A 57,671-nucleotide genomic window follows, 5' to 3' on the forward strand; every position below is an offset into this window, starting at 1 on the left:
CCTGACGCTCCGGCTCGGGAGACGGCGCGGGCGCGGACCGCCCGGGTCCGTCCCCGGTCAGGTGGAGGGGGATGCCAGCGATGAGATCTCCGTCCGAGTGGGCGGGAGCGGGCGAATCAGAGGATGGCTGCGACACCTGCAGCTCATCGGGCATCAGGACCGGCGCGGTCCAGGACGATGCGGCGGCGGCCAGGTCGGGAGCCAGGTCCGGGCTCGGCTCCGGAAGAGATGCTCCCGGATCGGGTTCCGTCGTCGGCGCTGACTCCTTCGCGACCTCGGTCGCTCCGTCGACGCCCTCGTCCACGATGCGCACCGCCGCGTCCTCGACGTGGCGCATGACCGTCGCGCCGAACAGGTCGTCGTAGTCGTCGGCCCCGGAGTGGTCCTCGGGCACGGTCGGCGCGGGGTGCGCGACCGGCGTCGGCTCCACCGAGTGGGCCACGGCGTGACGGTCCTCCGCGGCGGCGTTCACCGTGGTGTCCTCGGGAACGAGCGTCATCGAGTCATCGACCACATCCTCAACCGGCACATCGGAGGCCGGCTCGACCGCGACGGCCGGGACCTGAGCCGGCTCCGCGTCGATGCGAGCCTGGGGCACAGGCTCCGGTGTCGTCGTCTCGCCGATATGGACGATGTCGCACAGCACCACGGCGTCATACGCAGGCAACAGGCCCACGGAGTCGTTGCGCGCCTCTGCGGCGCGAATCTCGAGCCCACCTTCGAGCGGCAGCAGCCGCTCGGCCCATGTGGAGATCCCCTCGCCAGAGATGACCTCTCCCCCGCACCGCACGTCGAGCCCGCCGCGGATCGCCACACGGATGCGTTCGCCCTCCCGGACCGCGATCGCGAAGTCCGGGAGCTGAGCGAAGGATGCCCCCGAGGCTCCCGCGAGAGCCTCGAGCATCGCGGGGAACCCACCTCCCTCGCCGGCCGCGTCGCGCACCGCGAGCGCAGCCTGGGTGCCGAGCGATCCGGGCACCATCGCCACCGCGCCCGGGGTGAGGACGCCGAACCACGTGCCCGGGCTATAGCGATACATCGGTGGCCTCCTCGGTCACGCGCGGGACGGTGTCGTCGTCCGCCTCGTCGATCTCCTGCTCGCCTCGCGCGACCGCGATCGCGTCGAGCACGATCACCGAGACGTTGTCGCGCCCGCCGCGCGCGAGGGCAGCGGCCACCAAGGCGTCCGCAGCGTCCTGCGGATCGGAGGCGCTCGCGAGCGCGGCGGCAATCCCCGCGTCGTCGACCTCTCCGCTCAACCCATCGGAGCACACGACGAGCCTGTCCCCGACCGCCGCCGGCATGAGCCAGAAGTCGGCCTCGGCGCTCGAGCCCGCGCCGATCGCGCGCGTGACGATGTTGCGGTCGTGATGAGTGCGTGCCTGCGCCGGCGTGAGCTGGCCCTCGTCGACCATCTCCTGCACCACCGAGTGGTCGACGCTGATCTGACGGATCGCTCCGTCCACGAGCCTGTAGGTGCGGGAGTCGCCGATGTTGACAACGATCCAGTAGCCCGCGCCGGCGTGCTCGGCGACGAATGCTCCCGTGACCGTCGTGCCGGCGCCGTTCTCGCTGTCGACGGGCAGCGACCCGACAGCAAGTCGCGCGCGGCTCAACGCGCCGCGGATCTCCTCGACGGTGACGCTGTCGCGTCCGCTCATGCCCTCGAACTCGTGGATCGCAGCCGCGGATGCGAGCTCGCCAGCCTCGTAGCCACCCATGCCGTCGGCCACGAGGAAGACGGGGTGCTGCGCGAGCACGCTGTCCTCGTTGAGCTTCCGGCGCAGCCCGGTGTGCGTCGCGGACCCGGCTGCCACCGTGATCGGTGCGGTCATCGCTCACTACCTCCGACCATGCGTGCGGAGCGGCGACGGTGAGCGAGCGACCGGAGCGACAGCCGGGAGCGGAGCGCACGGAGCCGACCTCCCCGCCGTCGGGTCTGGACGATGTACGCATCCACCTCGTCCCAGAAGGCCTGAGTCTGAGCGTCATCCCAATCGACCGGACCGAAGACGCCCGCGTCCGCGCGACGCGCGAGCGCTACCGCGGTCGACGACGACAGCTCATAGTCGAGCGCGTGCCCCTGCTCGGCTCTCGTGGCGCCCGGGATCAGCGCGATCCCCGTGTCCGTCGCTGCGTCGGCTAGCTCATCCCAGGCACCGGCGACGGCGTCGGCTGGCCTCGTGGCATGCCGACGAGCACGGCGTCGCCGAGCCTTGGCCACGAGGATCGCGACGAAGGGAAGCGCGAGGGCCGCGGACACGCCGCCCGCGACGGCGCCGTAGCGCACGATCTCCACGATCGTCTCGAGAAGCGGGTCGTCACCTTCTATCGCCTCATCCTCGATCGCCTCGGTCGGCGGGGTCTCCTCAGGCTCCTCCGGAGGGGGCGGGGGCTGAAGGACCTGCGGATGCGCCTGGTGGCGCGGCGGCTGCTCGGAGTCTGGGATCGTCTTGTCCTCATCGGGAGCCGCGTCGTACGCGACCCAGCCTGCCGACTCGTACGGCACCTCTACCCAGGCATGGAGGTCCGCGGCAGTGACGTCGTACGAGCCGGCGACGGCATCGTCCGGGTAGAAGCCCATGACCACGCGCGAGGGGATGCCGAGCGAGCGCGCCATGAGCGCGAGCGCCACGGCATACTGCTCGTCGTCGCCGACCATCTGCTCGGAGGTGAGCAGGGAGTCGATGCGCACGGTGCCGTGGCCGGACAGCGAGTCGGGCTCGCTGTCAGAGACGCCATGTGAGAAGTAGCCGGTGTCGCGAAGCCACGCAGCAAGCGCTTCCATGCGCTCTGCATCGGTGGCTGCCTCTGCCACCGCCTCCTGCGCGGCGTCGGCCACGGACGAGGGAATGTTGGTGGCGTCGGGCACGGCGAGCGAGGCGAACGTGTCGTCGCCCAGCTCCTCGGCGGTAGGGATGGCCGACCAGGTGGTCTCGACCGTGTACTCGGTCCCCTCGGACAGCATGCTCGGGACGACCGCGGTGCCTGTGGCGCGGTTGTAGTAGACCGACCGATGCTCGTCGTCGGAGAAGCTCACGGACTGCACATCGCCCACGTCGGGCAGCCAGACGCCTCCCAAGGTGCCTGCCGTGAAGGTGATCTCCACCGCGTCACCGTCGGCTGTGACGCCGGTGTCACCCGACAGCGCGAGGAACGTCCCCGAGCCCGCCTGACCGGTGGCGCCGACGCCGAAGACGGTGCCGTCATACGTGTCCAGGGTGGCCAGACGCACGCGCGCGCCTGCCGGCAACCCGCCGACCGTGAAGAGAGTGGGCTCGGCCTGGTCGGACTCCAGACCGCGGAACGACTGGAGCGGCGACGCGTAGTCATGGATGTCGAAGGGCGGCAGCACATGGTTCCGCAGCACGTCGCGGGACTCTCCCGCGACGGCCACCGTCCCCACGCCCCAGGCGGCGCCACCGGCGACGACGATCATCGCCGTCCCTGCGGCGACCGCGGGCCAGGCTGGGGCCCCTGCCTGCGCCTGCGAGTCCCCGAGGACTCGCGTCTCGCGGCGTACCCACGCGAGCCAGAGCGCGCCGCCGAGCGAAGCGGCGACCGCGGCGACGACGGGCAACGACACCAGGTACGTGCCGAAGACGACCGCGATGAGCGTCAGTGCGCCGACCGGGGCGAGAGCCCAGGCGGGCCGCCTCCCACGCAGCACGATCGTGGTCGCCGCGAGCGACGCGAGGAGGGTCGCGAGGAACGGGACGAGGAGGGTCGTGCTGTAGCCCACGACGGGCGCTTCGGCGGTGAGCAGGTCCTTCCACGACGTGCCCAGGCCGCGGGCCGCCTCGGCGATCGTCGCGAGGCTCGGCACGAAGCCCGCGATCGCATCGTCCCGCAGCGCCAGCGGGGCCGCGAGCACGATGTAGGCGACGAGGGCGGTGGCCCACACGAGGTACCAGGGCCAACGCCGCAGCGCCCCGACGAAGCCAAGTCCCACGCCGATCGCCAGTCCGCCCGCTCCCGCGATCAGGTAGCTGCCGCCGACATACACGGGCGCGAATGCCCACACCCCGACGCCGAGCAGCACGACGAGCGGCCACAGCAGGGGAAGCCGTGAGGAGAGCGCCTTGTCTGGAGTCATCCGGCAGCCTCCACGGTGGCGATCCGGTCGCCGACGGTGATGCGGTCTCCGACCGCGAGATGCACGGCGGTGAGCGGAACGAGCGATTCGGTCCGCCCCGCGCGCACCACGTCGGTGCCGTTGGTGGAGTGGAGATCGGTGACCCGGATCCTCGGCCCGTCCGGCTCGATCAGCAGGTGGCTCTTCGACAGGGATCGGGTCTCGTCGACGATCCTGACCGCGCGGGCACCGTCGGTCGAGTCCGGGTTGCGGCCGATGCGCACCGGACCGTCGATCCCCACGTGGGTGCCGTCGTCCCAGACCAGGCGCAGCGCCGCGGGTTGCGGCGAGCGGCGAGGAGGAGCCGCGCGGGTCGCATCCAGATCCTCGACGCCGCCCGTGGGAGCGAGCGCAGGCGAGGACGCGAATGAGGGCGCCGCCGAGGTGACCATCGGCCCCGCGTCGGCTCGCTCGGCGAGGCGGTCGGAGTCAGGTCCTGGCGAGGCCATGCCTGGCACCGCGCTGATCAGGCCCTGCCCAGAGGAGGTGGGCGACGCGAAGCTCGGCACCACGGTGCCGGGTGTCGGTGAGGCTGCAGGGGCGCTCATCGGTGCGACGGAGGTGATGGGTTCGACCGGTTCCGCGGGGAGACTGCTCGGCTCGGGCCGTGCAGTCTCTGCGCCCTCGGTCGGGAGCTCGGCCCCGGGAAGCGTCGTGGCGTCGCGGTCGACGAGCAGCGACCCGACGATGCGGTCATGCCAGCCGCGGTTCTGCTCATTGTCGAAGAACGGCGAGAAAACAGCGAACGGGATGATGCCGAACAGCATCCAGCGTCCTACGGACCTGCCGCGCCCGATCGGCAGCCCCGTGACCGCATCGACCAGGGTCAGTCGCGTGGCTCGGTAGCCGACGCTTCCCTGCGCGGTCCCCTTGAGTGCCATGTAGAAGAACGGCAGCGCGAGCACCGCGAGGCCGAGCACGATCGCCAGCACCCCGCCGGTGGGGTCGTTGAGCGCCACGATCACCTGGACGGCGTAGCCGACCGCGACGAGGAGAGTCACGAACAGGCCGTCCAGCAGGTAGGCGCCCAGGCGTCGTCCGAGCGGGGCGGGCACGAGGTTCACGAGAGCCTCCTCATGGCTGGTGGCAGGTCCGACAGGTCGCCGACGGTGAGCACGGAGATGTCTCCGATGCGGTGACGGGTGAGTGCTGCCCCCGCCTCGCAGATGAGAGCCACGACCTGGACACCGACGGGAATCCGCGCGGCGGCCCTTCGCAGGTGAGCAGGCGTGGCGCGGGGCCCGGTGACGAGCATCGCGACGGAGGCGCCGGGCACCGCGAGCCCGACTCGCCCGGCGAGCTCGGTGAGCGTTCCCCTGCGCAGGGGCGTCGGCTCCACTGCAGAGAGACCGTCGAGGAGGCGCCTCCCAGTGCGGGAGGGAACCGTGCCCGACTGGAGCATCAGCGTCACCTGCTTCTCCTCGCGCAGCGCCTGGAGTGCGAGGGAACCCGCGCACGAGACGGCGAGCTCGAAGTCCTCCTCTGCCCGGTACTCCTCCTCGTTGGCGCTGAGCGCGACTGCGAGGTGGGAACGGCGCGTCTCCTCGAACTGGCGCACCATCAGCTGCCCCGTGCGCGCGGAGGAGCGCCAATGCACGTGGCGGCGGTCGTCGCCTGGCGCGTACTCGCGCAGCGCGTGGAACGAGACGTCGGAGTTGGACAGGTCGCGCGTCGGCAGCCCTTCGAGGTCCTGCAGGAAGCCCTTGGAGGAGCCGTCCAGCGACACGGTGCGCGGGTGCACGAAGAGCTCCACGGGCTCGGCCCACACCACGTCCCGCGCGACAAGACCGAGGGGGTCACCACGCAATGCCCGCAGCGGCCCCACCTGGAGCACCGTGCGCTTCTGGGTCGGGATGGTGAAGAGGTCCTCGTGCCGCTCGCCCGCCGCGAGTCTCGGGATGGAGAACTCTGCGACACCGTAACCCACCTGGAGCTCGACCCTCAGCGCCGAGGCCGCGCGGCCCGCAGGATTGATCACCTCGAGGGCACCCATGGCCCGCTCCCCCACGACGACGCGGCTGCGGTTCAGGTCGAGCGTGGCCCTGTGCCCCATGCTTCCGAAGAGAAAAGGCGTGGCAGCGCCGACCAGCACGAGCCCCGCGACACCCATGGCGACGACCTCGCCCCAACGCCAGATCGATCCGGCAAGGACCAGACCGAGTCCGACGAGGATGAGGGCCCATGCGACCCAGCTGGGCGCGCGCGTGGCCTTGCGCAGCACGCCGATCGGCTGCGCGAGGTAGTGCGCGGCGACGTCATCCCACCAGCGCATGAGAGGTGCGAGCGCGCGCAGGACGGAGTAGCGGGCGCCACGGGCCCGTTGGGCCACTGCCTCGCCCGCGACGTGCGCGCGCTCGTCGACGGTCATGCCACGGTCGCCTTGGCCTGCGGCGCCGCGACCTCAGCGAGCACGTTGCCGAGGATCGACTCTGCGGTGACCCCTCCGAACTCGGCCTCCGCGTCGAGGACGATGCGGTGCTGCCACACGGGAAGCGCGAGCTGCTTGATGTCGTCCGGGGACACGAAGTTGCGTCCTTGGGCGGCGGCCCACACCTTCGCAGCGCGGATCATCGCGAGGGCGCCGCGCACGGACACCCCGAGCAGGGTCTGGTGCGCGTTGCGGGTCTCCTCGGCGAGCTGCGCGGCGTAGCGCAGGACAGCGGGATCCGTGTACACCGTCGAGGCGAGGTCCGCCATGTCGGCGATCGCCTTGGTGGTCGCGATCGGAGCCACCCTCGACGCCGAGTTCCGCACGGACGATCCCGCGAGGATCTCCGTGGCCGAGGCGAGGTCCGGGTAGCCGATCGACGTCTTCACCAGGAAGCGGTCGAGCTGCGCCTCCGGGAGCTTGTACGTACCGGCCTGCTCGATCGGGTTCTGCGTCGCGATGACCAGGAACGGACGGCCGGCCTCGTGAGTCGTGCCGTCGACGGTGACCTTCGACTCTTCCATGACCTCGAGAAGCGCGGACTGCGTCTTGGGCGAAGCGCGGTTGATCTCGTCGGCGAGCACGATCGACGCGAAGATCGGACCACGGTGGAACTCGAACTTGCGAGCGTGCTCGTCCCAGATGGTGACGCCGGTGACGTCCGAGGGCAGCAGGTCAGGCGTGAACTGGATGCGGCTCGACGTGCCGTCGACGGTCGCGGCGAGCGCACGGGCGAGGCTCGTCTTGCCGGTTCCGGGCGCGTCCTCGAGAAGCACGTGGCCCTCGGCGAACATCGCGGTCAGCACCAGGCGGATCACGTCCTGTTTGCCCAGGACCGCCTTGCCGATGTTGGCGGTCAGCTTGCCGAAGGTGTCGGCGAACCAGGCCGCCTGCTCGGGTGTCATTGTCATGTCGGGATGCCTTTCCTAGGAGCTACCAGGCTGTTGGCCCTGCGGTGATGTCTTGGCCGTTGACGCCGTAGATGATGACCTTGTAGTTCCTCTCGAAGCCGGCCCAGCAGTCGGTCCTGAAGGAGCCGTTGGCGGGGAACGACCCCTGGAGGACCCAAGCGGCTCCGCTGCTGGTAGTGAAGACCGAGCCATTCTCAAAGCACTTGTAGGTGTACGACCCCGCGGGGAAGTTCTTGGTGGTCACCTCGAGGTAGGGGCAGTTTCCGCCGCCGTAGTAACTGCAACCAGAGCGCGTCTGGGACGAGTGCGCCAACGTCGCCGACGGCTGCAGCGCAGTACCGGTCTTCGACATCGTGCTCGTGTTGCTCGCCTCGCCGTTGGTCGTGACGCGCACCGTGATCGTCGCTTGCTGACCGTTGCTGAGCCCGCTCTTCGTGAAGCTCTTGCTCCCCGAGGTGAAGCCGGCGTTGGACCAGTTCGAGCACGTGCCGGTGCCCGTCTTGATGCAGTACTGAATGCTCGTGATCGTGCGGCCGTTGCCGCTCGGAGCGGTGACCTTGAACGTCACCTTGCCGACTGCGGAGGTCGTGGACACGGTCGCCTGCCCGATCGGCTTGAACGGCACCGCCGTGTTGGACTGCGCCGAGGACGCGCCCGTGTACGTCACGCCTTCGACGGTCGAGACTCCGCGCACCGCCACCTTGTAGCTCGCGCCTACGTTGAGCGAGGTGATCGTGTTGTTCGCGGGCATCGCGATCCACGAGCCGGAGCCGTTGAGCTGATACTGATAGCTCACCTCGGAGGCCAGGGCGCCGTTGCGCGCTCCAGGCGTGTAGGCGACGACGATGCTCTGGTTCGCGCTCGGAGTGGAGGCCGTCACCAAGGTCGGGGCGCTCGGCGCGATGACGGCGCGGCGCTCGTCGGACCGCTCGGACTCGGCCCCCACCTTGGGCGACTTGTTGTGCCCGATCACGGAGAAGGTGTAGTTCGTCTCGGAGGTGTCCACCTCGATCGCGGCGGAGAGGGAGTCTCCCGACACCGTCAGGGTGTTGACGACCTCGGAACCTCGGTGCACCAGGACGTCGTACGACGAGACGTCGTCGCCGTTGCCGTCGGCCGCCGTCCACGACACCAGCATCTGCGCGCGGCTCCCGACGGGCTCGAGCATCGCCGTGGTCGGCTTGCCCGCAGCGAAGGGGGCGCCCGCAGGGACCTCGGAGAGCGAGTACTCGCTCTGCTCGGACCCCTGGTCGCTCGCACTGTTGAAGGCGATCACGGCGACCTGGTAGGCGACGCCGTTCTCCAGGCCCTCGATGGTGTGCGAGGTCTTCGCGCCCAGGTCGATGGTGTTCTTGCCGTTGGGCATCGCGGGCGACACGACCAGTCGATACCCCGTGATGGCGGACCCCTCGTTCTTGGGCTCGGTCCACGTCACGTCGATGCTCTGGTCGCCGAACACCAACTCCGGCGCGTTGGGCCGATCGGGAACCGCGTTGGGGTGCGCGGCCGCGGACAGGGGCGACGGATCCGAGTCGCCCTCCACGTTCGTCGCCGTGACGTAGAAGGAGTACTCCTCGCCGTTGACGATCCCGCTGCTGGCCTTCACGATTAGGGTGGTCGCGGTGGTCTGTGCAAGCTGTCGACCGTCCGACGAGTACACCGTGTAGTGCTCGATGTTGGCGCCGTTCGAGTTGGGAGCGTCCCATGCGAGCCCGACCTCGGCGTTGCCCTCGAAGGTGATCCGAGGACGTCCGGGTGCGTCGGGGCGTTCGGCGACCGCCGCGGGATCATCGGCGTCGGAACCGTCCGTCTCCTGGCCGCCGTCTCCGTCCTCCGAGATCACGGTGACGACGATGCGCCCCTCGGCCTCACGATCGGGGTCTCCTGTCACATCGACGATGCGATACGTGACGACGACAGTGCCAGAGGAACCCTCCGCGGGCGTGATCGTGACCTCGTCGCCGCTGATCGAGACGCTCGCCTGACCCGATGCCGTGTCCGCCGCGAGCAGCGTCAGCGGGCCCTGGTCGGAGAACGGGTTGAAGTCGTTGTCCAGGGGGGCGATGACGACGGCGTCCCCCGCACTCACGCCCGACACGTAGTCGTCCTCCGCGGTCGGAAGAGGACGGCCGGACGCGACCACCGTCACCTGGATGACCGCCGCCTGCGGCTCGGTGACCCCGTCGGTCACGGTGATCGGCAGGGCGAGCTCGGTTCCCTTCGCGAGGTCAGCCGTCAGAGATACCGTCAGCACCCCGTCGACGATCTCGGCGTCGATCCCCTCGGGGACGTCGTCACCCACCGCGAACGTCAGGACATCGTCGGGGTTCGGGTCGGACGCGAGCAACGAGAGCGCGAGAGTCGAGGCGTCCTCGCCGTCGGCCACGACCATGGTGGCGCCGATGATCGTCGGCGCCACGTTCTCCGCGGGCAGCACGGTGACGGGGATCGTGATGCTCGCGACCTTGCCATCCGGGTCGTCGACCGACGCGCCGTCGGTCACCTGGAACGTGAGCGCATCGGGTCCGTAGTAGCCGTCCGCCGACGTGTAGACAAGCGTGCCCTCGTCGACGACGAGCTTGTCGCCGTTGGAGTGGACGGCCCTGACGCTCTCGGCGGTCGTGAGCATCGCGGAGCCACCATCCGCGGTCACGACGAAATCGTCGATCGTGATGGTCTTCGTCTCCCCCGACGGGATCTCGATCACCTTGCCGTCGCGCAGCTGAGGTCGGTCATCTCCTTCGCCTGGGACGATGATGAAAGCGGATGCCCACAGCCCATCGGGGTCGGTGATGGTGTACCGGATCAGCTGAGCGTCGGCACCTGGCGTCACCGCGATAGTGCCGTCCTCGTTCACCGTGGCCGACTCCGAGTCGACCGTCACCTCGAGCGCACTCACGACGCCATCGGGGTCGTCGTCGTTCGCGAGCACCTCGACGTCGACGCCGCCCGATCCCGCGGACCTGAGCTGCGCACCGGACACCCTGTCGTCGCGGGCGACCGGGGCCATCGCCTCGGCATCCTTCGTGACTGCGATCCGCACCACACCGTACGACGAGGAGCCGAGCGCGTCTCTCACCACGTACTGCACGGTCGCGCTGCCCTCGGCGTCGCCGGCGGTCACGACAACCCTCGTACCGACGACCTTGGCCTCCACGCCTTCCGAGACGATGAGGGAGCCTTCGACCAGAGCGAGCTCCTGGCCCTCGGGGTCCGAATCGTTGGCAAGCACAGCGACGGCCATCTGCGTACCGGGACGCAGCTCGACGTCGTCCGCGACCGCTACCGGCGGTAGGTTCGTGGCCAGCGGCTCCGCGATCCCCACTCGCACGGTCGCGGTACCGGTGGCTCCGAAGCTGTCCCTCACCGTGTAGGTGAAGGTGTCGAGCCCCAGGGAGTCCGGGTACGCCTCGTAGGTGAGCCAGTCGTCGCCGACCTCGATCACGCGTCCAAGCTCGGGAGCCTCATCGATGCCATCGAGCGTCACGGAGTCCCCGTCGGGGTCGACGCCGTCGAGCGGGATGGAGACGCGCAGTGTGGTTCCCGCGATGGCGCGCGCGGTCACCTCCTGCGGCCGCGGGGCGGAGTTCTCCGCGTCCTCGGCGACGATCTTGATCGTGAGCGTCGCGCTCGCGGTCTGCCCCTGGGAGTCGACGATGAGATACGTGAGGCGCTGTGTCCCGGAGGCCCCCGCGGCGGCGACGAATCTGACCTTGCCGTCCGAGGGGAAGGCCTCGCCCATCGCTGTGTCCTGCTCGCTGTCCAGGTTGGGCAGCGCGTCCGCGACGCTGGCGGGGAGGGAGATCTCGAGGTCGTCCGGGTGCGAGTCGTTCGCAAGCACGTCCACGGCCACGACGTCGCCCGCGCGGACCACCGCAGTGTCATCGACCGCTTTCGGCGATCGGGTGAGGCTCGAGGGCTCAGTCGGGATCACCGTGACCTGCGCCGTCGCCGTCATGCCGTTGGACACCGAGTAGCCGAGCGTCACCGGCTCCTCGATGCCGGAGACGTTCGTGACGCGCAGCAGGCGGTGCTCGAGTACGGCGACCGTGAGACCCGAACCCGTCGGGACGTCGACCGAGGTCACCACCAGCACCCCGCCCGCAGGGTCGCTGTCGTTCGCGAGCACGTCGACAAGCACGGACTCGCCGGGGGCCACGAGCGCGACGTCCTCGACCGCGATCGGCGGTTGGGCCGCGTCAGCGGACGCGCTCACGTCGACGCGGATGATGCCAAGGGTGGTTCGCGAATCGAGCGTGGCCGCGTACAGGACGTAGTAGGTACCGGGCGCGTCGGCGGTGACGGTGACGGTGCCCGCGTCGAGATCCCGCTCGACCGTCGCGCCGGGAGTCTCCTGCTCGACATTCGCAAGCCTCAACTCGGCGCCCGAGGGCGAATAGTCATTCTTGAGCGGCGTCACCACCACCGGCAGACCCGCCTCGGTCGACGCATAGTCCGCGTTGGTGACAACCTCGCCCTCGCCGGGGTCGACGACCATGACGTTCACGACACCCTGGGCTGTCTCCACCCCGTCGGAGACCACGATGCTCACCTGATGGACGCCGGTCACGCCCGAGGTCGCGCGATAGGTGAGCTCTCCATCGCCGCTGAACTCCACCTGGTCGCTGCCGACGACCTCGGCCGCGACCAGGTAGATCGTGTCGCCTTCGGGATCGATCCAATGCGGGAGGACGTTGTAGGTCATCACTCCGTCGGCCTCGACCTCGAACGAGGGGGACGCCGCGTTCCTCTGCACGGGCGCCGTGTTCGTGTCCGCGTCCGCGATCGCGACGGTGACGACCGCGTCGTCCGTGCCCCCGCGCCCGTCCGCGACCTGATAGCCGAAGGTGAACTTGCCAGTCATGCCCTCGGGAACCGTCACCTGCACCGCGCCACCGTCGCGGATCGGTGTGATCGTCACCCCGCGAGCTCCTGAGATGTCTGTGACGGAGGCGGAGAGCACATCCCCGTCCGGGTCCAGGTCGTTGTCGACGACAGGAAGGATGGTGGTCCGACCCGCGCGCGCCCCGAAGTTGTCGTCCGACGCCTCGGGATCGTGATTCTCGGGCTCGCGGTCCTTGATGAGCGTCGGCTCCGTCGTGTCCTCATCCTGCTGGTCCCCGTCGTCCACCGACTCGTCGAAGTCGTCCCAGTTGTCCACCAAGGTGAGCGACTCGTCAGCGGTCCAGCTGAGCCCGTTCGCAGAGTCGTTGAGACGCAGGAGGCCCCGGTTGACGCGGAAGACGTAGGAGGCGTTCGGGTTGTCGTTCGAGATCGTGAGCGCACCGGTGTCCTGAGAGTCATCGATGCAATCGGCCATGAACACGTTCACGCCGCCCCACGCGCCATAGGCACACTGCCCGAGCACCACCGGCTGCGCGGGGTCACCGTCCCCGTCAGCGACGTCGAGGCGGGACGGCGTGCCTCCGTCGAGCGACTGCGACACCAGTCCGGAGGCGTCGGCGTATACGACGAGGCCGGACTCCGGACCGGCAGCCTGGAGGACCGCCGCCTTCGGATCGTCGACCTGGGTGGTCTCGCCACCAGGAAGCAGCAGCAGACCGTTGTCCGCGTCAAGGACGACGGGCGCGTCACCTACCGCGGTGATCTGGAGGTCGTCTCCGAGGTCACCTTCCCAGAGCGACTCGAGCACTGTGGTGCCGGTCTCGGGGTCCTCAACGAGCTGGACGATGCCGGCGTCGGCCGAGGCGGCAAACACTTCTCCACCGTCGGTGACCACCGCAACGGCTCCCGCGCCCAAGGTGGCGTTCGGGCTCGTCGCCTCGCTGTCGTAGCCCGCCACCTGCGAGACAGGAAGCGCCCAGACGTCGCCGGTCTCTCGCGAGGTGACGACGACCTCGTCCCCTCCAAGCCCCACCGATGCGGACGTCGGCAGCACGATCTGGGCAGTCGACTGAAGGGTGGCGGGGTCGACCACCTGGAGCTCGCCCGTGTTGACCGCGAGCACGGTGGACCCCTCCTGCAGCACGTCGAGGTCGCCTCCGCCTTGCCCGACGACGCCGTCGATGACGTCCGACATGTCATTCACGCGGCCGATGACGGACTCGGCCTGATTCGTCACCCAGACGCCTGCATCGTGCAGCTCGACGTCCTCCGTGGGGATCCCGTCGTAGACGAAAGCGACAGCTCCCGCGCCGCCGAGCGCGAGCGCAGCGACCGTTGAGGCAGCTGCCACACGACCCCGTGCTCGCAGAGTTTCGAGCGCCCTCATCGCTTTCCCCCAGAATCTTTGCTCCCCCGATGACGTGACCCACCGTAGGAACTCGCATTTCTGCGCGTCGATGGGGAGAATTCCCCATCTCGCTGAAACGCTTCTGCGGCGAGTATCGGATGGGGAATTCAACCCATCAAGCCCCCATTTCTGACAACCCCTGAATTGACTACAAGAACGCACTCGTCGCAATTCGCGACAATTTCGCTCGCAGGCCTAGGCAGCACAGAGCAGCGTCGCTAACGTTCATTCCATGGGGGAAAAGGGGAAACGGGGTCGCGTCCGCGTCGCACTCGTTGAGGACCATTCACTCATCGCGACGGGTTTTCGCAGATTCGCGTCCGATTCCGGCGACATCGAGCTCGTCGCATGGGTCGACACTGTCGACGAGGTTGAGATCAGCAGGCTCGATGTCGACGTGGTGGTCCTTGACCTGAGACTCGGGGACGGCGTACCCCCTTCCGTCAATGTCTCGCGCCTGAGCCGATATGGCCTCCCGGTGCTGATCTACAGCCAGGCTGACGACGATGCCGCTGTGCGGGCGGCGGTCCGCGCCGGGGCCGCAGGCCTCGTCAGGAAGGACGAGGACCCCGAGAACCTGGCGGAAGCGATCCGTGCGGTGGCTCGAGGCGACGTCGTGATGGGCTTCGACCTCGCCGCCGCTCTCGATTCAGACGAGCACCTCGCGGATGCACGCCTCACCGAACGCGAGCAGCAGGTGCTCGGCCTCTACGCCACCGGCGCAACGGCGCAGGAGGTAGCCACGGCGCTGGGCATCTCGCCCCACTCGGTGGCGGCATATCTGCGACGCATACGCACCAAGTACACGCACGTCGAGCGCCCGGCGGATACGCGCGTCGACCTCTTCGTGAGAGCGAGAGAGGACGGCCTGGTCGCAGAGGTCGAGGTCTGATGGGCCTCGTGCTCGGCTCTTCGGTGGGATCGAACTACGGCGCAGGGCCAGCCGCAGCACGCACGGCACGCGCCGTCATCGCAGTGTCCGCCGTGACGCAGATCATGTATCTCGGGATCAACCTCGAGGCGGTGACCGCCCAGTGGGAGACGCTGCGGCCCGCCTACGGGGTGGCGCTCGCGGGAGCGGGAGCTCTTGCCATCCTGACGCCTCCCCTCCTCGCGCGCTTCGTCGACCACCGCCAACTCGCGACCTACGTACGCACGACCGCAGTGCTTCACCTGGCGATCGTCGCGCTGTGGCCCGCCATGATCCTCCCCGGCGCGGAGCCGGCGGAATCCTCCCCGTGGCCGCACCTGTTCATCCCGTTCACGATGATGACTGCCGCGACGTCATTCGCTCCAGCGGCGATCGTCGTGTTCGGCGCCGCGAGCGCTACCGTCTCGCTGCCGCTGCTGATCTCCTCGCATGGCACGGTGGACGAACCCACCCTCGTCGACTGGATCGGAGCCTACGGCCCCCCGATCATCTTCGGCGGCCTCGTCGTCGGGGTAATGATGTACGCGATGCGCCTTGATGCGGCACTCGCGAGCGCCAGGAGCGCAGTGGTGAGCCTCGCCGAACGAGAGGCGAGATCGCGCGTCCGCGCCGCGGTCAACTCGGCGATTCACGATGATGTGCTCGCCGTCCTCAGCATGATCAAGATCGACCCCACGTCCGTGTCGGACTCCGATCTGGACCGAGCGACACAACGCATCGCAACCCTGACCGAGGAGGACCACTCGACCGATCTCGCTCCTGCGACATTTGCCTCGGCCGTCGCGGAAGCCACGTACCGATGGATGGAGGACGCGATCATCGACGTCTCAGGTGCGCGCACTCACGCGATCCCTCACCTCGCGGCTGCCGCACTGCTCGACGCTTCGGGCGAGGCGATGCGCAACTCGACCCGGCACGCGGGCAGCCCGAGCACCGGCATTCACAGGGAGGTGCATGTGCGGCTGTCGGACTCCGAGGTCGCTGTCACGATCGCTGACGACGGTGCCGGATTCGACCCTGCGGCAGTCGCGCCCGATCGACTCGGCGTCGCAGTGAGCATCAAGGACCGGATGGCCATGCTCGCAGGCGGGCATGCGCAACTCACCTCCGCACCTGGCGAGGGCACACTGATCGAGCTCACGTGGCGACCGTGACCGACGAAGGCAGCCCAGCAGCCGCAGAGACCCGGTCGGCTCTTCTCGGCCTCGACGACCGCTGGGTGACACTTGGCGCCGCCGTGCTCGCCTCGATCACGATGCTGCAGGCCTCGACCTCGACGGACGCCGTCCGGGTTCCACTCCTCACCGGCATCTGTATCGCCATCGTTGCCACCGCGACGATCATGGTCGTCCAGAGTGCCCCTGACCCGTACCCGCTCGGAGTGACAGTGGCGATGTGTGTCGCGCTCAGCGCCGGATCAGTAGCGACGACGTGGAACTACGCCACCCCCCAACCAGGCTTCGCTGCCTGGCAGCTGCAGGCGAGCGCGACGGTGATGCTCGTCCTGGCGATCCGCGGGCGGATTGCGTGGGCCTGGCTGGGCACCGCGGGCGTCAACGCACCCACTTTCGTCTGGGCACACGTGAATGGGCTTCCGCCGTCGACAGCGTGGGCAATGACGCTGCCTCCGGTGATGCTCGTCGGGGGAGCCTCGCTCTACAACCGGGCGATCCGAGGCGCGATCGCCCGCGTGCACGCCGCCGAGGCGCGCCAGCGCGAACTCGAGATCATCGAGGCGAGAGCCCATCTCGCGGCGAAGCTGCGCGACTCGGCCCACCAGCGGGTGTCGGCGCTCGCGCTTCCGGTGCTCGCACGAGCGCATCGGAAGCGCATGGACGCCGCACTCTCCGAGGACGCAGCGGCAGCGGAGTCCGCCCTGCGAGACGCGATTCATGCACCTGCGCTCACAGGAGGATCGCTCGGGGAGGCCGTCGCCGCGGCGAGGCGCCGAGGCGTGGCCGTGATGCTCCGCGACGACAGCGGCCACCAGCTGTCCCCGTCACGAGCCGAAGCCGTGACGTCCGCGGTCCTGCCGCTGCTTCAATCCACCCAAGACGGACGTGTGGTGATCCGTCTTGCACCGCCAGCGAGCCGTGCGCACGTGACTGTGCGCGCCAGCGGGCGGCGCTCGGCGAGCGCCGAGTTCCGGTGGGATGGCGAGATGCTCTGCCAGTCCTCCCCGAGCCCCACGCACGAGTGACACGGCACCCACCCCACGCGATCGCCTCATCCGACCTAGCCTCGGGAGTAACCGCCACCACTTGCATCCAGATACCCCCATGGGTATATTGGATGCGTCAAGACCACCGACGAAAGGAACGCACACATGTGCTCTCCCGCCACCTGCCCGCGCTGCGGCAAGACCACCTGGACCGGCTGCGGTAACCACATCGAGCAGGCCCTCGCCGGCGTTCCCGCGGCGCAGCGCTGCTCGTGCGACTCGGCTGCTGCCGCCAACGGCGCGTCCGAGGCCGGCATCTTCGGCCGTATGTTCGGTCGCTGACCCAGAGCTTTCTCTCCCGCGGCGGCGGGTCGACCATTCCGGGGGTCGGCCTGCCGCCGTTTTCTTATGTCCCGAGCGAGGCGCCCGAGATGGCCTCAACTGCCTCCAGGAGACATCACTGCCGCGTAGGCGGGCGTGACCTGCCTACGGGAGAGGTGGCGCTCGGCGAGAGGGACGATGCGGCGGTCGCGTTCAGCCGAGCGTCGCGACCGTCGTCCCCCACCGAATCGGCAGCGGCAGCTCCTCGGGCTCGCCGAGCGGCTCGGGCTCCTCGCCCGCACGCACCGCATTCGCCACGTCGAGCTCGCGCAGCAGGCGTCGGGCGACGATCCGCCCCTTCTCGACGCCGTCCTGCACGATCGTGCACAGCTCCCCGTGGTCGAAGCCCGGCAGCGGGATGGCGTCGAACCCGGTCACGGACAGGTCCTCGGGAACCCGCACCCCCGCGCGCCTCGCGTAGTCGATGATGCCGGCGGCGTGAATGTCCGCGGTCGTGAGGACGCAGGTCGGCGGCTCGTCGAGCCCGAGCAGCGCCTCGCCCGCCGCCTCGCCGCTCGCCCTGGTCACCGAGCCGCACTGGAAAACCGCCATGGGCTCCACCCCCGCGCGGATGAAGCCGTCGAGACGTCGCTGCACGTTCTCCGGCGCGATCGCGTACAGCTCGTCGAACGTCGTTAGCGTGTCGGGACGCTCCTCCACCGCGAAGGCGTAGCCCGCGAGCGCGATGCGCGTGTGACCCGCCGCGAGAACCCGGCGCGCGAGCTCCTCGGTGGCCGCCGCATCGTCCATCCGCACGGCCCCCTCCTCGTTCATGTGGCCGTCGAGCGCGATCCACGGCACCTTGCGCGACGCGAGATACGGGTCCGTCTCCTCGAAGCCGACCATGCGGCGCACCGACACGACCGCGTCGTACAGGACGGCGTGCGCGAGCTCGCGCGACGCCTCGTCGGTGATCGGCGGGATGATGACGATGCCGTAGCCCGCCGCAGCGAACTCCCGCTGGAGTCCGTCGAGGATCGCGAGCGACAGCGGGTCGGTGTCCTTGTCCTCAAGCAGCGCGTGTGTGACGACCGCGATCAGGTGAGTGCGCCCCGACGCGAGCGCGCGGCCCAGCGCCGACGGCCCCGTGTAGCCCATCGCCTCCGCGGCGCGCCGGACCCGCTCCGCAGTCTCGGGCGCGACGACGCGCTTTCCCGTGAACACATGAGAGGCCGTCGACTTCGCGACGCCTGCAGCCTTCGCCACCGCAGCGAGCGTCACATGACGGTGGTCGCTCATCAACCCCTTGCCCTCCTGCGCACCGCCATCGGCGCGCGGCTCACCCCTCGCATCCCCCAGCCTAGGGCCCGATGCTAGCGTCAGAGGAAAAGGAGACACCGTGTCTGACGCCGCACGCACACAGAACGACCTGGTCACGCCCCTGGGAGTGCACTCCGAGGTCGGAGTCCTCAACACGGTCCTCACGTGCTCGCCCGGGCTCGCGCACCATCGCCTGACACCGCGCAACTGCGCCGACCTCCTCTTCGACGACGTGATGTGGGTCGACAACGCGATCCGCGATCACGCCGAGTTCGTGGAGCTGATGAGGTCGTACGAGGTCGAGGTGCTCGACCTTGTGACGCTGCTGGGCGAGACCATGGCCGACCCCCACGCCCGCGGGTGGCTCCTGGACCGCAAGCTCACGCGAGACGACCTCGGCGTCGGCCTGACCGAGGACGTGCGCGCGTTCCTCGACGAGATGGAGTCGGTCGACCTCGCGCAGCACCTGATCGGCGGCCTCGCGGTCGCCGACCTGCCGCGCGACCTCGCGCCGCCTGCCGTCCAGCTCGTGCGCGAGGAGTCGGGCATGCGCGACTACCTGGTGCCCCCGCTTCCGAACACCCTCTACACGCGCGACACCACGAGCTGGATCTACGAGGGGGTCACGCTCAACCCGCTGTACTACCCCGCACGCCACGCCGAGACGCTCATCATGAAGGCCGTCTACGAGCACCACCCGCGCTTCAAGGGCCAGGTCAACGTCTGGTGGGGAGACCCGGAGATCAGCCACGGCCTCGCCTCACTCGAGGGCGGCGACGTCATGCCGATCGGCAACGGCGTCGTCGTGATCGGCATGTCGGAGCGGTCGTCGCGCCAGGCCATCACCCAGGTCGCGTTCGAGCTGTTCGCCGCCGACGCGGCCGACCGCGTGATCGTCGCGAAGATGCCGCGGATGCGCTCGGCGATGCACCTGGACACGATCTTCACGTTCGCGGACCGCGACGTCGCGACGATGTTCCCCGACGTCGTCGACGACATCGAGACGTTCTCGCTCTACCCCGCGGAGGCACCCGCGCAGCTCGACGTGGTGCGCGAGGGCAAGCCGTTCGTCGAGGTGGTGACGGAGGCGCTCGGGCTCGACGGCCTCAACCTCATCGAGACGGGCGGCGACCGCTACGCCGCCGAGCGCCAGCAGTGGGACTCGGGCAACAACCTCGTCGCGCTCGAGCCCGGCGTCGTGATCGCCTACGACCGCAACACCCACACCAACGACCTGCTGCGTGCGGCGGGCATCGAGGTGCTCGAGATCGTCGGCGCGGAGCTGGGCCGCGGGCGCGGCGGCGGCCACTGCATGACGTGCCCGCTCAGCAGGGACGCGCTGCCCTTCTGACGCGCGCCGTCCTCCGCGCGCGCCGTTCTGCTGCGCGGGTCGTTCTGGCGTGCGCCCATCTCCCCTCGGACCGATCCCCGGCGGTCCAGAATTGTCCACTGGGGCGCAGACACGGCTCCAAAACGACAATGGGTGTCCACTAGGACGCTCCGACGTGCCGATGCGCGCCAGTGGACACCCATTGTCGTTTTCGAAGCCCAGATGTCTCCCAGTGGACATTTCTGTACCGTGCGCCGTTGCCTGACCGAGGTGCGCGGGACCCCGCATCGTCCGGGGCCCACCCGCCCGCATCGTCCCCACTCCCGCATCGTCCGGGACCCCGGCGCCCCGCACCGCCCCGCCCCCGCATCGTCCGGGCGTCCACCGCCCGCGCACTCCCGCATCGTCCGGGACCCACCCGCCCGCCGGGACCCACCCGCCCGCCGGGAATCCCCCACGCCGGGAATCCCCCAAGCCCTCGCGGGCTTACAGTCGGAGGAAGAAGGGAGCGGCCGTGCCAGGGACGATGCTGGACGAGGAGCCGAGCGCGCCAGCGAGCGCCGCACGGCCTCCCCGGCGCGCGCTGCGCGAGATCCCGCCACGCGTGTTCGAGCCCACCTTCTCCGGAGTGGGGCTCGTGATCGGCGCGTACTTCATCGCGCTGTCGCTGCTCCCCTCACTCCTGCCGCGCCTGCCGGCGGTCCAGGGCATCGCCTCGGCGGTGTCGTTCATGATCGGATACGGCATCGGCGCTGCGGGCCACGCCGCGTGGAACTACCTGCAGATCCCGAACCTGCGCGGCCGATGGGTGCATCTGGTCTCGGGCCTGATGCTGGCGGTCGTCGGCGTGCTGACGGGCCTCGCGATCTGGCAGTGGGTCGGCTGGCAGAACGAGATCCGCGACCTGTTCGGGATGTCGGAGCTGAGCCCGACCGCGTGGCCGATCGTGATCGGCGTCGGCCTCCTCACCACCGCCGCGATCCTCACCGGCGCGCGCGCCCTGCGGCTGCTGTTCCGCACGGCCTATCGCTGGCTCGACAAGTGGATGCCGCATCGTCTCGCGGTCGCGATCGGGACAATCGTGCTGCTCGTGGTCCTCAATCTCGCGTTCTCCGGCCTGCTGGTCCGGGGGTTCTTCGCGGCCTCGAATGCGGGCTTCTCCGTCGTCGACACCCACGACCGCCCGGGGGTCGAGGAGACGGAGTCGGAGCTGCGCTCGGGCGGCCCCGGCTCACTCGTCTCGTGGGAGGACCTGGGGCGCCAGGGCCGCTACTTCATCTCGACCGGCCCGTCCGCCGACGACCTCGACGACTACTGGGGCGGCGGCTCGCTCGAGCCGATCCGCGTGTACGTCGGGCTACGGTCCGCGGACACTCTCGAGGATCGCGCCGACCTGCTGCTCCAGGAGCTGATCCGCACCGGGGCGTTCGACCGCCAGGCGATCGTGCTCGGCACCGTGACCGGCACCGGCTACCTGGACCCGAACAGCGTCGACACCCTCGACTACCTCTACCAGGGCGACATCGCGATCGCGGGCGTGCAGTACTCGTACCTGCCCAGCTGGATCTCGGTGCTCGCGGACCAGGAGATCACCGCGGAGACCTCGCGCGCGGTCTTCCGCGCGGTCTACGTGTACTGGTCGACGCTCCCCGAGGACGAGCGGCCCGAGCTGTACCTCTACGGACTCTCGCTCGGCTCGTACGGCGTCGAGTCCGTGCTGAGCTCCCCCGACATCCTCAACGAGCCGATCGACGGCGCGCTCATGGCCGGCCCCACATTCGTGAACCCGACGCACACCGAGCTCACCGCCGCGCGCGACGAGGGCAGCACCGCATGGCTCCCGATCGTGGGCGAGGGCAGGACGGTGCGCTTCATGGCGGGGCTCGACTCGCTCGACGAGCCGACGGGCACGTGGGGCGACACGCGCGTCGTCTATCTCCAGCACGGCTCCGACCCGGTCGGGATGTTCTCTCCGACGCTGACCTGGAGCGAGCCCGACTGGCTCGCGGGCGAGGAGCGGGCGCCCGACGTGTCCCCGCGCATGGACTGGTTCCCCCTGGTGACGGTGTGGCAGGTGCTGCTCGATATGCCGACCGCGGGTTCCGTGCCCGACGGCTACGGCCACATGTACTCGCATACGGAGAACCTCATCGCGTGGGTCGCGATCACGCAGCCCGACGGCTGGACCGACGCCGACACCGACGCGCTCGCCGCATATCTCGAGGAGCGCGCGGAGGAGCAGGAGTCGCTGGTCGCGCGACTCGACAGCTGACACTTCATGTCCCGTTCACATCACCCCAGGTAGTCTTGGCAGATGTTGCACCATGCCCCGCTCCTCCTGACCATCGCCGCGGGACTGGTCGTCGCCTTCGTGCTGGGATTCGCCGCGCAGAAGGTCAAGCTCTCCCCCATCGTCGGCTACCTCGCGGCCGGCATCATCATCGGCCCGTACACGCCCGGCTACACGGGCGACGTCGAGATCGCGACCCAGCTGTCCGAGATCGGCGTGATCCTCCTGATGTTCGGCGTGGGCCTGCACTTCTCGCTCGGCGACCTGCTGAGCGTGAAGAAGGTCGCGATCCCCGGCGCGGTCGTGCAGATGACGCTCGCGACGGCGCTCGGGACGATGCTGGGTCACTACCTGGGATGGGGCTGGGGCCCCTCGTTGCTGTTCGGGCTCGCGCTGTCCGTCGCGTCGACCGTCGTCATGCTCCGCGGACTCGAGGACCGCGGCCTGCTGGACACGCGCGCGGGCCACATCGCGATCGGCTGGCTGATCGTCGAGGACCTTGCGATGGTCGTCGCGCTCGTCGTGATCCCCGTCGTCGGCGGGGGTGACGCCTCGGGCGCGGAGCTCGCGCAGGAGCTCGCATGGACCGCACTCAAGGTCGGCGCCTTCATCGCGATCATGGTCCTGTTCGGACGACGCGCGATCCCCTGGATCCTCGCGCGCACCGCGGACACGGGGTCACGCGAGCTGTTCACGCTCGGAGTGCTCGCGCTGAGCCTCGGCGTCGCGGTCGGCGCGGCCGCGGTCTTCGAGGTCTCCTTCGCGCTCGGCGCCTTCTTCGCGGGCACGATCCTCAAGGAGTCCGAGCTCGCGCACCGCGCCGGCGAGGACTCGCAGCCGCTGCGCGACACGTTCGCGGTGCTGTTCTTCGTCTCCGTCGGCATGCTCGTGGACCCGGCGATCGTCATCGAGCGGCCGATCTCCTTCGTCGGCACGGTCCTCGCGATCGTGGTCGGCAAGGGCCTTGGCGCATACGCCCTGGTCCGGCTCATGAAGTACTCGAAGTCGATGAGCCTCGTGATCGCGGCCGCACTCGCGCAGATCGGCGAGTTCTCGTTCATCCTCGTCACGCTCGGTGCCGAGTACGACATCCTCTCCGAGGACGCCCAGAACCTGATCCTTGCTGGCGCGATCGTGTCGATCGTCATCAACCCCGCGCTGTTCGCGTGGGCCTCGCGCTCGTATGTCGCGAAGGTCACCGACGATCAGGCGTCGGGCGAGACCGGCCCGATCACGTACGTCGGCGAGGGCCACACGATTGTCGTCACCTACGGACGCGTCGGCAGGCGCATCGCCGCGGGGCTGTGGGCGCGAGGCCTGCCCGCCGTCGTCATCTCGGACGACGAGGACCACGTCCACGAGATCCGCGAGGCCGGACACGAGGCGATCCTCGGCAACGCCGTGCGCTCGAAGGTGCTGCGCGCCGCCGGAATCGAGCGGGCGCACACGGTGCTCGTCGGCGTCCCCGACCCGATCCAGGCCGGCGCCGTGGTCGCGAAGATCCGCCGCCTCGCGCCCGACACCACGGTGATCGCGCGCGGCCACCGCCAGGTCGACATCGACTACCTCATGGAGATGGGCGCGAGCCGCGTGTACGTCGGCGTCCACGAGATCTCCGACCTCATGGTCGCGGCAGCGGTAGACCCGGAGGAGCCGGGCGCCTGAATCAGCGCCCGGCTCCCGCGATCCGTCCTAGTGGTGCTTGCGCGCCAGCAGGAACATCGTCAGGTTGATCCGCATGAAGCGGAAGAACTGACCGAAGGGGTTGTGCCGCCGACGCAGCTCGCCCTGGGTGGGAAGCGGCGCGGCCGCGATCCTGTCGTTCGTCGTGTCCATGTCGATTCCTCCCTACTCCGGGATCCAGGTCCAGCCCGGCTTCACCTTGGCCTTGTAGATGAACAGCGTGTGGAGCATGCGCTTCACCCAGTGGCCCGCGAGGCCGATCTCGCCCATCGTCTCCTTGAGGTTGCGACCGGTCTCCGGGTACTTCTCCCAGTCGGGGACGACGGGGCTCATGGTCATGGCCGCCGCGGTGCCCTTCCTGAAGCCGGTGCCGGCCGAGGCGACGCACGCGGCCGCCATCTCCGACATCGACGCGGAGTGCGTCGGCTCGGTCGCGCCCTTGGTGATCATGTCCGCGATCGTGAACGCGACGACCTTGCCCATCGTGCCCGAGGGCATGCCGGTGCGCGGCGGGCTCGGCGCCACGGGGACGCCGTCCGGGGTCGCGCGCGGCTTGGAGATCTGGTGCGGCGGCGCGAACGCGATGCCCACCGCGAACATGTTCTTGTACGTGGGGTTCTGGTAGGTGCGGGGCCAGTCCTTGGCGCTCCACTCCTCGTAGGCCTTCTTGGAGTAGTCCGCGTCGACCTTCATGAAGCCCGACGGCGCGAAGACCGTGTCGGTGATGTCGGCGCCGTCGGCCCCGTAGGCCTTCCAGTCGTTGCCCTTGAACGGCGGCAGCAGCATCGCGAAGTCGAACTCGAGGTCGTTGTGCGAGCCGTCGAGCTGGTCGTAGTGGATGACGCCGGGCTCGACGCTCGTCACCGCCGCGCCCGTGATCGCTTTGACATCGCGCTCGCGGTACAGCGACTCGGTCCACAGCTGGCTCGTGGTGCGGTAGCCGTTCTGGTCGAACTGCATGCCGCCTACGCCGAAGTCGCCGAGCTCGTTCTCGTTGGTCAGGTAGATCAGCTCGACGTTGTCTCGCACCCCCGCCTCGCGCAGCTGGTGCTCGACATTGAACGTGTACTCGAACGCCGCGCCCTCGCACGTGCACGTGCCGTGGCCGACGCCGATGACGGCCGTCTTCTTCGCGCCGCCCTTGCACTCGGCGATGAGCTCGTCGAGCCGCGCGTGTGCCTCGGTCGCGTGGCTCGGGGTGCAGACCGACACTGTGTAGCCGTTGTCGGGGCCGAGTCCCGCGGTCGCGCCGAAGTTGAGCTTGGGGCCGGTCGCGTTGATGACGTAGTCGTAGCGGATGCGCTCGATCTCGCCCGCGCGGTGCGCGGCGGTGTGCTCGACGTCGACGGCCGCCTGGGCGAGTCCGATCTCGCCGGTCACCGCGGACTTCGCGGACGATGCGTCGGCGACGGTGCCGTACGCGGTCGCTCCGTCCGAGCCGGGCTCGACGTTCGCGTCGCCCTCGGGCCACAGGGCGACGCCCTTGGCCTGGACGAATGTGATGCCCTGCTTCTTGTAGATCGGGGCGAGCGGGAAGACGACGTCGTCGGTCGTCATCTTGCCGACCCCGACCCAGATGTTGGACGGGATCCAGTTGTAGTTGGCGTTGGGCGAGACGACGACGACCTCGTGCTCACGCGGGAGTCGTTTACGCAGGTAGAGGGCGGCAGTGTGGCCGGATACACCGGCTCCGAGTACGACCACGCGGGCCATGGGGATCACCTTCTTCTTGAGGAGGACCGCGCCATTGCGGCTCCGAAGAAACTATACCCCCTGGGGCATTGGTCCTAGGACTAAGGTCCCGAGTGGTGTGGCGCTGGTCCAGAGGCGGCGCCGACGTTCCGCGTCGGCCCGGGACCCGGGCGCCCTTCGGGTCCTAGTCCTTGCGGTTCTCGACCGCCTCCTTCAGCAGGAACATGGGGAGGACCCAGGTGGCGATCGCGGTGACCAGCCAGACGATGACGATCGCGGCGAGCCAGGTGGCGATGCCTCCGTTGATGTGGAAGTCGTCGACGAGGATGTTGGTGAGCAGGAGCGCCACCCACGTGGACACGAGGCCCACGCCACCCGTGAGGGCCGACGCGTACTTGTGCGTCATCTTGAAGATGAACGGGCCCAGGATCATCTGGAACACCGCGAACAGCACGGTGGCCAGCAGCAGCGCCGCGATGGGCAGCTGGAAGTCGTCCCCCAGGATCAGGGACGTCACGAACAGACCGATCGCCGCGGAACCGAGGTAGATGACCCCGTTCAAGATGAATCGCACCATGATTCGGACACTACCGCGCATGGGTGACAAATGCGCGTCGAACGGATGTCGTTCTCGTGCATTCCTGCTGGCAGGACGGTGTTCGAGGGTCCAGGGACGATGCTGGGGCCGGCTTCACTGGCCGCCGCGTCGCCTACTCGGCGCCGCGGGTCACGCGGTTCCAGGCGTTCGTCACCGCGACCACCTCGATGATGAGCCCGACCGCCTTCGCCGAGAGGTGCTGCCGCAGCTCCTTGCGCGCCTCGATCTCGAGCCCGCGCGGATAGTCCGTGAGGACCTCCGCGAAGCGCAGCGCCGCGGCCTGGGCGGGAGTCACGAGGTCCTCGCGCATCAGCTTGACCGGCCTCGCGAGCGCCGCGATCAGGTCGGGCCGGGCGCCGAGGTCCGCAAGCTCCTCCGAGTGCATCCGCACCGAGTACGAGTCTCCGTTGATGTGGCTGCACCGCAGGCGGAGCATCGCCTTGAGCCCGGGCTTGAGCCCGCCGCCCGCGTCGCCGTCGGATCCCTCCATCATGCGCAGGAACTCGGGCCGCAGCGTCACATCGCTCACGCGCACACCGTACCAATGCGAGTCTGAGAACGGGCAAACCCTGTGAGGACCGGGCGAACCCGACAACCGTGACGCGAGGGGCGCATCGTCCCTGTCGCCTCCGTGGCCGTACGGGCGTCGCGCCCTCTCCCCTGCCCGGCCGCACCCGCATCGTCCCTGTCCCGTGCCCGGCCGCACCCGCATCGTCCCCGCAACCGTGCGCACGGTGCCGCCACCGTCTGAAAGAATGTCCCCCATGACGTCGCGCATCCCTGACAAGGCCACCGTCGACGGGCTCGAGGACCGCTGGAACTCCGCATGGGAGTCCGCGGGAACGTACCGTTTCGACGCCTCGAAGTCCCGCGAGGAGATCTACTCGATCGACACCCCGCCGCCCACGGTGTCGGGCTCGCTCCACGTGGGTCACGTCTTCAGCTACACGCACACCGACACCGTCGCGCGCTTCCAGCGCATGAGCGGCAAGGAGGTGTTCTACCCGATGGGCTGGGACGACAACGGTCTTCCCACCGAGCGTCGCGTGCAGAACTACTACGGCGTGCGCTGCGACCCGTCGCTTCCGTACCAGGAGGGCTTCGAGCCCCCGCACGTCGGCGGCGAGGGCAAGTCCATCAAGGCCGCGGACCAGGTGCCGATCTCGCGCAAGAACTTCGTCGAGCTGTGTGAGCGCCTCACCGAGGAGGACGAGAAGCAGTTCGAGGCGCTGTGGCGTCACCTCGGCCTGTCCGTCGACTGGTCGCGCACCTACCAGACCATCTCCCCGTCCTCGATCGCGGTCGCGCAGCAGGCGTTCCTGCGCTCGCTCGCGCGCGGTGAGGCCTACCAGTCCGAGGCCCCGACCCTGTGGGACGTCACGTTCCGCACCGCGGTCGCGCAGGCCGAGCTCGAGGACCGCGAGCGTCCCGGCGCGTACCACCGCCTGGCTTTCGAGCCCGCGGCGGACCTCGAGGAGGCCACCGGCTCGTACAGCGCGGTCTACATCGAGACGACGCGCCCCGAGCTGCTCCCCGCGTGTGTCGCCCTGGTCGCGCACCCGGACGACGAGCGCTACCAGCCGCTGTTCGGCAAGCACGTCCGCACCCCGCTGTTCGGCGTCGAGGTGCCGGTCGTGCCGCATCGTCTCGCGCAGCCCGACAAGGGCTCCGGCATCGCGATGATCTGCACCTTCGGTGACGTCACCGACGTCGTGTGGTGGCGCGAGCTCCAGCTGCCCACCCGCGCGTGCATCGGCTGGGACGGCCGTTTCCTCGCCGAGGCGCCCGCTGCGATCGACACCCCCGAGGGCGTCGCCGCGTACGCCGAGCTCGCCGGCAAGACCGTGTTCTCCGCCCAGAAGCGCATCGTCGAGATGCTCGCCGAGGCCGGGATCATGGAGGGCGAGCCCAAGCCCATCACGCACCCCGTGAAGTTCTTCGAGAAGGGCGACAAGCCGCTCGAGATCGTCACCTCGCGCCAGTGGTACATCGCCAACGGCGGCAAGGACGAGGCGCTGCGCGCCGAGCTCGTGGCCCGCGGCGAGGAGCTCGACTTCGTGCCCTCGCACATGGGCAAGCGCTACGAGAACTGGGTCAACGGCCTCACCGGCGACTGGCTGATCTCGCGTCAGCGCTTCTTCGGCGTGCCGATCCCCGTCTGGTACAAGCTCGACTCCGAGGGCAACCCCGTGTGGGACGAGCCCGTGGTGCCGACCGAGGACATGCTCCCCGTCGACCCGTCCGCCGAGCCCGCGCCCGGCTTCGACGAGTCGCAGCGCGGCGTCGCCGGCGGCTTCATCGGCGAGAAGGACGTCATGGACACGTGGGCGACGTCGTCGCTCACGCCGCAGATCGTCGGCGGCTGGCGCGACAACCCCGAGCTGTTCGCGAAGGTCTTCCCCATGGATCTGCGCCCCCAGGGCCAGGACATCATCCGCACGTGGCTGTTCTCGACCGTCGTGCGCGCGCACCTCGAGGACGGCGTGCTCCCGTGGAAGCACGCGGCCATCTCGGGCTGGATCCTCGACCCCGACCGCAAGAAGATGTCGAAGTCCAAGGGCAATGTCGTCACGCCGATGGGCCTGCTCGAGCAGCACGGCTCGGACGCGGTGCGATACTGGGCGGCCTCCGCACGCCTGGGCACCGACGCGGCGTTCGACGAGGGCCAGATGAAGATCGGCCGTCGCCTCGCGATGAAGATCCTCAACGCCTCGAAGTTCGTCCTCGGCGCGACCGGCATCGCGACCGCCGCCAACGCGTCGCTCGAGGACGGCGTCGCGGTCTCGAACGACGTGATGGCGCTGCCCGTCACTGAGCCGCTCGACAAGGCGATGCTCGCCGCGCTGGCGTCCGTCGTCGACCAGGCGACCACCGCGTACGAGAAGTACGACCACACGAAGGCTCTCGAGGTCGCAGAGACGCTCTTCTGGACGTTCTGCGACGACTACCTCGAGCTCGTCAAGATGCGTGCGTACGACGGCGCGGCGCCGGGCGAGGCGATCGACGCCTCGGCGGGCTGCTCGCCCGAGGCGGGTTCCGCTCGGGCGGCGCTCACCCTCGCGCTCGAGACGTTCCTGCGCCTGTTCGCGCCGGTGCTGCCGTTCGCGACCGAGGAGGTGTGGTCGTGGTTCCGCGAGGGCTCGGTGCACCACGCCGCGTGGCCGGTCGCCGCTCCCCTGTCGGCCGCCGCTGGCGCTTCCGCGGATGCGGGCGTCCTGCCTGCCGCTGGTGCCGCGCTGTCCGCGCTGCGCAAGGTGAAGTCCGAGGCGAAGGTCGCGCAGCGCACCGAGATCGTGTCGGTCGACGTGCTCGTGCCCGAGGCGCAGGTCGCCGCGGTGCGTGCGGCGAAGGCCGACCTGATGTCGGCGGGCAAGGTCCGCGCGATGCAGATCGTCGACTCGGTGGCCGCGCTCGAGCCCGGCGTGGACGGCGAGGCGCCCGAGGACGGCGCGACCGACGAGATCGCCGACACCACGGTGGTCCGCACGGAGAACGCGGTCCTGGCGGAGTCCTGACCCGCTGATCATCGGCAAGCCGCTCGGCTTGCGAGGTGGCCCGGCGCGCATGCGCGCCGGGCCCTTTCTCGTCTCCACGGACCCCTTCTCATCTCCACGGCCCGCGTCCCCGCGCATCGTCCCTCCCCCGCGCATCGTCCCCACGTCGACGAAGTCCACCGCACGCGACCAGAACGTCCATAGCCGGACCAGACGTACTCGAACGACCTCATCGACGCGCAAACGTGACCCGCACGGCACTCCGGCCATCAATCCGCACCAAAGCGCCCCAGTGGACACTCATTGTCGTTTTCGCGCCACCAAAGTCAGCCAGTGGACCATTCCGTACCGCTCGCGGCCGTCCGCGCCCCAACTCAGTGAAGTCAGGCGAGTCACGGTCGGCCGAGGCCCTGTTGCGTTGCACGGACACGCAACACGGCCGCTGCCATCGCCTGACACCAGTCAGGCCTCTCGACGATGTCGCGATACGTGAACCGCAGGGTCTGGATCCCGAGCGTTGCCACCAGGACGTCCCGTTCAGCATCGCTCTGATGCGCCTCTGGATTTGCGTGGTAGGCCGCGCCGTCAGTCTCCATCGCGGTTCGCGTCGCGGCGTCGTACATGTCGAGCTCGCAACGACGGCCCTCGACGACGAGCGTGTGCTGCCGGAGCAGATCCGAGAACGGCCGCCCCCTGAAGACGTCCATGAGCGCGACACGTTCGAGGTGACTGTGCGCGCCGGCCGAGAGTGCGTCCACGAGCCGTTCGATCTCCCGACGTCGCGCGACCCGCGGCATCGCCTCGAGCGCCCCCTTCAACGTCTGGGGTGAGAGGCGCCGTTGTTGCACCGCTCGATACATCGCGTCCTCAGCGACATCGCGCGGCAGCTCTGCGTAGCCAAGAACTAGTGCGTGCGCGAGCGGCACCACACGGAGCCTCCTTCGCATCACGGAAGGCATTCCGACATCTGTGCGGGTCACCCGAATCCAGTCCGGGGCCCTCGGGCGACGCGATGACCCGACAGCGACCGCGATCCGGTCGGGTGCCTCCCCCAGGGCGTCCCAAGCGAACAGCGCCGCTGCTCCGGACAGCAACGCGTCGTCACCGAGCCATCGGAGCGTCGCGGACGCACGGGCCGCGAAAGACTGCGCATGGCACGCGCCGACGTAGGAGTTCGGAAGCAGCCTGACAGCGTGGCCCGTGACGATCGCCGTGCGAGCTGCGCGATGCGACGAAAGCGCCGCGAGCTCTTCGAACGAGAAGCTGGACGGAGAGTCGATCAGTGCTTCCGCGATGCGCGGGTCTACCCGGGGAGGCGGATGCGGTGACTCCATGGGTCGAGCCCACCATCGCCGCATAGGCTCCGGACGCGCGGCGGCGTCCTCCGTGGACAGCTTCCTCCGGGCCGCGAGCCTGTGGAGGACGCCGACCCATGTCGGCTGCAGCGCGCGGAATCGACGCGATGTTGGACGTCAGCGGTGCACAGGGGCGCTCAGAAGCTCGGAGTGACGGCTGCCGCGGTACAGAAATGTCCACTGGCACGCAGCCAAGCCCGCGAAACGACAATGAGTGTCCACTGGGACGCTCGGGCTGCGCCAAGCGGATAGGGCACGGTGGCGCGGCCGCGGAGCGGCGAGGCGACGCAGTAGCGCCGGAGCCGCTACGCAGCGGAGGCTACGCCGCTCCCTCGTGCTCGTCTGCCGCCGGGCGCGAGAGGAAGGCCGGGGCCACGCGGTCCAGCACGACCTCGCGGGTCACCACGACCCGCTCGATGTCGTCGCGGCCCGGGACCTCGAACATCGTCTCCTGGAGGACCTCCTCCATGATCGCGCGCAGGCCACGAGCGCCGGTTCCGCGGTCGAGCGCCTGCTCGGCGATCGCACGCACCGCGTCGTCCTCGAACTCGAGCTCGACGCCGTCGATCTGGAACATTCGCTGGTACTGCTTCACGAGCGCGTTCTTGGGCTCCGTGAGGATGTTCACCATCGCGTCGACATCAAGCGGCGACACCGTGGCGATCACCGGCATGCGGCCGATGAACTCCGGGATAAGGCCGAACTTGTGCAGGTCGGTCGGCGTCACCGCGGAGAAGAGGTCCGTGTTGTCGGCCTCCTTCAGCGTCGCGCCGAAGCCGATGCCCTTGCGACCCACGCGCGACGAGATGATCTCCTCAAGGCCCGCGAACGCGCCTCCCAGGATGAACAGCACGTTCGTGGTGTCGATCTGGATGAACTCCTGGTGCGGGTGCTTGCGCCCGCCCTGCGGCGGCACCGACGCCACGGAGCCCTCGAGGATCTTCAGCAGCGCCTGCTGCACGCCCTCGCCCGACACGTCGCGAGTGATGGACGGGTTCTCCGCCTTGCGCGCGACCTTGTCGATCTCGTCGATGTAGATGATGCCGCGCTGCGCCTTGTCGACGTCGTAGTCGGCGGCCTGGAGAAGCTTGAGGAGGATGTTCTCGACGTCCTCACCCACGTAGCCGGCCTCGGTCAGCGCGGTGGCGTCTGCGATCGCGAACGGCACGTTGAGCATGCGCGCGAGAGTCTGCGCGAGGTACGTCTTGCCGGTTCCGGTGGGGCCGATGAAGAGCACGTTGGACTTCGCGATGTCCACCGCGTCCTCGTCGCTCTTGGGCTTCGCATCCGCGGCGCGCACGCGCTTGTAGTGGTTGTAGACCGCGACCGAAAGCGCCCTCTTGGCCTGCGTCTGACCCACGATGTACTGCTCGAGGAAGTCGTAGATCTCGCGAGGGCGCGGGAGCTCGGTGAGCTCCGCCTCGACCTGCTCGGCGAACTCCTCCTCGAGGATCTCGTTGCACAGGCCGATGCACTCGTCGCAGATGTAGACGGAGGGTCCCGCGATCAGCTTGCGCACCTGCTTCTGCGTCTTGCCGCAGAAGGTGCACTTCAGCAGATCGCCGGTGTCCGTGGGGCGGGACATGCGGTCTCCTTCCAACCGTCCAGTCTGTCTCCAGGCTACCTAGACGGTCTGACACGTGGCCTCTCGACGCGCCGCCCGCACGCGGCGGACGCCCCGAAAGGCGTGGATACACGAGAAGGACCCCGAGACGGATGGCCCCGGGGTCCTCTTCTCGTATGTCCTATCGGCGATCAGGCCTTGGCTGCGAGCGCCTGTGACTTGCGCGACTCCAGCACCTCGTCGACGAGTCCGTACTCCTTGGACTCCTGCGCGGAGAGGAACGTGTCGCGCTCGATGTCCTCGCGCACCTTCTCGGGCGTCTGACCCGAGTGCAGCGCGAGGGTGTTCTCGAGCCACTCGCGCATCCGCAGGATCTCCTCGGCGTAGATCTCGATGTCCGAGGCCTGCGCACGCGAGCCGCCCTCAATGCGCGGCTGGTGGATCATGACGCGCGCGTTCGGCAGCGCGAGACGCTGACCGGGCTGACCCGCGGCGAGCAGCACGGCGGCCGCGGAGGCGGCCTGGCCGAGGCACACCGTCTGGATGTGCGGCTTGACGTACTGCATCGTGTCGTAGATCGCGGTGAGCGCGGTCTGCGATCCACCGGGAGAGTTGATGTAGATCTTGATGTCGCGGTCCGGGTCCTGGGACTCGAGCACGAGGAGCTGCGCCATCACATCGTCCGCCGACGCGTCGTCGATCTGGACGCCGAGGAACACGATGCGGTCCTCGAACAGCTTGGCGTAGGGGTCCTGGCGCTTGAAGCCGTAGGCCGTCCGCTCCTCGAACTGGGGCAGGATGTAGCGCGAGTCGGGGCCGGCCGGAGCCGCGCCGCCGAAGCCGGCCACGTTGCCCAGAGAGCCCGCGGTGCGTCCCGCGGCCTGGATCGCCTGGTATTCGGAGCTGCTCACGCCTTGCCTCCCTGGGAAGAGTCGCCCGCCTCAGCGGCGTGCTTGATGACCTTGTCGACGAAGCCGTACTCGAGCGCCTGCTCCGCGGTGAACCAGCGGTCGCGGTCCGCGTCCTTGGTGATCTGCTCGAGCGTCTTGCCCGTCTGCTCCGCCGTCAGCGACGCGAGCGTCTTCTTCATGTGCATGATCAGCTCGGCGTTGATGCGGATGTCCGTCGCCGTGCCGTAGATGCCGCCCGAGGGCTGGTGCATCATGACGCGGGCGTGGGGCGTCGCGTAGCGCTTGCCGGGCGCGCCGGACGAGAGCAGGAACTGCCCCATCGACGCGGCCATGCCCATCGCCACGGTGGCGACGTCGGGCTTGATGTACTGCATGGTGTCGTAGATCGCCATGCCCGCGGTGATCGATCCACCGGGGCTGTTGATGTACAGGTAGATGTCCTTGTCGGGGTCCTCCGCGGCCAGGAGCATCATCTGCGCGCAGATGGCGTTCGAGTTGTCGTCGCGCACCTCGTCGCCCAGCCAGATGATCCGCTCCCGCAGCAGCCGGTTGAAGATGGAGTCATTGAGACCCATCCCGGGGCCGTCGGAACGTGCCGTGATCTCGTTCACGCCGATCCTTCCTTCTCAGGTCTTGCGTCAAACCTAACGGCGCGCACCGGCATCTCATGCCGGAAACCGCCTCGTTTCGCTACGGGGTGAAAGGCTCAACGACACTGCATGCCGGGTGCGATAGGGTCGAGCCACGGCCGCTGGGGGGCGGTCCTCGCCGAGTGATCAGGGGGAACATCATGGCTGTCGACGTGTCCACGCACGAGTCCGTTTCCGAGCCGGAGCCGGCCGCCGCGCCTGCCTGGCTCCCTGTAGCGACGCCCAGCGCCGCCGCGAGCCGTGCCGGAGCCAAGGACGACGCGACCTGGCTGAACATCCTCGCATTCATCCTCGCACTCGCCACGGTGCCGGGCGTCATGATCATTCTTGTGGCCCCGCCGATGGCGCTCAGCTCGGTGGTGGTCGGGGTCCTGGGGGTGCGCGCCGCGCGGCGCGGAGAGGCCCGCCACGCGTGGATGGGCTACGTGGCGATCGTCCTCGGCTCCGTCATCGTCGCTGGCTTCGCGTGGCTGTTCGGATCTGCGGCGGTCCAGCTGATCCTGCACCCCGAGCTCGACTGAGCCCCCTTCGGGGCCATCCCCGATCCCGGCGGCGTCGGATTCGGCCACAGGGACGATGCGGCACCTCCTCACCCTGAGTAGCGTCGTTTTCAGGACGCACCAGACCTCGAGGAGGGGATCATGTCCACGACGCCAGAGGACCCGTTCGCGAACAGGCCGGAGGACGCAGGGGCGGGTCAGACTCCCCCGCCGCAGCCGGACCAGCCCTATGCGCAGCAGCAGCCCGGCCAGCAGTACGCGCAGCCCCAGTACGCCCAGCAGCCGTACGCGCAGCAGCCCCAGCCCTACCCGGCCCAGCAGCCCTACCCGGCCCAGCAGCCCTACGCCCAGCCGGTGGGCCCCCGCCCGGGCACCGAGAAGAACTGGATGGGCACCCTGTCGCTCGTCATGAGCCTGCTCGGGATCATCACCGGCATCACCGCGATCGCGGGAATCGTCTTCGGACACCTGGGCCGCTCCGCGGCCCGCCGTGGCGAGGCGGACAACGACGGCATGAGCCTCGCGGGCCTCATCGTCGGCTACGTCATCACCGTGACCGCACTGATCGTCGCGGTCTTCGCAACCCTCGCGGTCGTGGCCGGCATCGGCTTCGTCGTGGACGAATGCGGCGGCGATGACCCGGCGGACTGGTGCGACGGAGAGTCGACCTACACGTGGGACGCCGACGACGCGTCGTACGCCCTGGAGCTGTCCGACTACGGCGTGAAGCTGTCGGTCGACTGACACGGCACGCGCAAAGCGCCGGAGCCTGCAACACACGGGACACAGCACGCAACAGGCACCAGGCAAGAGCGGCCCGAGAAAGCACGGGGCCCCCGCCCTCCTCAAGGGAGAGCGGGGGCCCCGTGCGTGAAGCTGGTTACTTCTCGTCGGCCTCACCGGCAGCCTCGGCGACCATCGCGGCGGCGGCCTCGACGTCGATCTCCGGCTCCTTGTTCTCGTCCTCGAGCGAACCGATGACCGCGGACAGGTCCACGGCGGCACCGGCGGTGTCGACGACGGTGGCGCGGCGCAGCGCGAAGGCGGTGGCCTTCGAGCGGGCGACCTCGGCGACGATCGCGGGGATCTGGCCGGCCTGCTCGATCTGCTGGATGAACTGGCCCGGGTCCATGCCGTACTGACGCGAGGCGTTCAGCAGGTAGTCGAGCAGCTCCTGCTGCTCGACCTGGATGTCCAGGTCGTCGGCCAGGGTGTCGAGGAGGATCTGCGTGCGCAGCGCGGTGTGCGCCTCCTCGGTGACCTCGGCGCGGTGCTCGTCGTCCTCGAGGCGGCTCTCGTTCTCGAGGTGCTGGTGCACCTCGGCCTCGATGACCTTCTGCGGCACGGAGAACTCGCCGGTGGCCTCCATGAGGACCTCGAGCAGCTTCTCGCGGGCCTCCATGGCCTGGTTGTTGGTCTTGATGCGCTTGGTCTGCTCGACCAGGTCCGCCTTGAGCTCCTCGATCGTGTCGAACTCGGAGGCGAGCTGCGCGAAGTCGTCGTCGGCCTCGGGGAGCTCGCGCTCCTTGACGGCGGTGACCTTCACGGTGATGGTCGCGGTCTGACCGGCGAAGTCACCCGCGGCGAGCGGACCCTCGTAGGTGGTCTCCTCGCCGGCGGACAGGCCGGTGACGGCCTCGTCGAGGCCCTCGAGCATGTTGCCCTCACCGATCTGGTACGAGGTGCCCTGGACCGAGTCGACGTCGTTGCCGTCGACCACGGCGTCGAGGTCGATCGTGACGAAGTCGCGGTCCGCGGCGGGGCGGTCGACGGCCTTGAGCGAGCCGAAGCGCTCGCGCAGGTTGTCGAGGCGCTCGGCGACGTCCTCGTCGGAGACCTCGATGGGCTCGACGGTGACGGTCAGCGAGTCGGCCGCGGGGAGCTCGATCTCGGGGCGGACCTCGACGGTCGCGATGAACTCGAGACCCTCGTCGCCCTCGACGGCGCCGGGGATCTTGGTGATCTCGACCTCGGGCTGGCCGAAGGGGCGGATGCCCTGCTCCTCGACCGCGGCGGAGTACCAGCCGGGCAGGCCGTCGTTGACGGCGTGCTCGATGATGGCGCCCTTGCCGACGCGCTGCTCGAGGATGCGCGGGGGGACCTTGCCCTTGCGGAAGCCGGGGATGGTCACCTGCTCGCCCACGTGCGTGTAGGCGTGGTCGAGCGAGGGCTTGAGGTCCTCCTCGGTCAGGGTGACCGTCAGCTTGACGGTCGTGTCGTCGATCTTCTCGAGGGCGCTGGTCACAGAAAAACTCCTGAGTGGGTGGGAAATGACCCGGGTGCCGGGCGGGGCCCGCGCACGGGCAACCCCGCAATCCTATAAGGGATGGGCGCATCGCCCCAATCGAGAGCCGACCGTTCGCGCTGGGCTGAGAGCGGAGACGCCGCGCACGGGACGATGCGGGCGGACCTGAATGCCGGGATCGGGACGATGCGGGGGTCGCGACAGGGACGACGCGGGGGTCGCGACAGGGACGATGCGGGGGCTGGGACACGCACGACGCCGGGGCAACGCGGCGACCGGGGTCGGGCCGGCACCGCTCCCGCTCAGGCCTCCGCCTGCTTGGCCTCGAGCCGCTCCTTCGACGCGGCCCTCCACACCTTCACCCCGGCATCCGCGTTGAGCGCGCCGATGCCGAGCCCGACGACGATGTCCGGCCAGCCCGACACCCACACCAGCGCGACCAGCGCGGCGCCGATGACGGCGACGTTCGCGAGCGCGTCGTTGCGCGCGGAGAGCCACGCGGCGCGCGCGAGCGACCCTCCACGATGACGGTGGCGCACGAGGATCGACGCCGCGGCGAGGTTCGCGAGCAGCGCGCCGAGCGCAGTGACTGTGAGCGGGATGGTCTCCGGACGCGTGGGATCGAGGATCTTGACGACCGCCGTGACGACCGTCGCGACGGCGGGCACCAGGATCACGAGCGCGAGCACATGCCCGATGCGCGCCCTCCTCTGCACCGACCACGCGGCGGCGAAGAAGATCAGCAGGTTGAGGATCGCGTCCTCAAGGAAGTCGATCGAGTCGGCGGTCAGGGACACCGACCCGATGATCCTCGCCACCGTGAACTCGATGACGGCGTAGCCGAGGTTGATGAGCGCGACCGCGAGGACCGCGCGGCGCAGGGACGAGGCGGGCATGCGCTCATCCTCGCAGGCGGTGCTCGAACGTCATCGGTAAATGGCCACTTGTCAACTTGTACATATCTTGCTTATATAAATGGGTGATCGAAGACACTCGCAGGACCACCCTCGAGGAGCTGCTCGCCCAGGCCCACCGCGTCACGCGGATCGCCGGAGCGGCGACGGGCAGCATCGTCCCGTCGTCCCACCGCACCCTCCTCGCACTCCTGGCCCGCGACGGCGACCACCGCGTCGGCGAGATCGCGACCGAGCTGCGCCTCGCCCAGCCGGCCGTCACCCAGGCCGTCGCGGCGCTCGAGGGCGAGGGGCTCGTCGTCCGTTCCCCCGACCCCGAGGACGGCCGCGCGATCCGCGTCTCCCTCACCCCGGCCGGCCGCGCGTCGGTCGACTCATGGCGTCGGGACCTGTCCGACGCGCTGTCCCCCATGCTCGGCGAGCCCTCAGACGACGACTGGGCCGCGCTGGCCCGCACCGTCGAGATCCTCGCCTCGATCGACAGGAGCCCCCGTTGACCCACGCCGCCCCGGAAGGCAGCATCCTTCATCAGCCCAAGGCCGTCTGGGCCGTCGCCTTCGCGAGCGTCATCGCCTTCATGGGGATCGGCCTCGTCGACCCGATCCTGCCCGCCATCAGCGAGCAGCTGGACGCGACCCCGACCCAGGCCGAGCTGCTGTTCACGAGCTATCTGCTCGTCACCGGCATCGCGATGCTGTTCACGAGCTGGGTGTCGGGACGGATCGGCGCCCGCGCGACGCTCCTCAGCGGGCTCGCGCTCGTGATCCTGTTCGCCGCCCTCGCTGGCGCGTCCGGCACGGTCGACCAGATCATCGGCCTGCGTGCCGGCTGGGGCCTCGGGAACGCGCTCTTCATCTCCACCGCGCTCGCGACAATCGTGGGGGCCGCATCCGGCGGCGCGGCGAACGCGATCATCCTGTACGAGGCCGCGCTCGGCCTCGGCATCGCGATCGGCCCGCTCCTGGGCGGCGCCCTCGGCTCCGTCAGCTGGCGCGCTCCCTTCTTCGGCACGGCCGCGCTCATGGCGATCGGCTTCCTCGCGCTCGCCGTGCTCCTCAAGGGCGACGGCGCGCCGCGCGTGCGCGTCCCGCTGTCGGCACCCTTCAAGGCCCTGGCGCACCCCGGGCTGAGGCTGCTCGCGATCGCAGCCGTGCTCTACAACATCGGCTTCTTCACGCTCCTCGCGTACTCGCCGTTCCCGCTCGGCTTCGGCGAGATCGGGCTCGGCCTCACGTTCTTCGGCTGGGGCGTCGGCCTCGCGATCACCTCGGTCCTGGTCGCCCCGCGGCTCACGGCGCGCTTCCCGCGGACGCTCGTGCTGTCCACGACGCTCGCGCTCCTCGCGCTCGACCTCGCCGTGGGCGCCCTCGTGGTCGCGAGCGCCGCGGCGCTCGTGGTGATCGTCGTGGTGGGAGGCCTCCTGCTGGGCGTCCTCAACACGGTCTTCACCGAGTCCGTGATGGAGGTGACCGATCTCCCGAGGTCCGTCGCCTCGTCCTCGTACTCGTCGGTGCGCTTCCTCGGCGGGGCGGCCGCTCCCCCGCTCGCCGCGTGGCTCGCCGCGCTCGCGGGCGACTGGCTGGCCTACGCGGTCGCCGCCGTCGCGGTGCTGGGCGCCTCGGTCGTGATCCTGTCGGGCCGCTCGACGCTCGCCCGCGTCGACGGCCACGCTCCCGAGCCGCTCGAGGTCGAGGCCGAGGCCATCAGCGTCGGCGACGCGGTCTGACCCCGGGCTCTCGCGCGCAGCGCGGGAATGTTCCCGGCCTCCGCTGCCTTCCATGGTCGTGGCCACCCGGCCGCCCGACGCCACACGAAGGACCACAGCCGTGACCGCTCTCGCCCTGGTGACCGCCGCACTCGCGGCGCTGCTGCATGTCTACATCTTCTTCCTCGAGTCGATCGCGTGGACCGGCCCGCGCGCACGCAAGGTGTTCGGCACCTCCGCCGAGGAGGCGCAGCAGACCCGCGAGCTCGCCTACAACCAGGGCTTCTACAACCTGTTCCTCGCGATCGTCACCGTCGTCGGCATCGTCCTGATGCTGTCGGACATGGACGATGCGGGGGTGGCGCTGGTCCTCGCCGGCACCGGATCGATGCTGGCCGCGGCGATCGTCCTGGTCACGAGGTCACGCGCCTACGCGCGGGCCGCGGCCACGCAGGGCACCCTTCCGCTTGTGGCAGTCGTGGCCCTCGTGGCCTCGCTCACGCTCGGCTAGGCCGCCGCGCGACCGCGATCAGCACCGCGCCGCACACGATCAGCGAGACGGCGGACGTCGCTCCCCAGGCCTCCGAGGGCCCGGTCGCCGCGAGCTCGGGAGCCGCCGCATCGTCCTGCTCGCCGGAGGAAGGCGCGGAGGAGGGCGTCGAATCCGGCGAGGATGAGGCCCCGGGCGCGGCCGCATCGTCCGTGTCGTCGCCCGAGTCCGCCCCGAACGTCTGGGCCGCGACGAAGCCGTAGCCCGACGCCGTGACCTCCCATATCGAGTAGCCGTAGCTCGTGGTGCGGCCCAGCCCGGTCACGCGGATGTACCGCGCGGTCGTGGGAGCCGTGAAGGCGACGATGTGCTCTCCCGCGATGGACTGCGACCGTGCCTCGGCCACCGTCGTCCAGGCGGCCCCGTCGAGCGACGCCTCGACGTCGTAGTCGCTCGCCATCGCGGCCTCCCAGTCGATCACCACCTCGCACACGGTCGCGACGCCCCCGAGATCCACCTGGAGGTACTGGGCGTCGTCGCCATGCACCGACTCCCACCGGGTCGCGCCGTCGCCGTCGATTGCCCGGGCAGGGTCGTTGGAGCCTCGCGAGGACGATGCGGTCGCGTCGACGAACGCGAGGTCCTCCCACTCGGGGGTCGCGGTGCCGTAGACGTCGAAGGCGTAGAGGGAGTAGCCGTAACCGGTGGTCCGCGCGGTGCCCACGACCCGCACGTAGCGGGCCGAGTGGCTCGCGACGTCGATGGTCGCGCGGTAGACGGTCGGCGAGGAGCCGACGAGCTGAGGGTCCGCCTCGGTCGCGGTGTGCGCCACGGTCCACGCGTCGCCGTCGTCGGAGACCTCGAGCGTGTAGGCGGACGCCCGCGCGAGCTCCCAGTCGAGCACCACGCGGTCGAGCGCATGGACGGCGCCCAGGTCCACCTGGATCCACTGCGGGTCGACGCCCCAGTCGCTCTCCCAGCGGGTGCCAGGATCCCCGTCGACCACGCGGTCGACGCCCGCGCCGCTCGACGCGCTCGCGAGGGCCTCGAAGGACAACAGGACGGGGTCGCCATCCGCGCCCGTGGCGCGCGAGGTCGCGAGCGCGAGCAGGACGAGCGCGACGAGGGTCGCGAGCAGCACGCGCGACAGCACGACGGATGCGAGCATCTCGCTCCTCTCAGCGGGTCGGCGGGACGGACGTGGTTCACGAGCACGGTTATTCACGAGCCCTGCTCTGCGCGGGCACGGCTCCTGCGGGATCACGGCTCCCGGGTGGCGCCGACCCGTGAGGGGCGCGGGGATGCGCGGCGCAGGGATCGGACGGGTTCCTATCGGCCGAAAAACCGGTTCGATGACTATTCGTCCCACCGGGGCTCGAGCAGGCTTCACACCACCCGGTCGCGGCGCCCCGCTTCTGGCACGATGCTGGAGGGACCTTCGACGCTCGCGGCCCACTCCAAAGCCCGTAGAGTGCTGTCGAACGTTAACATCGGACGCCCCGCAGAGCCGCGGGCCACGGACAAGGAAATGAGAGACCGATGAGCATCGACGCGGCCACCGCGATCACCACCGGACAGACCTCCCTCGGAATCGAGCTGGGCTCCACGCGCATCAAGGCGTGCCTGATCGGCCCGGACCACGAGGTGCTGGCCACCGGCAGCCACGAGTGGGAGAACCAGTTCGTGGACCGCCTGTGGACCTACTCCGAGGAGGCGATCTGGTCGGGCCTGCAGGCGAGCATCGCCGCGCTCAAGTCCGAGGTGGCGAGCACGCACGGCGTCGCACTGACCCAGGTGGGCGCGCTCGGCTTCTCCGCGATGATGCACGGCTACCTCGCCTTCGACGCCGAGGGCACCCTGCTCACCCCGTTCCGCACGTGGCGCAACACCAACACCGAGGCCGCCGCGGGCGCGCTGACCGAGGAGCTGGGCTTCAACTTCCCGCTGCGCTGGTCCGCCTCGCACGTCTTCCAGGCGATCATCGACGAGGAGCCGCACGTCGCGGACCTCGACTTCTTCACGACACTCGCGGGCTACGTGCACTGGAAGGTCACGGGCCAGAAGGTGCTCGGCGTGGGCGACGCGTCGGGCATGTTCCCGATCGACCCGACGACCCACGACTACGACGCGACGATGCTCGCGCGCTTCAAGGAGCTCGTCGCCGAGCGTCGCCCCGGCATGGACATCACCGCGATGCTCCCCAAGTCGCTCGTCGCGGGCGCCGACGCCGGCTCCCTGACCTCCGAGGGCGCGCTGCTGCTCGACCCGACCGGCGAGCTCCAGGCAGGCGCTCCGGTCGCGCCGCCCGAGGGCGACGCGGGCACCGGCATGGTCGCGACCAACGCCGTCGCCCCGCGCACCGGCAACATCTCTGCCGGCACCTCGATCTTCGCGATGGTCGTGCTCGAGCACTCGCTCGACTCGGTCCACGAGGAGCTCGACATCGTCACCACCCCCGGCGGCGACCTCGTCGCGATGGTGCACTGCAACAACGGCGCGAGCGAGCTCGGCACGTGGGCGTCGGTCTTCACCGAGTTCGCCACGGCCATGGGCGTCGAGGGCGGTTCGGACGCGGTGTTCGGAGCGCTGTTCAAGGCCGCGCTCGAGGGCGAGGCCGACGGCGGCGGCCTGCTCGCCTACAACTACCTGTCGGGCGAGCCGATCACCGGCATGGCCGAGGGCCGCCCGCTGTTCGTCCGCACGCCGGGCAGCCGCCTGAACCTTGCGAACTTCATGCGCACCCAGCTGTACGGCGCCTTCGGCACGCTCAGCCTCGGCATGAAGGTCCTGCACGAGGAGGGCGTGAAGCTCGACTCGATGTTCGCGCACGGCGGCATGTTCCGCACCGCGGGCGTCGCGCAGCGCCTGCTCGCCGCGGCCATCAACGCGCCCGTCTCGGTCGGCGACACCGCCTCCGAGGGCGGCGCGTGGGGCATCGCCGTCCTCGCCGAGTACCTGCGCAAGGGTGGCGACACCGGCCTGGGCGAGTACCTGAACGACTCGGTGTTCGCGGGCGCGACGCTCGACACGGTCGCCCCCGACGCCGCCGACGTGGCCGGCTACGACGCCTGGCTCGCGCAATACCGCGCGGGCCTCGCGATCGAGCGCGCCGCCACCGAGGCGATCAACTAGGGCGCGACTCGCAGCCTCTCGGGCGCCCGCCGGCTCTCAGCCGGCGGGCGTTTCGTCGTTCTGGGCCCGGGCCTCGAGCGCCGCCACGAGATCCGTGACCATGAGCGCGTAGCTGCGGTCCACATCGTCAGGGAGCCCGAAGCCTCCGGCGGTCTCGAGCCCGACGAAGCCGTGCAGCGCGGCGCGCAGCGCGCGGATCGCGTCGACCTCGCCCGCCCCCTCGAGGCGCAGCGAGCGCAGCGCCGCGGCGACCACCGCATAGAGCCGCGTCGATGCCTCGACGTCCTCGGGGTCGTCCGAGCGCTCGGCGACGATCGTCATCGGATAGCGCCCCGGATGAACCTTGGCCCACGCGCGGTACGCGCCGGCGATCGCGACGACGGCGTCCTCTCCCCCGTGACCGACCGCGGCGCGCTCGAGGGCCGCCGCGAGCTCGCGCTTCGACTCGACGGCCACCGCCGCGCGCAGGTCTCCCAGGCCGCCCACATGCTTGTACAGCGAGGGAGCCTTGACGCCGAGCCTTGCGGCGAGCAGCGCGAGCGTGAGCGCCTCGGCGCCCAGCTCGTCGACCGCCTCGACCGCGGCGTCGACGACCACTGTGCGATCAAGACCCGCGCGCGGCATCGTCACTCACCTTCCTCGCGAACGAGGCCACGGCGTCGAGCGTGACCTCCGACTGCTGTGCCTGAGGGTAGTGGCCGGCGTCGGCGACCATGACCACCTCACCGCGCAGCGCCTCGGCGATCCACTCGGCCTCGGCCCGCGGGTCCGGGAAGTCGGGGTCCTTGTCCCCCATCACGACGAGAGTCGGTGCCGCGACGTCGCCGAGCAGCGACTCGGACAGTGCGTGGCTCGTGCGGGTCGTGGCCACGAGGGCGGCCGCGTGGCCGGGCTTGCGGAGCGCCTCGACCACGAAGCGTCGGTGCTCGGCGAAGTCGGAGGGCTTCTGCCCCGCGTACAGCGACGGGAGGTATGCCTTCCACACGGGCACGGCCCACGGGCGCGCCATGAGCGCGCGGAAGAAGAGGCGGCTCGCCGCGCCACCCGGCTGCTCGCGCACGAACGGACCGAGGAGCGCGAGACCGGACACGAGGTCGGGACGACGCGCGGCGACGATCACCGCGGAGCCCGCGGACATCGAGTTGCCGACGAGGACTGCGGGCCCGCCGAGGTGCTCGACGAGCGCGGTCAGGTCGTCCGCGGTGGGCTCGTCGCCGTAGGCGTCGAAGGTCGCGTCGCTGTCGCCGTGGCCGCGCAGGTCCGTGGTCGCGACGGTGAAGCCGGCGTTCGCGAGCGCGGGGGCAAGGAAGCGGTAGGTGCGCCGCAGCTCTCCCATGCCGGAGGCGAGGACGACGAGCGGGCCGGAGCCGCGCACGTCGAAGGCGATCCGACCGCCGGGACGGTCGAGGTACTGGGTGGGGACGTCGTTCTCGTTCATGTGGCTATGGTGCGTAGCCATTTGGCTAATGTCAATAGCCGGCGCGCGATGGCCCCCTTTTCAGGGACGATGCGCGGGCAGCCCGGCCCACCCTGCGGACCGACGGGACGGCCCGGCGGCCGAAGAAGGTGCGACGACCCCGAAGTTCCGATAGGACTGGTGCCCAGGGGAGAACGGGCTCGACGAGGGGCGACGGACGATGGCACGGAAGGGCTTCCTCCGGCGATGGTGGCGCGTGGCCGTCGTCGCCGTGGTCCCGCTCGCGATCCTCCTCCTGCCGGCGATCGGAGGACTCGACGAGGTCCAGCATCGCCTCCTCGCGATCTTCGTGTTCGCGGTGCTCGCGTGGGTGCTCGAGCCGTTCCCGATCTACGCGACCTCGATCACGGTCATCGCCGCGCAGCTCATGCTCATCTCCGACGAGACCCCCCGATGGTGGGCGGTCGCGGATGGCGATGGGGAGATCCTCGGCTACGTCGACATCCTCGCGGGCTTCGCCGACCCGGTGATCATCCTCTTCCTCGGCGGCTTCTTCCTCGCCGCGTCCGCCACGAAGTACAAGCTCGACCGCAACCTCGCGCGGATCATCCTGAGGCCCTTCGGCACCCGCACCCCGATGGTCGTGCTCGCGCTCATGGCGATCACTGCGCTGTTCTCGATGTTCATGTCGAACACCGCGACCGCGGCCATGATGCTCGCCGTCTCCGCTCCGGTGATCGCGAGCATGGAGCCCGGCGACAGCGCGCGCCGCGCGCTCGTGCTCGCCATCCCCGTGGGCGCGAACACCGGCGGCATCGGCACGCCGATCGGCACTCCCCCGAACGCCCTCGCGGTCAACTACCTCGGCCCGGGCAACCGCGTGGGCGTCGACCCGATCACGTTCGGCGGCTGGATGCTGTTCGCGGTCCCGTTCGTCATCCTCATGCTCGCGATCGCGTGGGCGATGCTGGGCTGGAGGTTCCGGTCGGGGACCACCCACGTCGCGCTCCGCATCGACTCCGCGTGGGAGCGCTCGCCCAGGGCCTACGTGGTCTACGCGACGTTCGCGATCACGGTGCTGCTGTGGCTCTCGAGCGGCTGGCACGGGGTCACCGCCTCGGTCGTCGCGATCCTCCCCATCGCGGTGCTGCTCGTGACCGGCGTGATGACGGCGGTGGACCTGCGCGAGCTCAACTGGGAGGTGCTGTGGCTCGTCGCGGGCGGCGTGGTCCTCGGCAACGCGATGTTCGACACGGGGCTCAGCGCCGCGCTCGTCGACATGGTGCCCTTCGAGTCGATGTCAGGCGTCGCGGTCGTGATCGTCGTCGGGCTCGTCGCCTGGGTCATGAGCACGGTCATCTCGAACACCGCGACCGCCGCGCTGCTGCTTCCCCTCGTCGCCGCGATGGGTGCGTCGCTGCCCGCGCTCGCCGACGTCGGAGGCGCTCTGCCGGCGCTCCTCATGACGACGTTCGCGTGCTCGCTCGCGATGGCGCTGCCGGTGTCCACGCCGCCAAACTCGCTCGCCTACTCGACCGGGAAGGTGACGACGATGGACATGGTGCGCGTGGGAGTGCCGCTCGGCGTCGTGGGACTCGCGGCGACCGGCGCGCTCGTCGTCCTCCTCGTGTGACCGGGCGGCCCGCCAGCGCGACCCCCGCATCGTCCACACCCCCTCCCCGGCCCCCACCCCGCATCGTCCGCGTCCCCCGTCCCGCGGGCCTAGGGTGGAAGGCGTGCCCCGGCGACGCCGCCGGGGAAGGACACCTGGAAGGACTCCCATGAAGACGTTCACCATGCCCGGCACCGAGATCACGGCTCCGGCCGTCGTGCTGGGGCTGATGCGCATCGTCGAGAAGTCGGACGACGAGATCAGGACGCTCGTCGGCGCGGCGCGCGACGCCGGCATCGACTTCTTCGACCACGCGGACCTGTACGGCCCGCCGTACCACGGCTGCGAGCGCCGCTTCGCGGAGGCGCTGAGCCTGAGCCCGTCCGAGCGCGAGGCCGTCACGATCCAGTCCAAGTGCGGCATCCGCAACCCCGGACCGTACTTCGACTTCTCGTATGAGCACATCGTGTCGTCGGTCGAGTCGTCGCTCGAGGCGCTCGGCACCGACTACCTCGACATCCTGCTGCTGCACCGCCCCGACGCGCTCATGGAGCCCGACGAGGTCGCGCGCGCGTTCGACGAGCTGCACCACGCCGGCAAGGTGCGCCACTTCGGCGTCTCGAACCACACGCCCGGCCAGATCGACCTGCTCAAGACGTCGGTCACGCAGCCGCTCGTCGCGAACCAGATCCAGATGTCGGTCACGCACGCTCCGGCGATCGCGAGCGGCATCGCGGCGAACATGGCGGACCTGGACCAGTCGATCGACCGCGACAACGGCATGGTCGACTACGCGCGCATCAACGACATGGCGATCCAGGCGTGGTCGCCGTTCCAGGCGCGCTTCTTCAACGGCCCGTTCCTCGGCAACCCCGACTACAAGGAGCTGAACGAGGTCATCGACAAGCTCGCGTGGAAGTACGAGGTGCCCGCCGAGGCCATCGCGGTCGCGTGGCTCACGCGCATCCCCGCGACGATGCAGGTCGTGCTCGGCACGACGACGCCGGCGCGCGTGACGGCCGCGGCGCAGGGCGCGGACGTCCACCTGTCGCGCGCCGAGTGGTACGAGATGTTCCGGACCGCGGGGCACACGGTTCCCTGATCCCCCGCTCACCTCTCCAGGGACGATGCCCGGGCCGCCTCGGTCCGGGCATCGTCGCGTCCGGGCAGGGTGCCCGGCGGACCCGCTGCCCTCAGCCCACCCGCGCGCACCCCTGTCGGCACCTCGTGCCACTGACGAGCGGACCTTCCAGGGCGGACGTACATTGCACGAGGGAGACCCCTCCCGCGATCCTTGCCCCGAAGGAGACAACGATGTCCCGCTCCGCCTTTGCCCTGCCGCGCCCACTCGCGGCCGCGCTCGCCCTGGCGCTGACCCTCGCGATGGCGATCGCCGCCGCTCCGTCGGCCTCCGCGGCCGCGACACCCGCGGCATCAGTCACCGGCAGCGTCTCCGTGCGGGGCGACTCCGTCGGCTTCACGGCCACCCGCGACGGTTGGGGGGCCGAGGTCGTGCTGGACCTGTCCGAGGCGTCCCGCTGCACCGTGGTCACCACGCTCGTGGTCGAGTCGGGGCCGAACGTGACGCAGACCTCGAGCTGCGATCGGGGCCCCTCGTCGTTCACGCTCGAGGCCGGCTACGGCCTCGCGATCACCGGCGTGAAGGTGACGCTCCTCAGCGGCTGGCGAGTCAAGTCCTCGGGACTGGTCGCCCTGCCCGAGCCCGTGCCCGCGGCCGCCGACGCCGGCGCGATCGCGGACGTGTTCGCCGCGATGGACGCCGCTCCGACAGAGGCGATGATCCTCGCCTCCGACGGCTGCAGCGTCCCCTCGGAGATCGAGGGGCTCCTCGGCAGCCTCGACGACCTCAGCGACACGTTCTTCCTCGCGTGCGTGCTGCACGACTACGGCTACGCGCAGCTCGGCAACGCGGGGCTGTCGCCCCTGGACGCCTCGCGCGCGCAGCTCGACAAGGACTTCCGGGACAACATGCTCGCGATCTGCCCCACCCTGCCGGCGGCGGAGGCCGCCGCGTGCGACGTCGGCGCGTCCACGTTCTACACGGCGGTGAGGATCGGCGGCGGAGCGCCGTTCTACGGCTAGGCGAGCAGCGCCTGGGCCTCGGGGTCGTGGGCGGCCAGCACGATCAGTCCTGGCAGCGCCTCGCTCAGCTCGCGGACGCGGCGGGACGAATCCCGCTGGGCGCTCCGGTCGCCGACATCCGGGACGATGCCCTCCTCGAGCAGCGCGGGGTCGTAGGTGAGGTCGCCGACGAGCAGCAGCGGCGCCGCGTTCGCGCGCCTCACGAGCAGGCTCATCGACCCCGGCGTGTGGCCCGGCGTGGGGACGAGGACGAGTGCGCCGTCGCCGAACACGTCGTGCGCACCCTCGAAGACCGCGAGAGCGGGGTCGGCCGACGGCGTGAAGTCCACGGGCCGATAGTTCGCGGCGCCGACGTGGTCGGCAAGCACGCCGTGGAGCGACGGGTCCTTCTCCGACAGGAGGTCGTGCTCGGCACGTGACAGCAGCACAGAGGTCTCGCCGAGCAGCGCGACGTTGCCCGCGTGATCCTGATGCAGGTGCGAGACGGCCGCGAGGTCCACATCGGCGATCGACGATCCCGCCGCCTCCAGCTGGGCCGCCAGACCATGCTCGGCCGCGACCTGGAACTCGGCCTGCCGACGGAACACCCAGCCGACGAGACCTCCCGGGTAGTAGCCCTGCCCGAGCGACTCGGGCGACTGACCCGTGTCGAACAGCAGGGCGCCCTGCGGATGTCGCACGAGGAAGGCGTGCACCGGGAGCCAGCGCGACCACGCGCGCGCCGTGAGCGTCCACCACAGCATCGGGGTGCCCGTGCCGCGGATGTTCTTGGGCCTGACCCGCACCCGCCCGCAGGTCAGGGCGACGACGTCGATCTCGGGGAGGGGCGCGATCATGGCGTCAGTCTGCCGGAACCTTGCCCATGCGCCGGCAGCCACACGGAGGCGTGGCCGGCGACACCGCCTGAAGCGGGTACATCCGCCGAAAGTCGGGGTGACAGGATTTGAACCTGCGGCCCTCTGCTCCCAAAGCAGATGCGCTACCAAGCTGCGCCACACCCCGTCCGCGCTGCGCGCGGGACTACCCAGCACCCGCCAGGCTCCGCTACTCTAGTACGCGCTGAGGTCGCGGCCGGACATGGGACGGCTACGACAAGGCAGTGCGGGTGTAGCTCAATGGTAGAGCCTCAGTCTTCCAAACTGATGGTGCGGGTTCGATTCCCGTCACCCGCTCGCATGGAGGAATGATGCCCCGGCGCCGCAAGGCGTCGGGGCTTTCCTCTTTCCCCGCCTAGAATCATTCCCGCCGCTGAGACCGCTGAGGGGATGAGCATGAGCAACGATGCCGGCGCGCCCGCGCCGACCACTTGGACCGCATGATGGCCGCACGATCCGCGAACCCGTGGTGGCTGAGCTGGCCGATGATCATCCTCGGCTTCCTGATGTGCGTCATCCCCGGCGTCGTCCTGCTGCTCCTGCGCAAAGGCGTCTCCCCCGTGACGAAGCTGATCGTCGCGGGCCTCACCGCGGTGCTCGTCTTCGCGGCCAGCAGCCTTCCGGGCGACACGGACGATGCGACGGTCGCCGACGCTTCGCCCTCGCCTTCCGCCTCGGTCACCGCGTCCGCCTCCCCGACCCCGAGTGAGACGGCAGCCTCCCCTTCCCCCTCGGCGACCGCATCGTCCACTCCGGCGTCCTCCCCGGAGCCGTCGGCCGCGGCTGCTGCCGAGTCCGAGGAGCCCGAGTTCGGCACGGCCGAGGAGGCTGCACTCGAGCTCACCGTCAAGGGGCGCGCGGCGAAGACCGGCTACTCGCGCGACCAGTTCGGCAGCGGCTGGATCGACGTGGACTCGAACGGCTGCGACACGCGCAACGACATGCTCCAGCTGCGGCTGACCGACACGGCGATGTCCGGCTCGTGCAAGGTGCTGTCGGGCACGCTCGACGACCCCTACACCGGCGCCGAGATCGTCTTCGAGTACGGCGGCGCGAGCGAGGTCGACATCGACCACATGGTCGCGCTGTCCGACGCCTGGCAGAAGGGCGCGCAGAAGTGGGGCTTCGCCAAGCGCGTCGCCTTCGCGAACGACCCGCTCAACCTCGAGCCGGTCGACGCCGGCGCCAACCGCCAGAAGGGCGACGGCGACGCCGCGACCTGGCTGCCGTCGCACAAGTCGTACCGGTGCGAGTACGTGGCCCGGCAGATCGCCGTGAAGGCGAAGTACGGCGTGTGGGTGACTCAGGCGGAGCAGGACGCGATGCTGCGCGTGCTCGACACGTGCCCCGACCATCCGCTGCCCGGACCGGGCGACCAGCCCGTCGTCGCGAAGAACCTCGGCGGCCAGAGCGAGCCCATCGAGGAGACGAAGGCGCCGGCGGCGGAGAAGACCACCGCGGCGGACGACGACGTCGACGAGCGATACCCGTACTGCAAGGACCTGCCCTCGGGCTACGGCCCGTACTACGAGGGCAAGGACCCCGAGTACGAGTGGTACACCGATCGCGACGGCGACGGGGTCGTCTGCGAGTAGGCGCCGGGGCGACAGTCGGCCCTGGCGGCTCCCGGCTCACAGTTGCGCGCGCGACTCCCGCCACGTGAGCACGCGGTCGAGCGCCGCAAGGAACCTCTCCACCGCGGGCGCATCGATCGTCATCGGCGGCTTGATCTTCAGGACGTTCTTGTGGTCACCGGTGGGCTGCACGATCACGCCCTCATCGAGAAGCGCCTCGCAGATCTCGCGGGCGGCCGTCGCATCGGGGGCGTCGGGACCGCCCGCGATCACCTCGACACCCAGGTAGAGCCCCATCCCGTGGATCGCGCCGAGTGTGGGGTGCGCGCTCGCGAGCGATCGCAGCCCGTCGGCGAGGAGGCCGCCGACGACGCGTGCGTTCTCCTGGAGGCCGTCCGCCTCGAGCACGTCGAGCACAGTCGTCCCCACCACGCAGCTCACGGGGCTCCCGCCCGCCGAGGAGAAGAAAGAACCTTCGACGGCGAAGGCCTCGGCGAGCTCCCGCGTGGTGATGACCGCGCCGAGCGGGTGGCCGTTGCCCATCGCCTTCGCGACCGTGATGACGTCGGGCACCACGCCCTGCTGCTCGAAGCCCCAGAAGTGCTCGCCCAGCCGCCCGTAGCTCACCTGCACCTCGTCGGAGATGCAGAGGCCGCCACGCGCCCTCACGGCTTCCCACACCGCGGCCAGATAGCCGTCGGGGAGCGCGATCCCTCCCCCGTTGCCGAACAGGGGCTCGGCGATGAAGCCCGCGAGCGCAACCCCCGCACCGTCCATCTCCTCGAGACGCGCGAGCACGTCGGTGAGGTAGCGCGGCGCGTCGGGTCCGCGATGCGTCCCGCGGTACGTGTTGGGCGCGTCGAGCAGATGCACCCACGCGGGCCGGGTCTCGAGAGCCCTCGGGTTGTCGCCGAGCGAGGTCGACACCGCATCGGCGCCGACGGTCCACCCGTGATACGCCTCGGTGAGCGCGAGGATGTCGCCCCGGCCGGTGACCGCCTGGACCAGGCGAAGCGCGAGGTCCACGGCCTCGGAGCCCGAGTTGACGAGCATCACCGTGTCGAGGCCGTCCGGGGCGAGCGCCGCGAGCCGTTCCGAGAGCTCGACCACGGCCGCGTAGTGGAAGCGCGAGTTGGTGTTGAGGCGCCGCATCTGGGCGTCGATGGCGTCCGCGAGCCGAGGCTCGCCGTGCCCCAGGATCGCGACGTTGTTCACCATGTCGAGGTAGCCGCGACCGTCCGTGTCGATCAGATGGTGCCGCCAGCCGCGCTCGATCTGCGGAGGTGCGGCGTAGTAGTGCTCCTGGACTCGCGCGAACGCGGCATCGCGACGGACCGCGAGGTCGGCCGCCTCATCCGCCTCGAGCGGCGAAGGGGCGCGCCCGAGCAGAGGCGCGGGATCGGGACAGATGTCGCGCCAGGCGCGCGCCTGCGACGGCCGGACGTGGGTGGGCGGCACGAGGCGCGGGTCGCGGACGTGGTGGACGGAGACGATGCGGTGGCCACCCTCGTCCCCCGGCTCCCCCGTCACGACGCCGATCATGTCGCCCAGGCCGACCCGGTCGCCGTCGGCCGCCTGCGGCGAGACGCCGGTGAGCCGCACCGCGGAGCCGCCGTCGAGCACGAGGACCGTCCCCTCCCGCGTGTGGAGGACTCCCGCGGCCGGCGCGACGACGGCGGTGCCGGCACGCACCGCCACCTCGACCGCGAGCGCCACCGAGGAGGGCACACCCGCAAGGCCCGCCTGCGCGGTGAGGCGTCGTTCGCCATACGCGGTCACGGCCGCGCCGTGGCGCGTCGCGAGCGACAGGAGCGCCGCGCGGGCATTGCTCGGGTCCAGGAACGCTCCAGAGTCATGCACGCGCGAGGGGACGGAGAGGTCGAGCACCGGCGCAGCGCCGAGGCCCTCGATCATCACGCTCAGGGCGGGTGGCGGGGCTGACATCCGTCCGAGCCGGTGCCTGATCAGCAGCTCCGCCTCATCGAGGCCCGTCTCGAGAGCGCGCTCGAGCATCCTGCGCTCAAGCGGCACGCGGACCTTGGCGTAGGTGTTGCCTGGGTCGTCCGCGAGCACGCGGCCCCCGGAGGCCACGAGCACCGCGGCGCGCACGCGCACCGCGGGCCACAGCGCCTCGATCTCTGTGTCGGTGAGCGGCATCTTGCGGTCGAAGGCCTCGATCGCCGCGAGCGCAAGACCGAGCGGGTCCCCCTCGTGCTGGAACAGCGAGCAGGCGGCGATCGCGGCCTCGGCCACGACCCACCCGAGTCCCAGGTCCCCGAAGTCGATCACGCCCTCGACGCTGCCTGAGGCGTCGCCGACGAGGTTGTCCCCCGTGACGTCACCGTGCACGGCCTGCACCCGGAGCTCGTGCCGCCGCCGCGCGAGGCGCTCGAGCGATCCGTCGAGGGCACAGTCGATGTCCGCGAGGGTGGCGGCGTCGAGATGGCCGCGGGCGTCCTGCACGACCCTCGCCGCCTCCCGCAGATCCCAGTCGCCCCCGGCTGCGAGCCCCGGATGCGTGAAGGTCGCGAGCGCGGCGGTGAGGCGGCCCGCCACGGCGCCGACGCGGGCGGCCGTGTCCGCGTCGAGCCTCGCGCTCGTCGTCGGGCTCTGTCCGGGGACGAACTCGAGCAGCCGCGCGGCCCGTCTCTCGGCGCCCCAGGCGAGGACCCGCACGAGGGATCCGTCGACCGTGGGCAGCGCCACGGGAGCAGCCAGCCTCGGCTCCACCTCCCGCAGATGTGCGAGCGCGGCGTTCTGCGCGTCGAGCGCATCCCTGGCGATCCCGCTGTGACTGATCTTGAGGACGTAGCGCGCGCCGTCCGTCGCGGTGACACGCGCGTTGAGGTCCTCGTTCGAACCGAGCAGGCGCACGGCCTGGACGTCGATGCCGAAGGTGTCGCGAGAGATGTCCCGTGCGCGGGCCTCGTCCCACGAGACCGCGTGAATGTCAGCCATGGTGCAGGAATCGTCCCACGCGAAGGGCCCCGGCACCATACGGTGCCGGGGCCCTTGCGACGAGCTTGCGAGACGTCAGGCAGACGCCTCCGTGAGCGCCTGGACGTCGGCCTCGTTGAGCTCGAGGCGCATCGACGCGAGCAGCGTGTCGAGCTGGCTCGCGTTGCGGGCCGACGCGATCGGCGCGGCAACCGTGGGCTGAGCCTTGAGCCACGCGAGGGCGACCGAGGCGACCTCGGCCTCGTGCTCGAGCGCGACGCGATCGAGGGCGGCGAGCACGCGGCGGCCGCGGTCGTCCAGGTAGGCGGACGCCTCTGCCGCGCGGGGGCTGTCGACCGCGGACTCTGCCTCGCGGTACTTGCCCGTGAGGAAGCCCTTCGCGAGACCCCAGTACGGCAGCACGCCAAGCCCATGACGCACCGCGGCGTCGCGCAGCGCGCCCTCGAAGTCGCGCTCCATGAGGTTGTAGTGGGGCTGGAGCGCGACCGGCTTGTGCAGCCCGTGCGCGTCGGCCGCGGCGAGCCATGCGTCGATCCGCTCGGCGGAGAAGTTGGAGATGCCGATCTCGCGCACCAGGCCGTCATCCACGAGCTTCGAGAAGGCCTCCGCGGTCTCCTCGATCGGGTCGTCGTGGTCGAAGTGCGCGTAGTACAGGTCGATGCGGTCCGTGCCGAGGCGCTTGAGCGAGGCCTCCGCTGCGGCGCGGATGGTCGCGGCGGACAGACCGGAGAACTCCGAGTGCTCGGAGACCTTGGTGGCGATCAGGACGTCGTCGCGGCGACCGTGCGCCTCGAGCCACGCGCCGATGACGGACTCCGACTCGCCTCCGGCGTGGCCGGGGGCCCAGGCCGAGTAGACGTCGGCGGTGTCGATGAGCAGGCCCCCGCCGTTGACGAAGCCGTCGAGCACGGAGAAGGAGGCGTCAGCATCGGCCGTCCAGCCGAAGACGTTGCCGCCGAGCGCGAGGGGCGCGTTCGACAGGTCGAGGGAACCGAGGGTCATCGCTGTATCCGTATTCACTGTCATACACGCGTCAACGTTCAGGCGACGCCGAGAATTTCCCTCGTCACATGAAGAATCCGAGGACGAGACCCGCGAGCGCGAGCGCGAGTGTGTCGTGCGCGGCGTCGATCAGGGTGATCCCGGCGGGGCGCTGCGCGAAGCCGTTGTGGATGAGGTGCGCACCCGTGCGGAACGCGAGGCCGACGATGAGGCCGAGCACCAGGCCGTCGACGGGGCCGGACGCGCCGAGACCCGCCATCAGCATGGCGAGCGCAAGGATGCCGAGCACGTTGCCGAGGATCATCTGCCCGAAGACCGGGCCCATGTTGGCGTTCTGCAGCTTCTCGAGGTCCAGGTTCCCGAGCCGGGCCCACACGGGGAAGAACGCCCACTGCGAGTACCAGAGCCAACCGAAGATGAACGACGCGACGAACGCGAGCAGCACTCCGAGCCAGCTCACGTCGCCGAAGGACAGCCACTCCATCACGACCTCCATGCGGCACCGTTCCGGGGTCGATGCCTGGGATCAGTATGGCGCGCGGCCCGCCGTCGCGTCAGATGTCGAAGCCGAGGTTCTCGCGGCGCTTGTCGAAGAAGGCGCTGTACTCCTCGCACTGGTCGCGGACCGCGTCGATCGCGGAGCGCTCGCGCTGCATCGACTGGCGCTTGATCGCCCAGCGCTGGATCATCCCGAGCCTCGCCTCGAGCGTCGACGTGACGGTGACCTTCGCGCCGCCCTCCGCGTCCTCGATCTGCCAGCGCGACGTCGACGTCATCTGCGCGTTGAGGGCCTGCTTCACGAGCAGCCGCGGCTTCTCCGCCTCAAGGGTCTCCTCGGTGACGATGAACTCGGTCTTGCCCACCTTGTGCTTGGTCCGGGTGCGGCAGCCGGTCTCCCCCATCACGCCGTCGAGCACCTCGATCTCGGTGATGTCCCCTCGCGACCGCGCGAAGTCGATCGGGTCGGTGAGCAGGTTCCACAGCTCGAGGGCACTCGCGCGGACGAACCCCTCGACGGTGTACTCCTCGATGTACGGAACGGCGGCCACGAGCACTCCTTCTTCGCTGACGGACGCGCCCAGCCTACGGGCCCCGCGACCGCGCGACCCACAACCAGCGCTTGCCCCAGCATCGGGCGCGGCGCTACCCTGGCCGCATCGCACAGGGAGGAAACGGGATGAGCAACGAGAGCAGCGTCGTCGCGACGCACGCTCCTGCCCTCGTCACCTGTGCCATGTGCATGCCCTGCATGCCCACCGCCTGCCGCTGTCTCTAGAGCGCTGGCGCAGGCCCCCGACAACCCGGCACACCCGGGTCCGGGTCCCCTCACCAGTGCTCGCCCCAGGTTTTCCTGCCATGCTCAGGAATGCCGACCCGACGCTTCGGCGTTACCCACCCCGGAAAACAACAGCTAAGGAAACACCTCACCATGGCACGCATCTACGACGACGCGACCAAGCTCATCGGCAACACCCCGCTCGTGCGGATCAACAAGCTCACCGAGGGCGTCGGCGCGACGGTGCTCGGCAAGCTCGAGTTCTACAACCCCGCCAACTCGGTCAAGGACCGCCTCGGAGTCGCGATCGTCGACGCCGCCGAGGCGTCCGGCGAGCTCCAGCCCGGCGGCACGATCGTCGAGGCGACGTCGGGCAACACCGGCATCGCGCTGGCGATGGTCGGCGCGGCTCGCGGCTACAACGTGGTCATCACGATGCCCGAGACGATGTCCAAGGAGCGCCGCGCGCTGCTGCGCGCGTTCGGCGCCGAGCTGATCCTCACCCCGGGTGCCGAGGGCATGGCCGGCGCGCTCAACGCGGCGGAGAAGGTGCTCGCGGAGCGTCCCGGCGCGATCCCCGCGAAGCAGTTCGCGAACGCCGCCAACCCGGAGATCCACCGCAAGACGACGGCCGAGGAGATCTGGGCCGACACCGACGGCGAGGTCGACATCGTCGTGGCCGGCATCGGCACCGGCGGCACCATCACGGGCGTCGGCGAGGTGCTCAAGGCGAAGAAGCCGTCCGTGCAGATCGTCGCGGTCGAGCCCGCCGAGTCCCCGATCCTCAACGGCGGCCAGGCCGGCCCGCACAAGATCCAGGGCATCGGCCCGAACTTCGTGCCCGAGATCCTCAACACCGAGATCTACGACGAGGTCTTCGACGTCGACGCCGAGACCGCGATCGCGACCTCGCGCGCGGCCGCTCGCCAGGAGGGCCTGCTCGTCGGCATCTCCTCGGGCGCGGCGCTGCACGCCGCGATCGAGGTCGGCAAGCGCCCCGAGAACGCCGGCAAGACCATCGTCGCGATCATCCCGTCGTTCGGTGAGCGCTACCTGTCCTCGGTCCTCTACTCGGACCTGATGGACTGACGCTCCCGCGTCGTACGAAGACACCCCGGAAGGAGCACCCAGATGACGGACAAGCCGAGAGGGCTCGCCCTCATGGCGGAGGACGTGCGCGCCGCGAAGGATCGCGACCCCGCCGCGCCCTCATCGTTCGTCATCTGGGTCTCCTACCAGGGCGTTCACGCAGTCTGGTATCACCGCGTGGCCCACTGGCTGTGGCTGCGCGGACGCCGCTCGTTCGCGCGCCTGATCTCCCAGCACGCGCGGCACATGACCGGGATCGAGATCCACCCCGGCGCCCAGCTGGGTCGTCGAGTGTTCATCGACCACGGCATGGGCGTCGTGATCGGAGAGACCGCCGTCGTCGGCGACGACGTGCTGATGTTCAACAACATCAACCTCGGCGGCACCTCGATGAGCCACGGGAAGCGCCACCCCACCGTCGGCGATCGCGTCGTCATCGGCGCGGGCGCGCGCGTGCTCGGGCCCGTGTATGTCGGGTCGGACTCGCGCATCGGCGCCAATGCGGTGGTCGTCAAGGACGTCCCCAACGGCGCGACCGCGGTCGGCATCCCCGCCAAGGTCAAGGAGCACCCCAAGCCCGCCGAGGCGCACACCGCGGCCTCGTGCGTCGACCAGGGCGACTCCCACGTGCACGCGCCCGGCGACGCCGACGTGCACGAGCCCGCGATGTACTACATCTAGGCGGAACAGGGACGACGCGGCGGCCTCCGGGAGCCGACTCGCGGCCCACGTCAGACCCTGGCGGCCTCGCG

The 57,671-nt window shown here is 69.9% G+C and carries 47 protein-coding genes and 2 tRNA genes (2 of these 49 only partly in view); 21 read left to right on the top strand and 28 right to left on the bottom strand.

Annotated features, from left to right (window positions below; genetic code table 11):
- The 7 genes in view from B7K23_RS14250 to B7K23_RS14280 are tightly spaced (at most 22 nt apart) and all read right to left on the bottom strand, a layout consistent with a single transcriptional unit that may run on beyond the window.
- Nucleotides 1-1,039, bottom strand: partial view of an FHA domain-containing protein gene (locus B7K23_RS14250; protein WP_084127352.1) — the 5' portion only. 443 nt of this gene lie to the left of the window's left edge; 1,039 of the gene's 1,482 nt are visible here — the first part of the coding sequence; its start codon is at nucleotides 1,037-1,039; its stop codon lies beyond the left edge, outside the window.
- Nucleotides 1,026-1,835 (bottom strand): PP2C family serine/threonine-protein phosphatase, encoded by an 810-nt coding sequence (locus B7K23_RS14255; RefSeq protein WP_084127353.1) that lies wholly within the window; start codon nucleotides 1,833-1,835, stop codon nucleotides 1,026-1,028. Before B7K23_RS14255 ends, B7K23_RS14250 begins: the two co-directional genes overlap by 14 nt.
- Nucleotides 1,832-4,096, bottom strand: coding sequence for a transglutaminase domain-containing protein (locus tag B7K23_RS14260; RefSeq protein ID WP_084127354.1), 2,265 nt, complete (start codon nucleotides 4,094-4,096; stop codon nucleotides 1,832-1,834). Before B7K23_RS14260 ends, B7K23_RS14255 begins: the two co-directional genes overlap by 4 nt.
- Nucleotides 4,093-5,199, bottom strand: a complete 1,107-nt coding sequence (locus B7K23_RS14265) for an RDD family protein (protein WP_159451438.1) — start codon at nucleotides 5,197-5,199, stop codon at nucleotides 4,093-4,095. The genes B7K23_RS14260 and B7K23_RS14265 overlap by 4 nt, the downstream gene beginning before the upstream one ends.
- Nucleotides 5,196-6,503: a DUF58 domain-containing protein gene (locus tag B7K23_RS14270; RefSeq protein WP_084127356.1), complete on the bottom strand. Its 1,308-nt coding sequence runs from the start codon at nucleotides 6,501-6,503 to the stop codon at nucleotides 5,196-5,198. The genes B7K23_RS14265 and B7K23_RS14270 overlap by 4 nt, the downstream gene beginning before the upstream one ends.
- Nucleotides 6,500-7,474 carry a MoxR family ATPase gene (locus B7K23_RS14275; RefSeq protein ID WP_084127357.1) on the bottom strand — a complete coding sequence of 325 codons (975 nt, stop codon included), beginning with the start codon at nucleotides 7,472-7,474 and terminating at the stop codon, nucleotides 6,500-6,502. The genes B7K23_RS14270 and B7K23_RS14275 overlap by 4 nt, the downstream gene beginning before the upstream one ends.
- A 22-nt stretch (nucleotides 7,475-7,496) precedes the next feature.
- Nucleotides 7,497-13,670: an Ig-like domain-containing protein gene (locus tag B7K23_RS14280; protein ID WP_084127358.1), complete on the bottom strand. Its 6,174-nt coding sequence runs from the start codon at nucleotides 13,668-13,670 to the stop codon at nucleotides 7,497-7,499.
- Between the two features lie 289 nt (nucleotides 13,671-13,959).
- On the opposite strand from B7K23_RS14280, the gene B7K23_RS14285 reads away from it, so the two are divergent.
- The 4 genes from B7K23_RS14285 (at nucleotide 13,960) to B7K23_RS15865 (ending at nucleotide 17,161) form a co-directional block, all read left to right on the top strand.
- Nucleotides 13,960-14,619 (top strand): response regulator, encoded by a 660-nt coding sequence (locus tag B7K23_RS14285; protein ID WP_084127359.1) that lies wholly within the window; start codon nucleotides 13,960-13,962, stop codon nucleotides 14,617-14,619.
- Nucleotides 14,619-15,812 (top strand): sensor histidine kinase, encoded by a 1,194-nt coding sequence (locus B7K23_RS14290; protein ID WP_084127360.1) that lies wholly within the window; start codon nucleotides 14,619-14,621, stop codon nucleotides 15,810-15,812. The genes B7K23_RS14285 and B7K23_RS14290 overlap by 1 nt, the downstream gene beginning before the upstream one ends.
- Nucleotides 15,800-16,858, top strand: coding sequence for a hypothetical protein (locus B7K23_RS14295; protein WP_084127361.1), 1,059 nt, complete (start codon nucleotides 15,800-15,802; stop codon nucleotides 16,856-16,858). The genes B7K23_RS14290 and B7K23_RS14295 overlap by 13 nt, the downstream gene beginning before the upstream one ends.
- Before the next feature lie 126 nt (nucleotides 16,859-16,984).
- Entirely contained in the window at nucleotides 16,985-17,161 is a 177-nt protein-coding gene (locus tag B7K23_RS15865) for a hypothetical protein (protein ID WP_200809852.1), read from the top strand.
- Between the two features lie 192 nt (nucleotides 17,162-17,353).
- Here B7K23_RS15865 and B7K23_RS14300 read toward each other — a convergent pair whose 3' ends face one another.
- The gene (locus tag B7K23_RS14300) at nucleotides 17,354-18,439 is read right to left on the bottom strand and encodes a LacI family DNA-binding transcriptional regulator (protein WP_084127362.1); all 1,086 of its coding nucleotides are present in this window, start codon (nucleotides 18,437-18,439) and stop codon (nucleotides 17,354-17,356) included.
- A 100-nt stretch (nucleotides 18,440-18,539) separates the two neighbouring features.
- Between B7K23_RS14300 and B7K23_RS14305 the strand changes: the two genes are divergently transcribed.
- The 3 genes from B7K23_RS14305 to ybaL all read left to right on the top strand — a co-directional run bounded on the left by B7K23_RS14305 (nucleotide 18,540) and on the right by ybaL (nucleotide 23,745).
- Entirely contained in the window at nucleotides 18,540-19,811 is a 1,272-nt protein-coding gene (locus B7K23_RS14305; RefSeq protein ID WP_200809853.1) for an arginine deiminase, read from the top strand.
- Nucleotides 19,812-20,304: 493 nt separating this feature from the next.
- Complete coding sequence (locus B7K23_RS14310) at nucleotides 20,305-22,062, top strand: alpha/beta-hydrolase family protein (protein WP_143338316.1); 1,758 nt, start codon at nucleotides 20,305-20,307, stop codon at nucleotides 22,060-22,062.
- 42 nt (nucleotides 22,063-22,104) lie between these two features.
- Nucleotides 22,105-23,745, top strand: a complete 1,641-nt coding sequence (gene ybaL / locus B7K23_RS14315; RefSeq protein ID WP_084127364.1) for a YbaL family putative K(+) efflux transporter — start codon at nucleotides 22,105-22,107, stop codon at nucleotides 23,743-23,745.
- 27 nt (nucleotides 23,746-23,772) lie between these two features.
- Here ybaL and B7K23_RS15870 read toward each other — a convergent pair whose 3' ends face one another.
- From B7K23_RS15870 to B7K23_RS15785, 4 genes are all read right to left on the bottom strand, one after another.
- Nucleotides 23,773-23,916: a hypothetical protein gene (locus B7K23_RS15870; RefSeq protein WP_200809854.1), complete on the bottom strand. Its 144-nt coding sequence runs from the start codon at nucleotides 23,914-23,916 to the stop codon at nucleotides 23,773-23,775.
- A 12-nt stretch (nucleotides 23,917-23,928) separates the two neighbouring features.
- Nucleotides 23,929-25,476 (bottom strand): NAD(P)/FAD-dependent oxidoreductase, encoded by a 1,548-nt coding sequence (locus B7K23_RS14320; RefSeq protein WP_084127365.1) that lies wholly within the window; start codon nucleotides 25,474-25,476, stop codon nucleotides 23,929-23,931.
- 163 nt (nucleotides 25,477-25,639) lie between these two features.
- Nucleotides 25,640-26,032 (bottom strand): phage holin family protein, encoded by a 393-nt coding sequence (locus B7K23_RS14325; protein WP_084127366.1) that lies wholly within the window; start codon nucleotides 26,030-26,032, stop codon nucleotides 25,640-25,642.
- Between the two features lie 133 nt (nucleotides 26,033-26,165).
- Nucleotides 26,166-26,582, bottom strand: coding sequence for a carboxymuconolactone decarboxylase family protein (locus B7K23_RS15785; RefSeq protein WP_159451439.1), 417 nt, complete (start codon nucleotides 26,580-26,582; stop codon nucleotides 26,166-26,168).
- 226 nt (nucleotides 26,583-26,808) lie between these two features.
- Between B7K23_RS15785 and valS the strand changes: the two genes are divergently transcribed.
- Complete coding sequence (valS, locus tag B7K23_RS14335; RefSeq protein ID WP_084127367.1) at nucleotides 26,809-29,568, top strand: valine--tRNA ligase; 2,760 nt, start codon at nucleotides 26,809-26,811, stop codon at nucleotides 29,566-29,568.
- A gap of 371 nt (nucleotides 29,569-29,939) precedes the next feature.
- Here valS and B7K23_RS15575 read toward each other — a convergent pair whose 3' ends face one another.
- The 4 genes from B7K23_RS15575 to B7K23_RS14355 form a co-directional block, all read right to left on the bottom strand.
- A complete protein-coding gene (locus B7K23_RS15575) occupies nucleotides 29,940-30,881 on the bottom strand; it encodes a hypothetical protein (protein ID WP_143338317.1) in 942 nt (313 codons plus the stop codon).
- 340 nt (nucleotides 30,882-31,221) lie between these two features.
- On the bottom strand, nucleotides 31,222-32,487 hold the full coding sequence (clpX, locus tag B7K23_RS14345; protein ID WP_084127369.1) for an ATP-dependent Clp protease ATP-binding subunit ClpX: 1,266 nt from the start codon (nucleotides 32,485-32,487) through the stop codon (nucleotides 31,222-31,224).
- 170 nt (nucleotides 32,488-32,657) lie between these two features.
- Nucleotides 32,658-33,323 (bottom strand): ATP-dependent Clp protease proteolytic subunit, encoded by a 666-nt coding sequence (locus B7K23_RS14350; protein ID WP_200809869.1) that lies wholly within the window; start codon nucleotides 33,321-33,323, stop codon nucleotides 32,658-32,660.
- A 50-nt stretch (nucleotides 33,324-33,373) separates the two neighbouring features.
- Nucleotides 33,374-33,952, bottom strand: a complete 579-nt coding sequence (locus tag B7K23_RS14355) for an ATP-dependent Clp protease proteolytic subunit (protein ID WP_084127576.1) — start codon at nucleotides 33,950-33,952, stop codon at nucleotides 33,374-33,376.
- Nucleotides 33,953-34,167: 215 nt separating this feature from the next.
- On the opposite strand from B7K23_RS14355, the gene B7K23_RS14360 reads away from it, so the two are divergent.
- Entirely contained in the window at nucleotides 34,168-34,548 is a 381-nt protein-coding gene (locus tag B7K23_RS14360; protein WP_084127371.1) for a hypothetical protein, read from the top strand.
- A gap of 120 nt (nucleotides 34,549-34,668) precedes the next feature.
- Nucleotides 34,669-35,271, top strand: coding sequence for a DUF4190 domain-containing protein (locus B7K23_RS14365; RefSeq protein WP_084127372.1), 603 nt, complete (start codon nucleotides 34,669-34,671; stop codon nucleotides 35,269-35,271).
- Nucleotides 35,272-35,407: 136 nt separating this feature from the next.
- On the opposite strand, the gene tig is transcribed toward B7K23_RS14365, so the two are convergent.
- Nucleotides 35,408-36,772, bottom strand: a complete 1,365-nt coding sequence (gene tig / locus B7K23_RS14370; RefSeq protein WP_084127373.1) for a trigger factor — start codon at nucleotides 36,770-36,772, stop codon at nucleotides 35,408-35,410.
- 302 nt (nucleotides 36,773-37,074) lie between these two features.
- A complete protein-coding gene (locus B7K23_RS14375; protein WP_084127374.1) occupies nucleotides 37,075-37,668 on the bottom strand; it encodes a cation transporter in 594 nt (197 codons plus the stop codon).
- A gap of 83 nt (nucleotides 37,669-37,751) precedes the next feature.
- Here B7K23_RS14375 and B7K23_RS16005 point away from each other — a divergent pair, with 83 nt between their 5' ends.
- The 3 genes from B7K23_RS16005 (at nucleotide 37,752) to B7K23_RS14390 (ending at nucleotide 39,902) form a co-directional block, all read left to right on the top strand.
- Nucleotides 37,752-38,183, top strand: coding sequence for a MarR family winged helix-turn-helix transcriptional regulator (locus B7K23_RS16005; RefSeq protein WP_159451440.1), 432 nt, complete (start codon nucleotides 37,752-37,754; stop codon nucleotides 38,181-38,183).
- A complete protein-coding gene (locus B7K23_RS14385) occupies nucleotides 38,180-39,412 on the top strand; it encodes an MFS transporter (RefSeq protein ID WP_234996557.1) in 1,233 nt (410 codons plus the stop codon). The genes B7K23_RS16005 and B7K23_RS14385 overlap by 4 nt, the downstream gene beginning before the upstream one ends.
- 100 nt (nucleotides 39,413-39,512) lie before the next feature.
- Nucleotides 39,513-39,902, top strand: coding sequence for a DUF1304 domain-containing protein (locus B7K23_RS14390; protein WP_084127377.1), 390 nt, complete (start codon nucleotides 39,513-39,515; stop codon nucleotides 39,900-39,902).
- Here B7K23_RS14390 and B7K23_RS14395 read toward each other — a convergent pair.
- Entirely contained in the window at nucleotides 39,889-41,049 is a 1,161-nt protein-coding gene (locus tag B7K23_RS14395) for a discoidin domain-containing protein (protein WP_084127378.1), read from the bottom strand. The two genes, B7K23_RS14390 and B7K23_RS14395, sit on opposite strands and share 14 nt — an antisense overlap.
- Nucleotides 41,050-41,420: 371 nt before the next feature.
- Between B7K23_RS14395 and B7K23_RS14400 the strand changes: the two genes are divergently transcribed.
- Entirely contained in the window at nucleotides 41,421-43,013 is a 1,593-nt protein-coding gene (locus B7K23_RS14400; RefSeq protein WP_084127379.1) for a xylulokinase, read from the top strand.
- A 36-nt stretch (nucleotides 43,014-43,049) separates the two neighbouring features.
- Here B7K23_RS14400 and B7K23_RS14405 read toward each other — a convergent pair whose 3' ends face one another.
- Entirely contained in the window at nucleotides 43,050-43,637 is a 588-nt protein-coding gene (locus tag B7K23_RS14405; protein ID WP_084127577.1) for a TetR-like C-terminal domain-containing protein, read from the bottom strand.
- Nucleotides 43,618-44,451: an alpha/beta fold hydrolase gene (locus tag B7K23_RS14410; RefSeq protein WP_143338318.1), complete on the bottom strand. Its 834-nt coding sequence runs from the start codon at nucleotides 44,449-44,451 to the stop codon at nucleotides 43,618-43,620. The genes B7K23_RS14405 and B7K23_RS14410 overlap by 20 nt, the downstream gene beginning before the upstream one ends.
- Nucleotides 44,452-44,650: 199 nt before the next feature.
- Here B7K23_RS14410 and B7K23_RS14415 point away from each other — a divergent pair, with 199 nt between their 5' ends.
- The 3 genes from B7K23_RS14415 (at nucleotide 44,651) to B7K23_RS14425 (ending at nucleotide 48,145) form a co-directional block, all read left to right on the top strand.
- A complete protein-coding gene (locus B7K23_RS14415) occupies nucleotides 44,651-46,063 on the top strand; it encodes a DASS family sodium-coupled anion symporter (protein ID WP_084127381.1) in 1,413 nt (470 codons plus the stop codon).
- A 148-nt stretch (nucleotides 46,064-46,211) separates the two neighbouring features.
- Nucleotides 46,212-47,144: an aldo/keto reductase family oxidoreductase gene (locus tag B7K23_RS14420; RefSeq protein WP_084127382.1), complete on the top strand. Its 933-nt coding sequence runs from the start codon at nucleotides 46,212-46,214 to the stop codon at nucleotides 47,142-47,144.
- Nucleotides 47,145-47,356: 212 nt separating this feature from the next.
- Nucleotides 47,357-48,145, top strand: coding sequence for a phospholipase A2 (locus tag B7K23_RS14425; RefSeq protein WP_084127383.1), 789 nt, complete (start codon nucleotides 47,357-47,359; stop codon nucleotides 48,143-48,145).
- Here the strand turns inward: B7K23_RS14425 and B7K23_RS14430 are convergent.
- Nucleotides 48,142-48,981 carry an N-acyl homoserine lactonase family protein gene (locus tag B7K23_RS14430; protein ID WP_084127384.1) on the bottom strand — a complete coding sequence of 280 codons (840 nt, stop codon included), beginning with the start codon at nucleotides 48,979-48,981 and terminating at the stop codon, nucleotides 48,142-48,144. The genes B7K23_RS14425 and B7K23_RS14430 overlap by 4 nt on opposite strands.
- A gap of 92 nt (nucleotides 48,982-49,073) precedes the next feature.
- A tRNA-Pro gene (locus B7K23_RS14435) sits at nucleotides 49,074-49,147 on the bottom strand.
- Between the two features lie 99 nt (nucleotides 49,148-49,246).
- On the opposite strand from B7K23_RS14435, the gene B7K23_RS14440 reads away from it, so the two are divergent.
- Both B7K23_RS14440 and B7K23_RS14445 read left to right on the top strand, forming a co-directional pair.
- A tRNA-Gly gene (locus B7K23_RS14440) sits at nucleotides 49,247-49,317 on the top strand.
- A 146-nt stretch (nucleotides 49,318-49,463) separates the two neighbouring features.
- The gene (locus tag B7K23_RS14445; protein WP_200809856.1) at nucleotides 49,464-50,615 is read left to right on the top strand and encodes a DUF1524 domain-containing protein; all 1,152 of its coding nucleotides are present in this window, start codon (nucleotides 49,464-49,466) and stop codon (nucleotides 50,613-50,615) included.
- Between the two features lie 36 nt (nucleotides 50,616-50,651).
- Here B7K23_RS14445 and B7K23_RS14450 read toward each other — a convergent pair whose 3' ends face one another.
- From B7K23_RS14450 to B7K23_RS14465, 4 genes are all read right to left on the bottom strand, one after another.
- The gene (locus B7K23_RS14450; RefSeq protein ID WP_143338319.1) at nucleotides 50,652-53,552 is read right to left on the bottom strand and encodes an aminotransferase; all 2,901 of its coding nucleotides are present in this window, start codon (nucleotides 53,550-53,552) and stop codon (nucleotides 50,652-50,654) included.
- Between the two features lie 75 nt (nucleotides 53,553-53,627).
- Nucleotides 53,628-54,554: an aldo/keto reductase gene (locus B7K23_RS14455; protein WP_200809857.1), complete on the bottom strand. Its 927-nt coding sequence runs from the start codon at nucleotides 54,552-54,554 to the stop codon at nucleotides 53,628-53,630.
- Between the two features lie 64 nt (nucleotides 54,555-54,618).
- Nucleotides 54,619-55,038, bottom strand: a complete 420-nt coding sequence (locus B7K23_RS14460) for a DUF1761 domain-containing protein (RefSeq protein ID WP_159451441.1) — start codon at nucleotides 55,036-55,038, stop codon at nucleotides 54,619-54,621.
- A 70-nt stretch (nucleotides 55,039-55,108) separates the two neighbouring features.
- A complete protein-coding gene (locus B7K23_RS14465) occupies nucleotides 55,109-55,603 on the bottom strand; it encodes an SRPBCC family protein (protein ID WP_084127388.1) in 495 nt (164 codons plus the stop codon).
- Nucleotides 55,604-55,983: 380 nt separating this feature from the next.
- On the opposite strand from B7K23_RS14465, the gene cysK reads away from it, so the two are divergent.
- Nucleotides 55,984-56,919, top strand: a complete 936-nt coding sequence (cysK, locus tag B7K23_RS14470; RefSeq protein ID WP_084127389.1) for a cysteine synthase A — start codon at nucleotides 55,984-55,986, stop codon at nucleotides 56,917-56,919.
- Between the two features lie 42 nt (nucleotides 56,920-56,961).
- Entirely contained in the window at nucleotides 56,962-57,600 is a 639-nt protein-coding gene (cysE, locus tag B7K23_RS14475; protein WP_084127390.1) for a serine O-acetyltransferase, read from the top strand.
- A 50-nt stretch (nucleotides 57,601-57,650) separates the two neighbouring features.
- Here the strand turns inward: cysE and B7K23_RS14480 are convergent, their stop codons facing one another.
- On the bottom strand, nucleotides 57,651-57,671 hold the end of the coding sequence (locus tag B7K23_RS14480; RefSeq protein ID WP_084127391.1) for a DUF4345 domain-containing protein. 420 nt of this gene lie beyond the right edge of the window; 21 of the gene's 441 nt are visible here — the last part of the coding sequence; its start codon lies off the right edge, out of view; it ends in the stop codon at nucleotides 57,651-57,653.

This window comes from Demequina sp. NBRC 110054 (genome assembly GCF_002090115.1).
In the GTDB taxonomy this organism is placed as follows: Bacteria; Actinomycetota; Actinomycetes; order Actinomycetales; family Demequinaceae; genus Demequina.

What these genes read in the sequence shown, in the direction of transcription:
- B7K23_RS14255 (WP_084127353.1), bottom strand. Translation starts at nt 1,835, where the DNA reads ATGACCGCACCGATCACGGTGGCAGCCGGGTCCGCGACGCACACCGGG.
- B7K23_RS14260 (WP_084127354.1), bottom strand. Translation starts at nt 4,096, where the DNA reads ATGACTCCAGACAAGGCGCTCTCCTCACGGCTTCCCCTGCTGTGGCCG.
- B7K23_RS14270 (WP_084127356.1), bottom strand. Translation starts at nt 6,503, where the DNA reads ATGACCGTCGACGAGCGCGCGCACGTCGCGGGCGAGGCAGTGGCCCAA.
- B7K23_RS14275 (WP_084127357.1), bottom strand. Translation starts at nt 7,474, where the DNA reads ATGACAATGACACCCGAGCAGGCGGCCTGGTTCGCCGACACCTTCGGC.
- B7K23_RS14285 (WP_084127359.1), top strand. Translation starts at nt 13,960, where the DNA reads ATGGGGGAAAAGGGGAAACGGGGTCGCGTCCGCGTCGCACTCGTTGAG.
- B7K23_RS14290 (WP_084127360.1), top strand. Translation starts at nt 14,619, where the DNA reads ATGGGCCTCGTGCTCGGCTCTTCGGTGGGATCGAACTACGGCGCAGGG.
- B7K23_RS15865 (WP_200809852.1), top strand. Translation starts at nt 16,985, where the DNA reads ATGTGCTCTCCCGCCACCTGCCCGCGCTGCGGCAAGACCACCTGGACC.
- B7K23_RS14300 (WP_084127362.1), bottom strand. Translation starts at nt 18,439, where the DNA reads ATGAGCGACCACCGTCATGTGACGCTCGCTGCGGTGGCGAAGGCTGCA.
- ybaL (WP_084127364.1), top strand. Translation starts at nt 22,105, where the DNA reads ATGTTGCACCATGCCCCGCTCCTCCTGACCATCGCCGCGGGACTGGTC.
- B7K23_RS15870 (WP_200809854.1), bottom strand. Translation starts at nt 23,916, where the DNA reads ATGGACACGACGAACGACAGGATCGCGGCCGCGCCGCTTCCCACCCAG.
- B7K23_RS14320 (WP_084127365.1), bottom strand. Translation starts at nt 25,476, where the DNA reads ATGGCCCGCGTGGTCGTACTCGGAGCCGGTGTATCCGGCCACACTGCC.
- B7K23_RS14325 (WP_084127366.1), bottom strand. Translation starts at nt 26,032, where the DNA reads ATGGTGCGATTCATCTTGAACGGGGTCATCTACCTCGGTTCCGCGGCG.
- valS (WP_084127367.1), top strand. Translation starts at nt 26,809, where the DNA reads ATGTCCCCCATGACGTCGCGCATCCCTGACAAGGCCACCGTCGACGGG.
- B7K23_RS15575 (WP_143338317.1), bottom strand. Translation starts at nt 30,881, where the DNA reads ATGGAGTCACCGCATCCGCCTCCCCGGGTAGACCCGCGCATCGCGGAA.
- clpX (WP_084127369.1), bottom strand. Translation starts at nt 32,487, where the DNA reads ATGTCCCGCCCCACGGACACCGGCGATCTGCTGAAGTGCACCTTCTGC.
- B7K23_RS14355 (WP_084127576.1), bottom strand. Translation starts at nt 33,952, where the DNA reads ATGGGTCTCAATGACTCCATCTTCAACCGGCTGCTGCGGGAGCGGATC.
- B7K23_RS14360 (WP_084127371.1), top strand. Translation starts at nt 34,168, where the DNA reads ATGGCTGTCGACGTGTCCACGCACGAGTCCGTTTCCGAGCCGGAGCCG.
- B7K23_RS14365 (WP_084127372.1), top strand. Translation starts at nt 34,669, where the DNA reads ATGTCCACGACGCCAGAGGACCCGTTCGCGAACAGGCCGGAGGACGCA.
- B7K23_RS14375 (WP_084127374.1), bottom strand. Translation starts at nt 37,668, where the DNA reads ATGCCCGCCTCGTCCCTGCGCCGCGCGGTCCTCGCGGTCGCGCTCATC.
- B7K23_RS14395 (WP_084127378.1), bottom strand. Translation starts at nt 41,049, where the DNA reads ATGCTCGCATCCGTCGTGCTGTCGCGCGTGCTGCTCGCGACCCTCGTC.
- B7K23_RS14400 (WP_084127379.1), top strand. Translation starts at nt 41,421, where the DNA reads ATGAGCATCGACGCGGCCACCGCGATCACCACCGGACAGACCTCCCTC.
- B7K23_RS14405 (WP_084127577.1), bottom strand. Translation starts at nt 43,637, where the DNA reads ATGCCGCGCGCGGGTCTTGATCGCACAGTGGTCGTCGACGCCGCGGTC.
- B7K23_RS14410 (WP_143338318.1), bottom strand. Translation starts at nt 44,451, where the DNA reads ATGAACGAGAACGACGTCCCCACCCAGTACCTCGACCGTCCCGGCGGT.
- B7K23_RS14415 (WP_084127381.1), top strand. Translation starts at nt 44,651, where the DNA reads ATGGCACGGAAGGGCTTCCTCCGGCGATGGTGGCGCGTGGCCGTCGTC.
- B7K23_RS14420 (WP_084127382.1), top strand. Translation starts at nt 46,212, where the DNA reads ATGAAGACGTTCACCATGCCCGGCACCGAGATCACGGCTCCGGCCGTC.
- B7K23_RS14425 (WP_084127383.1), top strand. Translation starts at nt 47,357, where the DNA reads ATGTCCCGCTCCGCCTTTGCCCTGCCGCGCCCACTCGCGGCCGCGCTC.
- B7K23_RS14430 (WP_084127384.1), bottom strand. Translation starts at nt 48,981, where the DNA reads ATGATCGCGCCCCTCCCCGAGATCGACGTCGTCGCCCTGACCTGCGGG.
- B7K23_RS14445 (WP_200809856.1), top strand. Translation starts at nt 49,464, where the DNA reads ATGGCCGCACGATCCGCGAACCCGTGGTGGCTGAGCTGGCCGATGATC.
- B7K23_RS14450 (WP_143338319.1), bottom strand. Translation starts at nt 53,552, where the DNA reads ATGGCTGACATTCACGCGGTCTCGTGGGACGAGGCCCGCGCACGGGAC.
- B7K23_RS14455 (WP_200809857.1), bottom strand. Translation starts at nt 54,554, where the DNA reads ATGACCCTCGGTTCCCTCGACCTGTCGAACGCGCCCCTCGCGCTCGGC.
- B7K23_RS14460 (WP_159451441.1), bottom strand. Translation starts at nt 55,038, where the DNA reads ATGGAGTGGCTGTCCTTCGGCGACGTGAGCTGGCTCGGAGTGCTGCTC.
- cysK (WP_084127389.1), top strand. Translation starts at nt 55,984, where the DNA reads ATGGCACGCATCTACGACGACGCGACCAAGCTCATCGGCAACACCCCG.
- cysE (WP_084127390.1), top strand. Translation starts at nt 56,962, where the DNA reads ATGACGGACAAGCCGAGAGGGCTCGCCCTCATGGCGGAGGACGTGCGC.